Annotated in this window: 60 protein-coding genes (2 of these 60 only partly in view); 57 read left to right on the forward strand and 3 right to left on the reverse strand. The window is 60.7% G+C overall.

Annotated features, from left to right (window positions below; genetic code table 11):
• The 8 genes from dnaE to ispD all read left to right on the forward strand — a co-directional run.
• On the forward strand, nt 1-3,196 hold the 3' portion of the coding sequence (dnaE, locus tag PQT43_RS02315) for a DNA polymerase III subunit alpha (RefSeq protein WP_272753458.1). 326 nt of this gene lie to the left of the window's left edge; 3,196 of the gene's 3,522 nt are visible here — the last part of the coding sequence; its start codon lies beyond the left edge, outside the window; its stop codon occupies nt 3,194-3,196.
• Between the two features lie 139 nt (nt 3,197-3,335).
• Nucleotides 3,336-4,283: an acetyl-CoA carboxylase carboxyltransferase subunit alpha gene (locus tag PQT43_RS02320; protein ID WP_016964689.1), complete on the forward strand. Its 948-nt coding sequence runs from the start codon at nt 3,336-3,338 to the stop codon at nt 4,281-4,283.
• Between the two features lie 115 nt (nt 4,284-4,398).
• Nucleotides 4,399-5,715 (forward strand): tRNA lysidine(34) synthetase TilS, encoded by a 1,317-nt coding sequence (gene tilS, locus PQT43_RS02325; RefSeq protein ID WP_272753459.1) that lies wholly within the window; start codon nt 4,399-4,401, stop codon nt 5,713-5,715.
• A 274-nt stretch (nt 5,716-5,989) separates the two neighbouring features.
• Nucleotides 5,990-7,621, forward strand: coding sequence for a CTP synthase (locus PQT43_RS02330; protein ID WP_102878557.1), 1,632 nt, complete (start codon nt 5,990-5,992; stop codon nt 7,619-7,621).
• A gap of 5 nt (nt 7,622-7,626) precedes the next feature.
• Nucleotides 7,627-8,472, forward strand: a complete 846-nt coding sequence (gene kdsA, locus PQT43_RS02335) for a 3-deoxy-8-phosphooctulonate synthase (protein ID WP_011059542.1) — start codon at nt 7,627-7,629, stop codon at nt 8,470-8,472.
• A gap of 157 nt (nt 8,473-8,629) precedes the next feature.
• The gene (gene eno, locus PQT43_RS02340) at nt 8,630-9,919 is read left to right on the forward strand and encodes a phosphopyruvate hydratase (protein WP_102878558.1); all 1,290 of its coding nucleotides are present in this window, start codon (nt 8,630-8,632) and stop codon (nt 9,917-9,919) included.
• 173 nt (nt 9,920-10,092) lie between these two features.
• Complete coding sequence (gene ftsB / locus PQT43_RS02345) at nt 10,093-10,371, forward strand: cell division protein FtsB (RefSeq protein ID WP_102861382.1); 279 nt, start codon at nt 10,093-10,095, stop codon at nt 10,369-10,371.
• On the forward strand, nt 10,368-11,075 hold the full coding sequence (gene ispD / locus PQT43_RS02350; RefSeq protein WP_102861383.1) for a 2-C-methyl-D-erythritol 4-phosphate cytidylyltransferase: 708 nt from the start codon (nt 10,368-10,370) through the stop codon (nt 11,073-11,075). The genes ftsB and ispD overlap by 4 nt, the downstream gene beginning before the upstream one ends.
• 98 nt (nt 11,076-11,173) lie before the next feature.
• On the opposite strand, the gene PQT43_RS02355 is transcribed toward ispD, so the two are convergent.
• Complete coding sequence (locus tag PQT43_RS02355) at nt 11,174-12,073, reverse strand: LysR substrate-binding domain-containing protein (RefSeq protein ID WP_102878559.1); 900 nt, start codon at nt 12,071-12,073, stop codon at nt 11,174-11,176.
• 104 nt (nt 12,074-12,177) lie between these two features.
• Between PQT43_RS02355 and PQT43_RS02360 the strand changes: the two genes are divergently transcribed.
• The 8 genes from PQT43_RS02360 (at nt 12,178) to rpoS (ending at nt 19,405) form a co-directional block, all read left to right on the forward strand.
• Nucleotides 12,178-13,290 (forward strand): S-(hydroxymethyl)glutathione dehydrogenase/class III alcohol dehydrogenase, encoded by a 1,113-nt coding sequence (locus PQT43_RS02360; RefSeq protein ID WP_272753460.1) that lies wholly within the window; start codon nt 12,178-12,180, stop codon nt 13,288-13,290.
• An 87-nt stretch (nt 13,291-13,377) separates the two neighbouring features.
• A complete protein-coding gene (fghA, locus tag PQT43_RS02365; protein ID WP_123393584.1) occupies nt 13,378-14,223 on the forward strand; it encodes an S-formylglutathione hydrolase in 846 nt (281 codons plus the stop codon).
• A 52-nt stretch (nt 14,224-14,275) separates the two neighbouring features.
• Nucleotides 14,276-14,749 (forward strand): 2-C-methyl-D-erythritol 2,4-cyclodiphosphate synthase, encoded by a 474-nt coding sequence (gene ispF, locus PQT43_RS02370; RefSeq protein WP_102878561.1) that lies wholly within the window; start codon nt 14,276-14,278, stop codon nt 14,747-14,749.
• Nucleotides 14,746-15,804 carry a tRNA pseudouridine(13) synthase TruD gene (gene truD, locus PQT43_RS02375; protein ID WP_272753461.1) on the forward strand — a complete coding sequence of 353 codons (1,059 nt, stop codon included), beginning with the start codon at nt 14,746-14,748 and terminating at the stop codon, nt 15,802-15,804. The genes ispF and truD overlap by 4 nt, the downstream gene beginning before the upstream one ends.
• Entirely contained in the window at nt 15,792-16,541 is a 750-nt protein-coding gene (surE, locus tag PQT43_RS02380; protein ID WP_102861388.1) for a 5'/3'-nucleotidase SurE, read from the forward strand. Before truD ends, surE begins: the two co-directional genes overlap by 13 nt.
• A gap of 41 nt (nt 16,542-16,582) precedes the next feature.
• Nucleotides 16,583-17,218, forward strand: coding sequence for a protein-L-isoaspartate(D-aspartate) O-methyltransferase (locus PQT43_RS02385; protein ID WP_170001073.1), 636 nt, complete (start codon nt 16,583-16,585; stop codon nt 17,216-17,218).
• Between the two features lie 212 nt (nt 17,219-17,430).
• A complete protein-coding gene (locus tag PQT43_RS02390) occupies nt 17,431-18,291 on the forward strand; it encodes a peptidoglycan DD-metalloendopeptidase family protein (RefSeq protein ID WP_267269461.1) in 861 nt (286 codons plus the stop codon).
• A 106-nt stretch (nt 18,292-18,397) separates the two neighbouring features.
• The gene (rpoS, locus tag PQT43_RS02395) at nt 18,398-19,405 is read left to right on the forward strand and encodes an RNA polymerase sigma factor RpoS (RefSeq protein ID WP_102861391.1); all 1,008 of its coding nucleotides are present in this window, start codon (nt 18,398-18,400) and stop codon (nt 19,403-19,405) included.
• Between the two features lie 518 nt (nt 19,406-19,923).
• Here rpoS and fdxA read toward each other — a convergent pair.
• Entirely contained in the window at nt 19,924-20,247 is a 324-nt protein-coding gene (gene fdxA, locus PQT43_RS02400) for a ferredoxin FdxA (protein ID WP_102861392.1), read from the reverse strand.
• 142 nt (nt 20,248-20,389) lie between these two features.
• Nucleotides 20,390-22,969, reverse strand: coding sequence for a DNA mismatch repair protein MutS (gene mutS / locus PQT43_RS02405; RefSeq protein ID WP_272753462.1), 2,580 nt, complete (start codon nt 22,967-22,969; stop codon nt 20,390-20,392).
• A 186-nt stretch (nt 22,970-23,155) separates the two neighbouring features.
• On the opposite strand from mutS, the gene PQT43_RS02410 reads away from it, so the two are divergent.
• From PQT43_RS02410 to recA, 41 genes are all read left to right on the forward strand, one after another.
• The gene (locus PQT43_RS02410; protein WP_102861394.1) at nt 23,156-23,902 is read left to right on the forward strand and encodes a LexA family transcriptional regulator; all 747 of its coding nucleotides are present in this window, start codon (nt 23,156-23,158) and stop codon (nt 23,900-23,902) included.
• 520 nt (nt 23,903-24,422) lie between these two features.
• Nucleotides 24,423-24,773 carry a phage holin family protein gene (locus PQT43_RS02415; RefSeq protein ID WP_110596488.1) on the forward strand — a complete coding sequence of 117 codons (351 nt, stop codon included), beginning with the start codon at nt 24,423-24,425 and terminating at the stop codon, nt 24,771-24,773.
• 86 nt (nt 24,774-24,859) lie between these two features.
• The gene (locus PQT43_RS02420; protein ID WP_267269462.1) at nt 24,860-25,381 is read left to right on the forward strand and encodes a hypothetical protein; all 522 of its coding nucleotides are present in this window, start codon (nt 24,860-24,862) and stop codon (nt 25,379-25,381) included.
• Entirely contained in the window at nt 25,378-25,968 is a 591-nt protein-coding gene (locus PQT43_RS02425) for a phage baseplate assembly protein V (RefSeq protein ID WP_170001070.1), read from the forward strand. Before PQT43_RS02420 ends, PQT43_RS02425 begins: the two co-directional genes overlap by 4 nt.
• A gap of 103 nt (nt 25,969-26,071) precedes the next feature.
• The gene (locus PQT43_RS02430) at nt 26,072-26,275 is read left to right on the forward strand and encodes a hypothetical protein (protein ID WP_102861398.1); all 204 of its coding nucleotides are present in this window, start codon (nt 26,072-26,074) and stop codon (nt 26,273-26,275) included.
• 4 nt (nt 26,276-26,279) lie between these two features.
• On the forward strand, nt 26,280-26,606 hold the full coding sequence (locus tag PQT43_RS02435; RefSeq protein WP_102861399.1) for a GPW/gp25 family protein: 327 nt from the start codon (nt 26,280-26,282) through the stop codon (nt 26,604-26,606).
• A complete protein-coding gene (locus tag PQT43_RS02440) occupies nt 26,603-27,484 on the forward strand; it encodes a baseplate assembly protein (protein WP_102861400.1) in 882 nt (293 codons plus the stop codon). Before PQT43_RS02435 ends, PQT43_RS02440 begins: the two co-directional genes overlap by 4 nt.
• A 1-nt stretch (nt 27,485) precedes the next feature.
• Nucleotides 27,486-28,094, forward strand: a complete 609-nt coding sequence (locus tag PQT43_RS02445; protein WP_272753463.1) for a phage tail protein I — start codon at nt 27,486-27,488, stop codon at nt 28,092-28,094.
• On the forward strand, nt 28,091-29,326 hold the full coding sequence (locus PQT43_RS02450; RefSeq protein ID WP_272753464.1) for a phage tail protein: 1,236 nt from the start codon (nt 28,091-28,093) through the stop codon (nt 29,324-29,326). The genes PQT43_RS02445 and PQT43_RS02450 overlap by 4 nt, the downstream gene beginning before the upstream one ends.
• A complete protein-coding gene (locus PQT43_RS02455; protein WP_272753465.1) occupies nt 29,326-29,757 on the forward strand; it encodes a phage tail assembly chaperone in 432 nt (143 codons plus the stop codon). Before PQT43_RS02450 ends, PQT43_RS02455 begins: the two co-directional genes overlap by 1 nt.
• A gap of 101 nt (nt 29,758-29,858) precedes the next feature.
• Nucleotides 29,859-31,025 carry a phage tail sheath subtilisin-like domain-containing protein gene (locus PQT43_RS02460; RefSeq protein WP_102878571.1) on the forward strand — a complete coding sequence of 389 codons (1,167 nt, stop codon included), beginning with the start codon at nt 29,859-29,861 and terminating at the stop codon, nt 31,023-31,025.
• 12 nt (nt 31,026-31,037) lie between these two features.
• Entirely contained in the window at nt 31,038-31,547 is a 510-nt protein-coding gene (locus PQT43_RS02465) for a phage major tail tube protein (protein WP_016965333.1), read from the forward strand.
• A 12-nt stretch (nt 31,548-31,559) separates the two neighbouring features.
• Nucleotides 31,560-31,865 (forward strand): phage tail assembly protein, encoded by a 306-nt coding sequence (locus PQT43_RS02470; RefSeq protein ID WP_110596493.1) that lies wholly within the window; start codon nt 31,560-31,562, stop codon nt 31,863-31,865.
• A 141-nt stretch (nt 31,866-32,006) separates the two neighbouring features.
• A complete protein-coding gene (locus PQT43_RS02475; protein WP_272753466.1) occupies nt 32,007-34,562 on the forward strand; it encodes a phage tail tape measure protein in 2,556 nt (851 codons plus the stop codon).
• Between the two features lie 9 nt (nt 34,563-34,571).
• Nucleotides 34,572-35,417: a phage tail protein gene (locus PQT43_RS02480; protein ID WP_103741615.1), complete on the forward strand. Its 846-nt coding sequence runs from the start codon at nt 34,572-34,574 to the stop codon at nt 35,415-35,417.
• Complete coding sequence (locus PQT43_RS02485; protein ID WP_047302087.1) at nt 35,392-35,598, forward strand: tail protein X; 207 nt, start codon at nt 35,392-35,394, stop codon at nt 35,596-35,598. Before PQT43_RS02480 ends, PQT43_RS02485 begins: the two co-directional genes overlap by 26 nt.
• Before the next feature lie 61 nt (nt 35,599-35,659).
• On the forward strand, nt 35,660-36,703 hold the full coding sequence (locus tag PQT43_RS02490) for a phage late control D family protein (protein ID WP_272753467.1): 1,044 nt from the start codon (nt 35,660-35,662) through the stop codon (nt 36,701-36,703).
• A gap of 105 nt (nt 36,704-36,808) precedes the next feature.
• Nucleotides 36,809-37,960, forward strand: a complete 1,152-nt coding sequence (locus PQT43_RS02495; protein WP_272753468.1) for a glycosyl hydrolase family 18 protein — start codon at nt 36,809-36,811, stop codon at nt 37,958-37,960.
• 181 nt (nt 37,961-38,141) lie between these two features.
• The gene (locus tag PQT43_RS02500) at nt 38,142-38,642 is read left to right on the forward strand and encodes a fimbrial protein (RefSeq protein ID WP_267269472.1); all 501 of its coding nucleotides are present in this window, start codon (nt 38,142-38,144) and stop codon (nt 38,640-38,642) included.
• 197 nt (nt 38,643-38,839) lie between these two features.
• Nucleotides 38,840-39,424, forward strand: a complete 585-nt coding sequence (locus tag PQT43_RS02505) for a phage tail terminator protein (RefSeq protein ID WP_272753469.1) — start codon at nt 38,840-38,842, stop codon at nt 39,422-39,424.
• Nucleotides 39,421-39,603: a DUF2635 domain-containing protein gene (locus tag PQT43_RS02510; RefSeq protein WP_047302105.1), complete on the forward strand. Its 183-nt coding sequence runs from the start codon at nt 39,421-39,423 to the stop codon at nt 39,601-39,603. Before PQT43_RS02505 ends, PQT43_RS02510 begins: the two co-directional genes overlap by 4 nt.
• The gene (locus PQT43_RS02515) at nt 39,603-41,099 is read left to right on the forward strand and encodes a phage tail sheath subtilisin-like domain-containing protein (RefSeq protein ID WP_102878580.1); all 1,497 of its coding nucleotides are present in this window, start codon (nt 39,603-39,605) and stop codon (nt 41,097-41,099) included. Before PQT43_RS02510 ends, PQT43_RS02515 begins: the two co-directional genes overlap by 1 nt.
• A gap of 66 nt (nt 41,100-41,165) precedes the next feature.
• Complete coding sequence (locus tag PQT43_RS02520) at nt 41,166-41,513, forward strand: phage tail tube protein (protein ID WP_011059564.1); 348 nt, start codon at nt 41,166-41,168, stop codon at nt 41,511-41,513.
• Complete coding sequence (locus tag PQT43_RS02525; RefSeq protein ID WP_041116251.1) at nt 41,510-41,806, forward strand: phage tail assembly protein; 297 nt, start codon at nt 41,510-41,512, stop codon at nt 41,804-41,806. Before PQT43_RS02520 ends, PQT43_RS02525 begins: the two co-directional genes overlap by 4 nt.
• Nucleotides 41,807-41,936: 130 nt before the next feature.
• A complete protein-coding gene (locus PQT43_RS02530; RefSeq protein ID WP_272753470.1) occupies nt 41,937-43,658 on the forward strand; it encodes a phage tail protein in 1,722 nt (573 codons plus the stop codon).
• Nucleotides 43,648-44,892: a DNA circularization protein gene (locus PQT43_RS02535; protein ID WP_267269477.1), complete on the forward strand. Its 1,245-nt coding sequence runs from the start codon at nt 43,648-43,650 to the stop codon at nt 44,890-44,892. The genes PQT43_RS02530 and PQT43_RS02535 overlap by 11 nt, the downstream gene beginning before the upstream one ends.
• 3 nt (nt 44,893-44,895) lie before the next feature.
• Entirely contained in the window at nt 44,896-45,936 is a 1,041-nt protein-coding gene (locus PQT43_RS02540) for a phage baseplate assembly protein (protein WP_110652378.1), read from the forward strand.
• Nucleotides 45,937-46,044: 108 nt separating this feature from the next.
• Entirely contained in the window at nt 46,045-46,551 is a 507-nt protein-coding gene (locus tag PQT43_RS02545; RefSeq protein ID WP_253083825.1) for a phage baseplate assembly protein V, read from the forward strand.
• 2 nt (nt 46,552-46,553) lie between these two features.
• A complete protein-coding gene (locus PQT43_RS02550) occupies nt 46,554-46,952 on the forward strand; it encodes a phage GP46 family protein (RefSeq protein ID WP_102861417.1) in 399 nt (132 codons plus the stop codon).
• Nucleotides 46,942-47,982: a baseplate J/gp47 family protein gene (locus PQT43_RS02555; protein ID WP_102878585.1), complete on the forward strand. Its 1,041-nt coding sequence runs from the start codon at nt 46,942-46,944 to the stop codon at nt 47,980-47,982. Before PQT43_RS02550 ends, PQT43_RS02555 begins: the two co-directional genes overlap by 11 nt.
• Nucleotides 47,970-48,569 (forward strand): YmfQ family protein, encoded by a 600-nt coding sequence (locus tag PQT43_RS02560; protein ID WP_110596503.1) that lies wholly within the window; start codon nt 47,970-47,972, stop codon nt 48,567-48,569. Before PQT43_RS02555 ends, PQT43_RS02560 begins: the two co-directional genes overlap by 13 nt.
• Before the next feature lie 15 nt (nt 48,570-48,584).
• Nucleotides 48,585-50,399: a phage tail protein gene (locus PQT43_RS02565; protein WP_253083826.1), complete on the forward strand. Its 1,815-nt coding sequence runs from the start codon at nt 48,585-48,587 to the stop codon at nt 50,397-50,399.
• On the forward strand, nt 50,396-50,758 hold the full coding sequence (locus tag PQT43_RS02570; RefSeq protein ID WP_272753471.1) for a tail fiber assembly protein: 363 nt from the start codon (nt 50,396-50,398) through the stop codon (nt 50,756-50,758). Before PQT43_RS02565 ends, PQT43_RS02570 begins: the two co-directional genes overlap by 4 nt.
• A gap of 98 nt (nt 50,759-50,856) precedes the next feature.
• On the forward strand, nt 50,857-52,119 hold the full coding sequence (locus tag PQT43_RS31195; RefSeq protein WP_317246679.1) for a phage tail protein: 1,263 nt from the start codon (nt 50,857-50,859) through the stop codon (nt 52,117-52,119).
• Nucleotides 52,119-52,373 (forward strand): hypothetical protein, encoded by a 255-nt coding sequence (locus tag PQT43_RS02580; RefSeq protein WP_170001057.1) that lies wholly within the window; start codon nt 52,119-52,121, stop codon nt 52,371-52,373. Before PQT43_RS31195 ends, PQT43_RS02580 begins: the two co-directional genes overlap by 1 nt.
• 45 nt (nt 52,374-52,418) lie before the next feature.
• Entirely contained in the window at nt 52,419-52,982 is a 564-nt protein-coding gene (locus tag PQT43_RS02585) for a glycoside hydrolase family 19 protein (RefSeq protein WP_253083828.1), read from the forward strand.
• A 156-nt stretch (nt 52,983-53,138) separates the two neighbouring features.
• A complete protein-coding gene (locus tag PQT43_RS02590) occupies nt 53,139-53,645 on the forward strand; it encodes a hypothetical protein (protein WP_253083829.1) in 507 nt (168 codons plus the stop codon).
• 77 nt (nt 53,646-53,722) lie between these two features.
• Nucleotides 53,723-53,917 (forward strand): Com family DNA-binding transcriptional regulator, encoded by a 195-nt coding sequence (locus PQT43_RS02595; RefSeq protein WP_253083960.1) that lies wholly within the window; start codon nt 53,723-53,725, stop codon nt 53,915-53,917.
• A gap of 5 nt (nt 53,918-53,922) precedes the next feature.
• Nucleotides 53,923-54,255 carry a hypothetical protein gene (locus tag PQT43_RS02600; RefSeq protein ID WP_102861423.1) on the forward strand — a complete coding sequence of 111 codons (333 nt, stop codon included), beginning with the start codon at nt 53,923-53,925 and terminating at the stop codon, nt 54,253-54,255.
• A gap of 245 nt (nt 54,256-54,500) precedes the next feature.
• Nucleotides 54,501-55,001 (forward strand): CinA family protein, encoded by a 501-nt coding sequence (locus PQT43_RS02605; RefSeq protein ID WP_110594973.1) that lies wholly within the window; start codon nt 54,501-54,503, stop codon nt 54,999-55,001.
• Between the two features lie 83 nt (nt 55,002-55,084).
• Nucleotides 55,085-56,088, forward strand: the 5' portion of a protein-coding gene (gene recA, locus PQT43_RS02610) for a recombinase RecA (protein ID WP_011059579.1). 49 nt of this gene lie beyond the right edge of the window; the window shows 1,004 of its 1,053 coding nt (coding positions 1-1,004); its start codon is at nt 55,085-55,087; its stop codon lies off the right edge, out of view.

Here is a 56,088-nt window from a genome sequence, read left to right on the forward strand (position 1 = left end):
CAATGGCCAGATCATCATCGAGCGCGAGTGGGTGGCAGAGGCCGCAGAAGGCCTGATCATGCTCTCGGCGGCCAAGGAGGGCGAGATTGGCATGGCGCTGATCGCCGGTGACCTGGAGGTCGCCGAAACCCTGGCCCGGGAGTGGATGGCGGTGTTCCCGGACCGTTTCTACCTGGAAGTGCAGCGTACCAACCGACCCAATGATGAAGAGCAACTACACGCCGCCGTGGCCCTGGCTGACAAGATCGGTGCGCCGCTGGTGGCCACAAACGATGTGCGTTTCATCAAGCAGGAAGATTTCGAGGCTCATGAAACCCGGGTGTGCATCGGCGAAGGCCGGGCCCTGGACGATCCGCGCCGTTCGAAGAACTACAGCGATCAGCAGTACCTGAAAAGCGCCGAGGAAATGGCCGAGCTGTTCAGCGACTTGCCCGAGGCGCTGGAAAACACGGTCGAGATCGCCAAGCGCTGCAATATCGAAGTCAAGCTGGGCAAGCACTTCCTGCCCGACTACCCCATTCCTGATGGCATGACCATCGATGAATACTTCCGCAAGGTTTCCTTCGATGGCCTGGACGAGCGCCTCAGCGTGCTGCTGCCCAAGGACACCACCGAGGACTATGAAGCCAAGCGCCAGGTCTACGTCGACCGGCTGAATTTCGAGCTGGACATCATCATCCAGATGGGATTCCCCGGTTACTTCCTGATCGTTATGGACTTTATCCAGTGGGCCAAGAACAACGGCGTGCCGGTAGGTCCTGGCCGAGGGTCGGGTGCCGGCTCCCTGGTGGCCTACGTGCAGAAGATCACCGACCTCGACCCCTTGGAATACGACCTGCTGTTCGAACGTTTCCTTAACCCGGAACGGGTCTCCATGCCCGACTTCGACGTCGACTTCTGCATGGACGGTCGCGACCGGGTGATCGATTACGTGGCCGAGAAGTACGGCCGCAACGCGGTAAGCCAGATCATCACTTTTGGTTCCATGGCGGCCAAGGCGGTGGTGCGCGACGTTGCGCGGGTGCAAGGCAAGTCCTATGGCCTGGCCGACCGTCTGTCGAAGATGATCCCCTTCGAAGTCGGCATGACCCTGGAAAAAGCCTACGAGCAGGAAGAGATCCTGCGGGACTTCATCAAGGTCGATGAAGAGGCGGCGGAAATCTGGGAGATGGCGCGCAAGCTTGAAGGTGTGGTGCGTAACGTCGGTAAACACGCCGGTGGTGTGGTGATCGCGCCGACCAAGCTCACCGACTTCTCGCCGATCTACTGCGACGAAGAAGGCGGCGGCCTGGTGACCCAGTTCGACAAGGATGACGTCGAGGCTGCTGGCCTGGTGAAGTTCGACTTCCTCGGTCTGCGGACCCTGACCATTATCGATTGGGCGCTGAAAACCATTAACCGCGACCGTGCCAAGGTCGGCGAGGAACCGCTGGATATCGCCTTTATCCCGCTGGACGACAAGCCGACCTATAGCCTGTTGCAGAAAGCTGAAACCACTGCGGTATTCCAGCTTGAATCCCGGGGCATGAAGGAGCTGATCAAGAAGCTCAAGCCCGACTGCCTGGAAGACTTGATTGCACTGGTGGCCCTGTTCCGTCCGGGGCCGCTGCAATCGGGCATGGTGGATGACTTCATCAACCGTAAGCACGGTCGCGCCGAACTGGCCTATCCGCACCCCGACTATCAGTACGATGGCCTGCGCCCGGTTCTGGCGCCGACCTACGGCATCATCCTGTATCAGGAACAGGTGATGCAGATTGCCCAGGTCATGGCCGGTTACACCCTCGGTGGTGCAGACATGCTGCGTCGGGCCATGGGTAAGAAAAAGCCCGAGGAAATGGCCAAGCAGCGTGGCGGTTTCATTGAGGGTTGCGCCAGCAACAACATCGATGCGGACCTGGCGGGCAACATCTTCGACCTGGTGGAAAAATTCGCCGGTTACGGTTTCAACAAATCCCACTCCGCCGCCTACGGCCTGGTGTCGTACCAGACTGCCTGGCTCAAGGCTCACTACCCGGCGCCCTTCATGGCGGCGGTACTGTCCGCGGATATGCACAACACCGACAAGGTCGTGACCTTGATCGAGGAAGTGCGGACCATGAAACTGCGCCTCGATGCGCCAGACGTGAACACTTCCGAATTCAAGTTCACGGTGAACGATGAAGGTCGCATCGTTTATGGCCTTGGCGCGATCAAAGGGGTGGGCGAGGGACCGGTGGAAGCCATCACCGAAGCCCGTGCTGAGGGGCCGTTCAAGGACCTGTTCGATTTCTGTGCCCGGGTCGACCTCAAGCGCATTAACAAGCGGACCCTGGATGGTCTGATTCGCAGTGGTGCCCTGGACCGTCTCGGCCCGCACTTCTTCGACGAGCCCAAGGCCTACCAGGCCAACATCGACCAGAACCGCGCGGTACTGCTGGCCGCCATGGAAGAGGCGATCAAGGCGGCAGAGCAAACTGCCCGTACCCACGACAGCGGCCACGCCGACCTGTTTGGCGGGGTGTTCGTCGATGAGCACGCGGATGTCTACGCCAACCATCGCAAGGCCAAGGAGCTGACCCTCAAGGAGCGCCTTAAAGGCGAGAAAGATACCCTCGGCCTGTACCTGACCGGGCACCCGATTGATGAGTATGAAGGCGAGATCCGCCGCTTCGCCCGTCAGCGCATCATTGACCTGAAACCGGCCCGGGATACCCAGACGGTAGCGGGCATGATCATTGCCCTGCGGGTGATGAAGAACAAAAAGGGCGACAAGATGGGTTTCATCACCCTCGACGACCGTTCGGGGCGGATCGAGGCCTCGTTGTTTGCCGATGCCTTCCACTCGGCGCAGTCGCTGTTGCAGACCGACGCCATGGTGGTGGTGGAAGGCGAGGTGAGCAACGACGACTTCTCCGGCGGCCTGCGTTTGCGGGTCAAGCGGGTGATGAGCATGGAAGACGCGCGGACCAACCTGGCGGAAAGCCTGCGCCTGAAAGTCCATACCGATGCCCTCAAGGGCGATCAGCTACGCTGGCTGGGGGACTTGTTCAAGCGTCACCGCGGTGCGTGCCCGATTACCATGGAGTACACCCGTAACGACGCCAAGGCCTTGCTGCAGTTTGGCGAGAACTGGCGGATCGACCCGGCAGACAGCTTGATTCAAGCCCTGCGTGACCAGTTCGGGCGAGACAACGTCTTCCTCCAATACCGTTGACGGTGAGGTGCCATCATTGCGCCTCATCGCCACATGAATTTTTAATCTCGACCTCAACGCGTCCGTCCCTTAAGGTAGGGCGCGAATAGACAACCGGCCGGCCCAAGCCCCCTTGGACGTCGAGCCCAGACGGACGCCTATGAACCCGAATTTTCTTGATTTCGAACAGCCGATCGCCGACCTGCAAGCCAAGATCGAAGAGTTGCGCTTGGTCGGTAATGACAATTCGCTGAATATCGGCGATGAGATTTCCCGCCTGCAGGACAAGAGCAATACCCTGACCGAAGACATCTTCGGCAAGCTCACCAGCTGGCAGATCGCACGTCTGGCGCGGCACCCGCGTCGTCCGTACACCCTGGATTACATCCAGCACATCTTCACCGAGTTTGACGAGCTGCATGGCGATCGCCACTTCTCTGACGACGCCGCGATCGTCGGCGGCGTTGCTCGCCTGGACGAGCAGCCGGTGATGATCATCGGTCATCAGAAAGGCCGCGAAGTGCGCGAGAAGGTACGCCGCAACTTCGGCATGCCGCGTCCGGAAGGCTACCGCAAGGCCTGCCGCCTGATGGAAATGGCCGAACGCTTCAAGATGCCGATCCTGACCTTCATCGACACCCCGGGCGCCTACCCGGGCATCGACGCTGAAGAGCGCAACCAGAGCGAGGCCATTGCCTGGAACCTGCGGGTCATGGCACGCCTGAAGACCCCGATCATCGCCACCGTGATCGGTGAGGGTGGTTCCGGCGGCGCATTGGCCATCGGCGTCTGCGACCAGTTGAACATGCTGCAATATTCCACTTATGCGGTGATCTCGCCGGAAGGCTGCGCCTCGATCCTGTGGAAAACCTCGGAAAAGGCCGCCGATGCAGCCGAGGCCATGGGCATCACCGCCGAGCGTCTGAAAGGCCTGGGCATTGTCGACAAGGTCATCAGCGAGCCGCTGGGTGGCGCCCATCGTGATCCAGCCGCCGCGGCTGCCTCGATCCGTGCCGAACTCAGCTCGCAACTGGCAATGCTCAAGGAAATGGATAACGACACCCTGCTGGCCCGTCGTTATGACCGCCTGATGAGCTACGGTCTCTGATCGAGCGCTGTTCCCCCTTGTAGGGGTACGCTTGCTCGCGACCCAGGCGCCGCAATCGATCAGATTGCGGCGTCGTCCTTTCTCGAGCACATGCTCCTGCGGGGCTTGAAGCTTCATGAACTCTCTCTCCGCCAAACTCCTAAAAAGCCTGGCGCCCTGGCGTGAAGCCGCTCATTGGCGCATCGCTTTCTCCGGTGGACTTGATTCCACTGTCCTGCTGCATCTCCTTGTCGATCTGGCGCATCAACATGGCCTTCCACGGCTCACGGCTGTGCATGTTCATCACGGGCTGCAAGCGGCGGCGGATGCTTGGCCGGCCCACTGTCAGGCGATCTGTGCTGCCCTGGGTGCGCCGTTGCAGGTGATTCATGTCCAGGTGCGGGCCGGTTCCAGTCTCGAAGGGGCTGCCCGGGAGGCGCGTTATGGGGCATTTGAGCGCTTGACCGCTGCCAATGAGTTGCTGCTGACAGCGCAGCATCGTGATGATCAGGCCGAAACCCTGTTGTTTCGACTGTTGCGCGGTGCTGGCGTCAGGGGGTTATCGGCAATGCCGGAAAGCCGACCTTTGGGTGCAGGGCACCTGTTGCGGCCTTTGCTTGGCGTGTCCCGTGCCGAACTTGAACGTTACGCCGCCGAGCATTGCCTGAGCTGGGTCCAGGACCCTTCAAATGCCGATCATCAATATTCGCGCAATTATCTGCGGCATCAGGTGATGCCGTCGTTGATTGCTCGCTGGCCTCAGGCCGCGACCAGCATAAGTCGCAGCGCCGCCCACCTGAGAGAAGCACAGGGCCTGCTCGATGAGCTGGCGATGATGGATCTGGCGCCAGCCGAGGGGGAGAGCGACTTTCCCTGGCTGGACTTGCCGTCACTGACCCTTGCCCCTTTGCAGTCGTTATCCCCGGCTCGGCAGCGCAACGTCTTGAGTCACTGGCTGAGCAAGCGTGGCCGTTTGCCGGACACCGATCATTGGGCCGGCTGGGAGAGTCTGCGGGATGCCAGCGCGCAGGGGCATCCTCGATGGTGTCTGGCCGACGGCGAAGTGCATCGTGCGGGAGGGCGAATCTGGTGGCTGTCTGGTGCCTGGTTGCAGCAGGTGAAAAGCGGGATCGAATGGCAGGATCCGGGCAGTCCGTTGCAGTTGCCGAACAATGGCCAGGTGTTTTTCGTCGGCTCGGCGCCCCAGGGCCCGTTGCACATCCGTTATCGGCAGGGTGGGGAAGTCATGCAGGTGGCCGGACGTGGTCATCGTGACCTGAAGCGTCTGCTCAACGAGGCCGGACTACCGAGCTTCGTCCGTGGCAGATTGCCGCTGCTGTACCAGGATGAGCGGTTGCTGGCAGTGGCAAACCTGCCGGCGCTTGCGGCAAATCCCCAGGCAGGCTGGCAATTGTATTGGCGACCACTGACCAGCGATCAAGGTTTGAGCTGAAAGGGGCTTTCCGGTAGACTACGCTCCCTTCTTGATACAACTTCTGTGGATTCGCCTGAATTGCAGGAGTTGCCGATTACCAAGCAGTCTTTGCTGGGCGATTCCAAAAAATGTGTAGCGAGCAACCTACCGGTGTTTTTGCATCCGGTCTGTCACCACGCGGCGGTTTTTTTGAAAGGTGCACTGTGATTAATGCAGGTGATCGGGGGCTTCGGCCTTCCTTCGCTTTCCCCGGCGGCACTGACCGCTTTAACGCAGACTTCTAGGGTTTTTCATGACGCGCTACATATTCGTCACGGGCGGTGTTGTTTCTTCATTGGGGAAAGGCATTGCCTCGGCTTCATTGGCGGCCATCCTGGAGGCGCGGGGGCTTAAGGTCACCATGCTCAAGCTGGACCCGTACATCAACGTCGACCCGGGCACCATGAGCCCGTTCCAGCACGGTGAAGTGTTCGTCACCCACGACGGCGCCGAGACCGACCTGGACCTGGGCCACTACGAGCGGTTCATCCGCACGACCATGACCCAGAACAACAACTTCACCACTGGCCGTGTCTACGAGCACGTACTGCGCAAGGAGCGCCGTGGTGATTATCTGGGCGCCACTATCCAGGTGATTCCGCATATCACCGACGAGATCAAGCGTCGCATCATCAAGGGCGCCGGCGATGCCGACGTGGCCCTGGTGGAAATCGGCGGTACTGTGGGCGACATCGAGTCGCAACCGTTCCTCGAAGCCATCCGCCAACTGCGGGTCGAAGTCGGCTCCAAGCGCGCGATGCTGATGCACCTGACCCTGGTTCCGTACATCGCCACCGCTGGCGAGACCAAGACCAAGCCGACCCAACACTCGGTGAAGGAACTGCGCTCCATCGGTCTGCAGCCTGACGTGCTGATCTGCCGCTCCGACCATCCGGTGGATGTGTCCTCGCGTCGCAAGATCGCGCTGTTCACCAACGTTGAAGAGCGTGCGGTGATCTCCCTGGAAGACGTCGACACCATCTACAAGATCCCGGCCGTACTGCACGCCCAGGGTCTGGACGATTTCGTCGTCGAGCGTTTCGGCCTGCAATGCAACGGCGCCGATCTGTCCGAGTGGGAAAAGGTGGTAGACGCCAAGCTCAACCCTGAGCATGAAGTCACCATCGCCATGGTCGGCAAGTACATGGAACTGCTGGACGCCTACAAGTCGCTGATCGAAGCGATGAGTCACGCCGGCATCACCAACCGCACCAAGGTCAACCTGCGCTATATCGATTCCGAAGACATCGAGAACCAAGGCACCGCGCTGCTGGAAGGCGTTGATGCGATCCTGGTCCCGGGCGGTTTCGGCCTGCGTGGCGTGGAAGGCAAGATCACTGCAGTGCAATACGCCCGCGAGAACAAGGTGCCGTACCTGGGTATCTGCCTGGGCATGCAAGTGGCGGTCATCGAGTTCGCCCGTAACGTCATGGGCTGGAAAGATGCCAACTCCACCGAATTCGATCGCACCAGTGGTCACCCGGTCGTCGGTCTGATCACCGAGTGGGAAGACGCCACGGGCGCTGTCGAAGTGCGTAACGAAGCGTCCGATCTGGGCGGCACCATGCGTCTGGGCGCCCAGGAATGCTTGCTGGAAGCGGGCTCCAAGGTCCACGACTGCTACGCCAAGGACGTGATCATCGAGCGTCACCGTCACCGTTACGAAGTGAACAACAAGCTGCTGCCACAGCTGATCGAGGCTGGCCTGAAAATCTCTGGTCGCTCGGGCGACGGCGCGCTGGTTGAAGTGGTCGAAGCTGCGGATCATCCATGGTTCGTCGCTTGCCAGTTCCACCCTGAGTTCACCTCGACGCCACGTGACGGTCACCCACTGTTCAGCGGTTTCGTCAAAGCAGCATTGGCTCAACACCAGAAGAAGGCTTGAACCTGATGGCGCAGAAGATCATCCGCGTAGGCAACATCGAGATCGCCAACGACAAGCCGATGGTGCTGTTCGGCGGCATGAACGTGCTGGAAAGCCGCGACATGGCGATGCAGGTCTGTGAAGAGTACGTACGGGTTACCGAGAAGCTCGGTATTCCGTACGTGTTCAAGGCCAGCTTCGACAAGGCCAACCGTTCGTCGGTGACTTCTTATCGTGGTCCTGGCCTTGAAGAGGGCATGCGGATTTTCGAAGACGTGAAGCAGGCCTTCGGCGTGCCGATCATCACCGATGTCCATGAGCCGGCCCAGGCCGCCGTGGTCGCCGAAGTCTGCGACATCATCCAGTTGCCGGCGTTTCTCTCGCGGCAGACCGACCTGGTGGTGGCCATGGCCAAGACCGGCGCGGTGATCAACATCAAGAAGGCCCAGTTTCTCGCGCCTCAGGAAATGAAACACATCCTGAGCAAGTGCGAAGAGGCGGGTAATGATCAGTTGATCCTCTGCGAGCGCGGCTCCAGCTTCGGTTACAACAACCTGGTGGTGGACATGCTCGGCTTCGGCATCATGAAGCAGTTCGAGTACCCGGTGTTCTTTGACGTGACCCATGCCCTGCAGATGCCGGGCGGTCGTGCCGACTCTGCTGGCGGTCGCCGGGCTCAGGTCACCGATCTGGCCAAGGCCGGCATGAGCCAGTCCCTGGCCGGCCTGTTCCTGGAAGCCCACCCAGATCCGGACAACGCCAAGTGCGACGGCCCTTGCGCCCTGCGCCTGGACAAGCTCGAGCCGTTCCTGGCTCAGCTCAAGGCTCTGGACGAGCTGGTCAAGAGTTTCCCCACGGTAGAAACCGCGTAAAACCGGCGACTTCCTCTGTAGGAGCCGGCTGGCCGGCGAAGGTGTCCTCGCGGGCCCGTTCGCCAGCCAGCCGGCTCCTACAAGAATGCAATTTGACCCACAAGTTATAAATCGAGCGGTACTCAGCGTTTTCGTCAACTTTGGAGTGTTTACAACAATGGCAAAAATCGTCGACATCAAAGGTCGTGAAGTTCTCGACTCCCGTGGCAACCCCACTGTCGAAGCGGACGTGCTTCTCGACAACGGCATCATCGGCAGTGCTTGCGCGCCGTCCGGTGCCTCCACCGGCTCGCGCGAAGCGCTGGAGCTGCGTGATGGCGACAAGAGCCGTTACCTGGGCAAGGGCGTGCTCAAGGCGGTAGCCAACATCAACGGTCCGATCCGCGACCTGTTGCTGGGTAAAGACCCGATCGACCAGAAAGCGCTGGATCAGGCGATGATCAAGCTCGACGGTACCGAGAACAAGGCCACCCTGGGCGCCAACGCCATCCTCGCCGTGTCCCTGGCCGCGGCCAAGGCTGCCGCCCAGGACCAGGACCTGCCGCTGTACGCTCACATCGCCAACCTCAACGGCACCCCAGGCGTCTACTCGATGCCGGTACCGATGATGAACATCATCAACGGTGGCGAGCACGCCGATAACAACGTCGACATCCAGGAGTTCATGGTGCAGCCGGTTGGCGCCAAGTCCTTCTCGGAAGGTCTGCGCATGGGCACCGAGATTTTTCATCACCTCAAAGCCGTGCTGAAGGCCCGTGGCCTGAACACCGCTGTGGGCGATGAAGGTGGTTTTGCGCCCAACCTGGCTTCCAACGAAGATGCGCTGAAAGTCATCTCCGAGGCCGTGGCCAATGCCGGTTACACCCTGGGCACCGACGTGACCCTGGCTCTGGACTGCGCCGCCAGCGAGTTCTACGAAGACGGTAAGTACAACCTGTCCGGCGAAGGCCAGGTGTTCACCGCCGAAGGTTTTGCCGAGTACCTCAAAGGCCTGACTCAGCGCTACCCGATCATCTCCATCGAAGACGGCCTGGACGAGTCCGACTGGGCGGGCTGGAAGATCCTCACCGACAAGATCGGCGACAAGGTGCAACTGGTCGGTGACGACCTGTTCGTGACCAACACTAAGATCCTGAAAGAAGGCATCGACAAGAAGATCGCCAACTCGATCCTGATCAAGTTCAACCAGATCGGCACCCTGACCGAAACCCTGGAAGCCATTCAGATGGCCAAGGCTGCCGGTTACACCGCCGTGATTTCGCACCGTTCCGGCGAAACCGAAGACTCGACCATCGCCGACCTGGCTGTGGGCACCTCGGCTGGCCAGATCAAGACCGGCTCCCTGTGCCGTTCCGACCGCGTATCCAAGTACAACCAATTGCTGCGTATCGAAGAGCAATTGAACGGCAAGGCCAAGTACAACGGTCGCAGCGAGTTTCGCGGCTAAGCCGTAGATGGTAAAAAGACACCGGATTGTGTCGGGAAAATCGCTACAGCGAGTTTTTTGCCACTAATCTGATGCCTTAAGAGCACGAAGCCTGGTTCTTCCAGGCTTCGTGCTATCAGTAGGTCCGAAGTTGTTGGCATGGCTGTCTTTTTTCACTGGATACCCGATATTCGATGCGCAGTCCCAATTGGTTGTTCCTGGTCTTGCTCTTGCTGCTGGCTGGCTTGCAGTACCGCCTGTGGGTGGGGAGCGGCAGCTTGGCCCAGGTAGCTGACCTGACTCAGCAGATTGCCGACCAGCACGCTGAAAACGAGCGTTTGCTGGAGCGAAATCGCGTACTCGATGCGGAAGTCATGGAACTGAAGAAGGGCATGGAGACCGTTGAAGAACGGGCTCGCCACGAGTTGGGCATGGTCAAGGAGGGTGAAACCCTCTACCAGTTGGCCCAATGAGCGATAGATTGCCGGCCTTCTGGGCCGTGATTCCTGCCGCGGGCGTCGGTGCCCGCATGGCCGCGGATCGTCCCAAGCAGTACCTGCAACTGGGCGGACGCACAATTCTCGAACACAGCCTCGGCTGTTTCCTCGACCATCCTGGCCTCAAGGGGCTGGTGGTCAGCCTGGCGCTGGACGATCCTTACTGGCCAACCCTGGCCTGTGCCCATGACTCTCGGATTCAGCGGGTCGAAGGCGGCGCTGAGCGTTCCGGGTCGGTACTCAATGCCTTGCTTCATCTGCATGCTCAGGGCGCGGCCGATGAGGATTGGGTTCTGGTTCACGATGCCGCACGCCCCAATCTTTCCCGAGATGACCTGGACAAGCTGCTGAGTGAATTGGCGCATGACCCGGTGGGCGGGCTGCTGGCGGTGCCGGCTCGGGACACCCTGAAGCGGATCGACAAGCACGGAAGGGTTTTGGAAACCGTGGATCGCAGCCTGATCTGGCAAGCCTACACACCGCAGATGTTCCGTCTTGGCGCGCTGCACCGCGCCTTGGCCGACAGCCTGGTGGCCGATGTGGCGATCACCGATGAGGCTTCGGCAATGGAATGGGCCGGGCAGGCGCCACGCCTGATCGAAGGCCGTTCCGACAACCTCAAGGTCACTCGCCCCGAGGATCTTGAGTGGCTGCGCCAGCGTTGGTCCAATCGGCGCTGATCGCGGGCGGGCGCTGAACCTTGTAGCCGCTGCCGCAGGCTGCGAACGACTCCGAAGGAGGCGCCGCTCCTGAAACCCCGAAGGCCCTGCGGCAGCGGCTACACATCGCGGTATTCCGGGCGTTCGGCCAAGCCTTGCTTGAGATAATCCACCAGCTTGCGCACTTTCGGCGACAGATGCCGTTGCTGTGGATAGAGCGCCCAGACTGCGGTGTTGGGCGGCTGGTGAGCTTCCAGCAAGGAAACCAGCGTACCGTCCTGCAGGTGCTCCAGAACGTAGTAGTCCGGCAGTTGGCAGAGTCCGACGCCTTGTAACGCCGCGTCCAGCACTGCCTGTCCGCTGTTGCAGCGCCAGTTGCCCTGCACCCTTTGCGAAAATTCGCGCCCGTCGACCTCCAACTGCCAGATATCCGAGCTGCCGATCAGGCAGTTGTGCCGGCTCAATTCCGAAAGGCTGTGAGGGCGGCCATAGCGTTCCAGATAGGACGGCGATGCACATAGGTACATGCGGCGCGGTGCCAGGCGAGTGGCGACCAGGCGTGAGTCCTGCAGGCGTCCCAGGCGAATGGCCAGGTCGAGCCCCTCGTGCACCAGGTCCAGGGGACGGTTGCTCAATTCGATGTCCACCCGCAATTGCGGATAAAGGCTCATGAAACGCGTGACCAGCGGCACGATAAAACGCTCGCCGTAGGCCACTGCGCAAGTCATGCGCAGCATGCCCTTGGGCTCGCTGGTCAGGTCCCCCACGGCTCGCAACGCTTCCTCGCGCCCGTCCTGCAAGCGTTGGCAATGCTGGAGAAAGGTCTGCCCGGCCTCGGTCAGGGTGACGCGGCGGGTACTGCGATACAGCAGGCGGGTCTGCAAGCGCTCTTCCAGGCGCACCACCTGGCGGCTGATATGAGATGAGGACACCCCCAAGCGTTCCGCAGCGGCAGTGAACTGGCTGCATTCGGCGACTGCGACAAATTCGTCGATGCCTTCCCAACGGTTTTCGCTCATTGATTATCCCTGCATGGCAATAATGTTTTGCTTTTGCCTGGATTATTCATCGCCTTGCGCTGTTTTACACTCACAGCCTCGTTTTTATTCGCTGGAGAGTCAGGATGATCAAGTCACGTGCTGCCGTAGCCTTCGAGGCCAAGAAGCCCCTGGAAATCGTCGAAGTGGATGTTGCCATGCCCAAGGCCGGCGAAGTGCTGTTGCGGGTTGTCGCTTCCGGCGTCTGCCACACCGACGCCTACACCCTGTCCGGTGCTGACCCGGAAGGTATCTTTCCGGCGATCCTCGGCCATGAAGGTGGTGCAGTGGTGGAAGCGGTGGGCGAGGGCGTGACCTCGGTGGCCGTTGGCGATCATGTGATCCCGCTCTACACCCCGGAATGTGGCAAGTGCAAATTCTGTCTGTCGGGCAAGACCAACCTCTGTCAGGCCATTCGCGCTACCCAGGGCAAAGGCCTGATGCCTGATGGTACTACCCGTTTTTCCTACAGGGGCCAGCCCATTTTCCACTACATGGGTACCTCGACATTCTCCGAGTACACCGTTCTGCCGGAAATCTCCGTGGCCAAAATTCCCAAGGACGCGCCTCTGGAGAAGGTCTGCCTGCTGGGTTGCGGCGTGACCACAGGTATTGGCGCGGTGATCAACACCGCCAAGGTCAAGGCCGGTGACACCGTGGCCATCTTCGGCCTGGGCGGCATTGGTCTGTCGGCGGTAATCGGTGCGGTCAAGGCCAAGGCCGGGCGCATTATTGCTATCGATATCAATCCGGCCAAGTTCGAGATCGCCAAGCAATTGGGCGCCACCGACTGCGTCAACCCCAAGGATTTCGATCATCCGATCCAGGAGGTCATTGTCGACATGACCGACGGCGGCGTGGATTTCTCCTTCGAATGCATCGGCAACGTACAGTTGATGCGCGCAGCCCTGGAATGCTGCCACAAGGGCTGGGGCGAGTCGGTGATCATCGGTGTGGCCGGTGCCGGCCAGGAAATTTCGACCCGTCCCTTCCAACTGGTGACTGGCCGCGTTTGGCGCGGTTCGGCATTCGGTGGCGTGCGTGGTCGCAGTGAGCTGCCAAGCTACGTGGAAATGTCCCAGACCGGCGAAATCCCGCTGGATACCTTCATTACTCACACCATGGGCCTGGAAGATATCAACAAGGCTTTCGACCTGATGCACGAAGGCAAGAGCATTCGTTCGGTCATTCATTTCTAAGAGCAGCGGCAAGCGGCAAGCCACAAGCACCAAGAAGGGATTCCCACTTGCGGCTCGTAGCTTGCGGCTTGTGGCTGGAGGTCTGCCATGAGTCTGGAAAACCTTTCCTGCCAGAAGAGCTTCGGCGGCTGGCACAAACGCTATAAGCATCATTCCCAGGTGTTGGGCTGTGACATGGTGTTCGCCGTGTACTTGCCGCCCCAGGCGGAGCAGGGGGGCAAGCTGCCGGTGCTTTACTGGTTGTCCGGCCTGACCTGCACCGACGAGAACTTCATGCAAAAGGCCGGCGCCCAGCGCCTGGCGGCGGAACTGGGCCTGATCATCGTCGCTCCGGACACCAGCCCTCGCGGCGCAGGCGTGCCCGGTGACCCGGAGGGCGCTTGGGACTTTGGCCTGGGCGCGGGGTTCTATCTGAACGCGACACAGGAGCCCTGGGCCCAGCATTATCGGATGCATGACTATGTGGTGAACGAACTGCCGGAGTTGGTGGAGGCGCACTTTCCCGCGTCGCAGAAACGTGGGATCAGCGGCCACTCCATGGGCGGTCACGGGGCGTTGGTCTGTGCGTTGCGTAATCCCGGTCGCTATCAGTCGGTTTCGGCGTTCGCTCCTATCAGTAATCCCATGGATTGTCCTTGGGGGCAGAAAGCGTTTTCCCGGTATCTGGGGGAAGAGCGCTCACGCTGGCGCGAGTGGGATGCCAGCGTGTTGATCGCCGAGGCCACGGAGAAGCTGCCGTTGCTAGTGGATCAGGGGGATCGCGACGATTTCCTCGCCGGCCAGCTCAAGCCTGAAGTTCTGCAGCAAGCGGCCAAGAATGCCGGGCATGAGCTGACGCTGCGCATGCAGCCCGGTTATGACCACAGCTACTTCTTTATCGCCAGCTTTATAGACGATCACTTGCAGCACCATGCACGTGCTCTTAACGCCTAATACCCGCCAAAGCAGGTAGAATCACGCCCTGACTTTTTCGGGGCGTTTTTTTATGCGTATTGGCCACGGCTACGATGTGCACCGTTTCGCTGAGGGCGACTTCATTACTTTGGGCGGTGTGCGTATCGCCCATCATTCTGGGTTGCTCGCCCACTCCGACGGTGATGTGTTGTTGCACGCGCTCAGTGATGCCCTGCTGGGCGCCGCGGCGCTGGGGGATATCGGCAAGCATTTTCCGGACACCGATCCGCAGTTCAAAGGTGCCGACAGCCGCGTCCTGCTGCGTCATGTTGTCGCGCTGATCCATGCCAAAGGCTGGAAGGTCGGCAACGTCGACAACACCATCGTCGCCCAGGCCCCAAAAATGGCGCCTCATATTGAAACCATGCGGGCCTTGATTGCCGAGGACCTGCAAGTCGAACTGGATCAAGTGAACGTGAAGGCCACCACTACCGAAAAACTCGGTTTCGTCGGTCGCGAGGAAGGTATCGCGGTGCACTCCGTGGCCTTGTTGCTGCGCCCATGAATGAACTGCAACTGTTGGGCCCGCGGGCCTATGGCGATGCCCTGGGCAGCGCGGTGCTCAAGGCCACTGCCGAAGATTTCCAAGTCGATGAAGTGCTCGATATCCCGCTGAGCGGTGAAGGCGAGCATCTGTGGCTGTGGGTGGAAAAGCGTGGCTTGAATACCGAAGAGGCCGCGCGGCGGATTGCCAAGGCCGCCGGAGTGTCGTTGCGCACCGTGAGCTACGCCGGGCTCAAGGATCGCCAGGCGCTGACTCGCCAATGGTTCAGTGTGCAACTGCCGGGCAAGGCTGATCCGGATCTTGGCGCGGCGGAAAATCACACCCTGAAAATTCTCAAGGCCACCCGCCACAAGCGCAAGCTACAGCGTGGAGCCCATGCGGCCAACGGTTTTACCCTGCGTCTGACAGAGCTTACGGCGGACCATTCGGCCATTGATGAGCGTTTGCGGCAGATCGCCCAGTTTGGGATTCCTAACTATTTCGGCGCCCAGCGTTTTGGCCACGACGGCGGCAATCTAGTGGATGCCCGCGGCTGGGCTGCGCGCCAGGCACTGCCAGAGCAGCGCAATGTGCGTTCGCGGTTGTTGTCTACGGCCCGCAGCTATTTGTTCAACCAGGTGCTGGCAGCACGGGTGGCGAACGGCAGTTGGCAGCAGGCGCAGATAGGTGACCTGCTGGCGTTTACCGACAGTCGCAGCTTTTTCATGGCCGGGCCTGATGAATGCTCGGACCCACGCCTGGCGATTCTCGACCTGCACCCCACCGGTCCGCTGTGGGGGGAGGGTGCTTCTCCGGCGGGCGGTGTATCCCATGAGCTTGAGCAACAGATTGCCGGTCGTGAGGCGGCACTCTGTGATTGGCTGATTAAAGCCGGCATGAGCCACGAACGACGCATCCTGCGGCTGCCCATTGGCGGTTTGACGTGGCATTATCCCGAGCCTGACATTCTGCAACTGGAATTCGTCCTGCCGGCCGGGTGTTTCGCCACCGCATTGGTGCGTGAACTCGTCGATCTGGTGCCGGTGGGGCAGACGGACAGCTCATGCGTATTCTGATTTCTAACGATGATGGGGTAACTGCACCCGGTATCGCCGCGCTGCATGCTGCGTTGGCGGATTACGCCGAGTGTGTGGTTATCGCACCGGATCAAGACAAAAGCGGCGCCAGCAGTTCGCTGACGCTCGACCGTCCGTTGCATCCGCATACCCTCGGCAATGGTTTCATCAGTATCAATGGCACACCGACCGACTGCGTTCACCTGGGGCTTAACGGCCTGTTGGAGCATGAGCCGGACATGGTGGTGTCGGGAATCAACCTGGGGGCCAACCTCGGTGATGACGTGCTGTATTCCGGAACCGTCGCTGCTGCGCTTGAAGGACGTTTCCTGCAGCGCCCGGCGATTGCCTTTTCGCTGGTGTCGAGGCAGGTAGAAAACCTCGCCACTGCTGCCCATTTCGCGCGCAAGCTGGTACAGGCTCAGGGCTTGCTGGATTTGCCACCACGGACGGTGTTGAACGTGAATATTCCCAACCTCCCGCTTGATCATATCCGTGGCATACAGCTGACCCGGTTGGGCCATCGCGCGCGCGCAGCGGCGCCCATGAAGGTCGTCGATCCCCGTGGCAAGTCGGGTTACTGGATTGCCGCCGCAGGGGACGCCGAAGATGGCGGTCCGGGTACTGACTTCCATGCTGTCATGCAAGGTTATGTGTCGATCACGCCGTTACAGCTCGATCGCACCTTCAATGAGGCGTTCAGGAGTCTGGATGGTTGGTTGGAGGGGCTGCGCTGATGGCTCGTGAGCAGGACGATTTGCTACGACGGGGAATAGGCATGACTTCCCAGCGAACCCGCGAGCGCCTGATCCAACGGCTTTACGATGAGGGCCTGTCCAATCCCCAGGTATTGGAAGTCATTCGTCGTACACCACGGCATCTGTTCGTTGATGAAGCTCTGGCGCACCGTGCCTATGAAGACACAGCGCTGCCCATCGGCCATAACCAGACGATCTCCCAGCCTTATATGGTGGCTCGCATGAGCGAGTTGCTGTTGGCGGCAGGCCCGCTGGACAAAGTGCTGGAGATCGGTACCGGCTCCGGCTACCAGACGGCAGTACTGTCGCAGTTGGTTGAGCGGGTGTTTTCGGTGGAGCGGATCAAGGTCCTGCAGGATCGGGCCAAGGAGCGTCTGCAGGAATTGAACCTGCGTAATGTGGTGTTCCGCTGGGGCGATGGTTGGGAGGGCTGGCCAGCGTTGGCGCCTTACAACGGCATCATCGTCACCGCCGTGGCTACCGATATTCCTCAGGCACTGCTTGATCAACTGGCGCCTGGTGGGCGCCTGGTCATTCCAGTGGGAGCCGGAGAAGTACAGCAGTTGATGCTGATCATTCGTGAAGAACATGGCTTTGCCCGACATGTCCTGGGGGCGGTGCGGTTTGTGCCGTTGCTCAATGGACCACTGGCCTGAGCATTTATCGCCGCCTGGGTGAATTCTGTTTGCCGGGTTGTGTCTTAGTGCCGTATTGATCGGCAATGAGTGGGACGGCGATCAATGGCAACCTCTTGTGACTGTGTGTTGCGCTTTGCCAGCCGTAAAGCGCCTGCCTCCAGTTATACTTGCGTCATTTCATGCCTGAGCCAGGCAATTAATATCGTCAACCACCATAGAGGGAGCGGCGGGTGAGTCTCACAGTCATTGCGCAGCGTATGGGTATAACAAGCTTTCAGCGACTGATGATTGGCCTTGTCTTGAGTTCCTTGTTGGTCGGTTGCTCCAGCACCAAGTCCAGCAGTGTGGGTGTGGTTGAACGCAGTAATAATGCGGCGCCTCAGCGTCCAACTGTGACCACGGGACAATATGTAGTACGTCGCGGGGATACGCTGTTCTCCATCGCGTTTCGCTACGGCTGGGATTACAAGGCGTTGGCTGCTCGTAACAATATTGCCGAGCCCTATACCATCCATCCGGGGCAAACCATTCGTTTTGATGGTCGCATGGGTGTTGCGCCGACAACTGTGGTTACCAGCACCCAGTCTGGTGCATCGTCCTCCAGCAAGACCACGGTTATTCGTCGTCCGGCGGGGGCAACCACAGCCACCGCAACGGGCACTTCTACAGCTACTGCAAGCAAGCCGGCGCCCGCTCCGGTTACGCCTGCAGGCCCCGCTCCGACGGGCTGGGGCTGGCCTTCCAACGGTGTTCTAATTGGAAAATTCTCTTCAAACGGTAGTTTGAATAAAGGCATTGATATCGCCGGGGATTTGGGACAGCCTGTTTTAGCTGCGTCTGATGGGACGGTGGTTTACGCCGGGAGTGGCTTAAGGGGCTACGGCGAATTAGTCATCATCAAACACAACGAAACCTACGTCAGTGCTTACGGCCACAACCGCAAGCTATTGGTTCGGGAGGGACAGCAGGTCAAAGTCGGACAGACAATTGCCGAGATGGGATCAACTGGTACAGACCGGGTGAAACTGCACTTTGAGATTCGCCGACAAGGTAAACCTGTAGATCCGCTGCAATTCCTGCCACGTCGTTGATCCGTTACCAGCCTGTTCCGCTCACGTAGAGGGAACAGGCTCCAGCGTTGCCAAGGATTAAGGCGCCGCTTGAGCCTGAGGTCGAACTCACCAAAGGACTATAACAATGGCTCTCAGTAAAGAAGTGCCGGAGTTTGACATCGACGATGAAGTTCTCCTTATGGAGAGCAGCATCGATATGGATTCGATGTCGAATAATGAGGGGGCAACTCCACCTTCCGTTCGCGCCAAATCCAAAAGCTCCGCTTCAGTTAAGCAACACAAGTACATTGATTACACGCGTGCCCTCGATGCAACGCAGTTGTACCTCAATGAAATCGGCTTTTCTCCATTGCTCTCTCCCGAAGAGGAAGTGCACTTTGCGCGTTTGTCGCAGAGTGGCGATCCCGCCGGGCGCAAGCGCATGATTGAAAGTAACTTGCGACTGGTGGTGAAAATTGCCCGGCGCTACGTCAATCGTGGATTGTCGCTGCTGGACCTGATCGAAGAGGGCAACCTCGGCCTGATCCGGGCAGTGGAGAAGTTCGACCCGGAACGCGGCTTCCGCTTTTCGACCTACGCCACCTGGTGGATTCGCCAGACCATCGAACGGGCGATCATGAATCAAACCCGGACCATCCGGTTGCCGATTCATGTGGTCAAAGAGCTTAACGTCTACTTGCGCGCCGCCCGTGAGTTGACGCAAAAACTCGATCATGAACCCTCTCCCGAAGAAATCGCCAACCTGCTTGAGAAGCCGGTGGCTGAAGTCAAACGCATGCTCGGTCTGAATGAGCGGGTTTCTTCGGTTGATGTCTCGCTGGGACCGGATTCGGATAAAACCCTGCTGGACACTTTGACTGACGATCGTCCAACGGATCCTTGTGAACTGTTGCAGGACGATGATCTGTCGCAAAGCATCGATCAATGGCTGTCCGAATTGACTGAAAAGCAGCGTGAAGTGGTGGTCCGCCGCTTTGGCCTGCGAGGTCATGAGAGCAGCACTCTTGAAGATGTTGGCCTGGAGATTGGCCTGACCCGTGAGCGGGTTCGACAAATCCAGGTTGAAGGCCTCAAGCGCCTGCGAGAGATCCTTGAGAAGAATGGGTTGTCCAGTGAGTCTCTATTTCAGTAGCTTCTGGAACTGACTCGCAAGAGCCCCGATCTATTCGGGGCTTTTTATTGCGTGATTATTTTGACTCTGAGTTCTGGGATTCTGGTCAGGGTTGGGATTACTCTTCACTGGCGTGTAAGCAATAGATTACGTTTCCGTAAGTGTTCGGTTCTCGATTGCTTCAGACTTGCCTGAAATGCTTTAAGTGATTTTTTATATTGTTGATTTATAAGTATTTTTTAAGTCTTTCTGTTTGTGTTCGACAAGTTTTCCGGGGAATAGTGCGATTGCTCTTACCAGGGAATTCTCTAATATCAGCCCTGTGTCGACGGATAGACACAGCCATCAAGGACGATGGTCAGGACATCGCAGGAAGCGATTCATCAGGACGATGAAAAGGAACACAGGGACTAGGGAAAAATGTGGGCGGGTCATACCGCCCCTTTTTTTTGCCTGTCGAAAAAGTCCCGAGGACAAGAGCCCTATTCCCAGAAATGCAAAAAGGCCCGCAAGGGGCCTTTTCAGGAACGCGGGGGCAATCAGCGTTCGAGGTCTTTGATCTTGCCTTTGACGCCATCCCACTCTGCGGCATCCGGCAACGATTCTTTCTTTTCAGTGATATTCGGCCAGATCTCTGCCAGCTCGACGTTCAGCTGAATGAACTCCTGCATCTCCTCCGGGACTTCATCCTCGGAGAAAATGGCTACAGCCGGGCATTCAGGCTCGCACAGCGCGCAGTCAATGCACTCATCCGGGTGAATCACCAGGAAGTTCGGCCCTTCGTAAAAGCAGTCCACCGGACAGACTTCTACGCAGTCGGTGTACTTGCACTTGATGCAGTTGTCGGTGACGACGAAGGTCATTTCTAATTCTCTCCTCAGGCGGCGGCAGCGGAGCCCCTACATGACGGGGTCGCCAGGTTTGGGAGCGATAGTCTGCGAACCAGGCTAATAGTCCGCAGCATCCCAAACCGCGCGAGATTCTAACAGCTTGAAGGCGTTCGCGTTAGATGCGTGTCTTCAATGTATAGAGCATTTCCAGTGCCCGGCGTGGTGTCAGGTCATCCAGATCCAGTTTGGCCAGTTCCTCGAGGACTGGGTGCGGCAGGCTGGCAAACAGGTCGCTTTGCTGCGGAACCGAGGCTTTGCCTGGCGCGGGGCGTGGTGTTTCATGGGGCAGGCTGGTGGTCTCCAGGCGGCTCAAATGTTCACGGGCTCGCCCGATGACAGCGCTGGGAACCCCCGCCAGCTGGGCTACCGCCAGGCCATAGCTCTGGCTGGCAGGGCCGGGCAATACATGGTGCAGGAAGACGATGCGCTCGTTGTGCTCAGTGGCATTGAGGTGCACGTTGGCCACCAGCGGCTCGCTTTCCGGCAGTACGGTCAGTTCAAAATAGTGGGTGGCGAACAGGGTGTAGGCCCGCAGATGGGCGAGACGTTCTGCCGCAGCCCAGGCCAGGGAAAGTCCGTCGAAAGTACTGGTGCCGCGGCCCACTTCGTCCATCAGCACCAGGCTGCGTTCAGTGGCGTTGTGCAGGATGTTCGCGGTTTCACTCATTTCTACCATGAAGGTCGAGCGACCGCCGGCCAGGTCGTCGCTAGAGCCGATCCGAGTAAAGATCCGATCCACCAGGGACAGCTCGCAGCTCGCCGCCGGGACAAAACTGCCGATATGGGCCAGCAGTACGATCAGCGCAGTCTGGCGCATGTAGGTGGATTTACCGCCCATGTTAGGACCGGTGATCACCAGCATCCGGGTGTTGTCGTCCAGATTCAGGTCGTTGGCCACAAAAGGTGTGGTCAATACTTGCTCCACCACCGGGTGACGGCCCTGGGTGATGCGCATGCAAGGCTCGCTGACAAAACGCGGGCAATTGAGGTCCAGGTTCAGCGCGCGTTCGGCCAGATTGCTCAGCACGTCCAGTTCCGCCAGGGCACCGGCGGTATCCTGCAGCGGCGGCAGATGGCTGATCAGGGTTTCCAGCAGCGCATCGTAGAGCATCTTTTCCCGGGCCAGGGCGCGGCTCTTGGCCGACAGCGCCTTGTCTTCAAACTCCTTGAGTTCCGGAGTGATGAAGCGCTCGGCGCCCTTCAGGGTCTGGCGACGAATGTAATCCGCCGGTGCCTGCTCGGCCTGTTTGCTCGGCAGCTCGATGAAGTAGCCATGAATGCGGTTATAGCCGACTTTGAGGTTGGCCAGACCGGTACGGGCTTTTTCCCGGGCTTCCAGATCGATCAGGAATTGCCCGGCGTTCTCGCTCAACGATTGCAGTTCGTCGAGCTCGGCGTCGTAGCCGGTCTTGAGCACGCCGCCGTCGCGGATCACCGCCGGCGGGTTGTCGATGATCGCTTTGGCCAGCAGCGCGGCCAGTTCCGGGTAGGTGCTGGTGGTGACTGCCAGTTGCTTGAGGTGCTCTGCCTCCAGTTCGGTCATCGCCTCTTGCAGCTCTGGCAAGGCTGCCAGGGCATCACGCAGGCGAGCCAGGTCCCGCGGACGGGCATTGCGCAAGCCGATTCGCGCGAGAATCCGCTCGATATCGCCGATTTCCTTCAACTGCGGCTGCAGCCGTTCGAAACGGTAGCCGTCCAGCAGGCAGGTGATCGAGGACTGACGCGCTTGCAAGACCTTGAGATCCCGCAGCGGGCGGTTCAGCCAGCGGGTCAGCAGGCGGCTGCCCATGGCGGTCTGGCAGCGATCGACTACCGATTGCAGGGTGTTGTTGCGTCCACCGGCCAGGTTGGTGTCCAGCTCCAGGTTGCGGCGACTGGCACCGTCCAGCACCACCGTGTCGTCCAGGCGTTCGTGCCGCAGGCTGCGCAAGTGGGGCAGGGCGGTGCGCTGGGTTTCCTTGGCGTAGCTCAACAGGCATCCGGCGGCGCCGATGGCCAGGGTCAGGGTCTCGCAACCAAAGCCCTTGAGGTCTTGGGTGGAGAATTGCTGGCAGAGGCTCTTGTGGGCCGAGTCGCGCTCGAAGTCCCAGGGGGCGCGACGTCGAACACCCCGGCGCTTTTCCGCCGGCAGGCCTTGTGGCCAGTCATCAGGGATCAGCAGCTCCACTGGATTGATGCGTTCCAGCTCCGCCAGCAAGTTCTCCCAACCCTTGATTTCCAGGACGCTGAAATTGCCGCTGGTGATGTCCAGCACCGCCAGGCCGAACAAGCGCTCATCGCCCAGCACGGCCGCGATCAGGTTGTCGCGGCGCTCGTCCAGCAGGGCTTCGTCGCTGACGGTGCCCGGGGTAATGATGCGCACCACCTGACGTTCCACGGGGCCTTTGCTGGTGGCCGGATCACCCACTTGCTCGCAGATGACCACCGACTCGCCGAGCTTCACCAGCTTGGCCAGGTAACCTTCGGCGGCGTGGTAGGGAATGCCACACATGGGAATCGCCTGTCCCGCCGACTGTCCGCGTGCCGTCAGGGTGATGTCCAGCAGCTTGGCGGCCTTCTTCGCGTCTTCATAGAAGATCTCGTAGAAGTCGCCCATGCGGTAGAACATCAACTGATCAGGGTGCTGGTTCTTGAGGCGCCAGTACTGCTGCATCATCGGCGTGTGGGAGGACAGATCGGAGGTATTTTTACTCATTGGTATTTAGGCGGATTCGTTGAATGGGTGAAGCAAAGGAGCGCTGGGCCCGGCTTTTTGCAGATGGCGGCAAGGTTACCATGGGCGCCCTGGCCTCGCAGACACCAAGGCACTACTGCGTTTGTCCGGTAAATGCAGCACAAATATGCAAAACAGCATTTGTCATGGGCTAAAAGTTCGAGCACTATGCGTTCTATGCAAATACGCAATGTTTCTACCGTCTTAAGAGAGCTGCTGGATCGTGATGGAATCTCCCCCACGGAGCTTCACCGTCGGACTGGTGTGCCTCAATCCACCCTCTCGCGGATTCTCAGCGGGAAGATCGTCGATCCTTCGGATAAACACATCTCGCGGATCGCTGAATACTTCCAGGTGAGCACCGACCAATTGCGCGGGCGCGTGGATATCGCGCCTGCCCGGGTTGCTGCGCCCCGCGACGAGATTCATTCGGAACTCAAGGACATAAGCCTGTGGGACGACGATACCCCTGTCGATGACGACGAGGTGTCGGTTCCTTTTCTGCGTGAGGTTGAATTGGCTGCTGGATCAGGAAGATTCGTCATCGAGGAGAGCGAGCGCGCCAGCCTGCGCTTCGGCAAGCGCAGCCTGCGGCACAACGGCGTGCAGTTCGACCAGGCAAAGTGCGTCACGGTGCGGGGCAACAGTATGTTGCCGGTGCTGCGCGATGGCGCCACGGTCGGGGTCAATGCTGGCAAGTGCGCCATCGGCGATATCGTCGATGGCGACCTGTATGCGATCAACCACAATGGCCAACTGCGAGTGAAGCAGCTGTATCGCTTGCCTACCGGGATTCGCCTGCGCAGCTTCAACCGCGATGAGCATCCGGATGAGGACTACAGCTTCCAGGAAATCCAGGAGGAGCAGATCAGCATCCTCGGTCACGTCTTCTGGTGGGGCATGTACGCCCGCTAAGCCATCACTGTCAGACAAAGCCCGCCACTGAGCGGGCTTTTTTTCGCCCTCGAAAAATCCCCCCCCGCCCTGCATCTATGCGGCTCTCATGCATTTGCGCAATTCTCATGCATAAATAAATGCATTTACGCATTGACTGCATATGCACGAATGCATATTATCCGTCTCAAGCCGTTCAACAACGGCTGCAACGACGCTCTTTAGTGGCAAAGCAAAGGCAGCGATGAACCGGCCTCGACGGTTCAGAGGGTTGGCAACTGACCCGGGTGTGCAGCGTAAAGCACCAGAAGCAGTTATCCGGCGGACAGGGTCGCGGTCGGAGGAACAATTTGAATGGGTCCGTACCGCACCAGTCGTGCCGAAAGACCAAGGTTTGCATTACTGAAAAGCCCGGGCGACCGGGCTTTTTGGAATGCCTGCCTAACGTGGGCCACCAACAGACAGGGACCCCTTGAAACATCGTTATCAGCCTTCTATCAACTGGCCATCTCGCTGGCCTCAATCCGCACGGGAGACGTGAATGACAAACGAGCAACAAGCGTTGCTGGACATGCCGATCTGGCTGGTCATCGTCCTGGCGCTGGTCGGTGGCGTTTCCGGCGAAATGTGGCGCGCCGACAAGGAGGGCGCTCGTGGCTGGTCGCTGCTGCGGCGCCTGGCGCTGCGCTCCGGAGCCTGCGTGGTCTGCGGGGTCTCGGCGATCATGCTGCTGTATGCCGCCGGCGTCTCGATCTGGACCGCCTGCGCCTTCGGCTGCCTGACCGCCATGGCCGGCGCCGACGTCGCCATCGGCCTTTATGAGCGCTGGGCGGCCAAGCGCATCGGGGTTTGCGAACCGCCTTCACGGGATTCGAACTCGGATCGGCCTTGAGCCCCGATCGGCTTCGGCCCTCAACAAGGTCCACCGGCCCAGGCCCCTGTGACTAGGCTGCCTCGCTCTTATTCTGGAATTAGACAATGAACGAACTGACCCAGCTAAAAGACGCCATTACGTCCACGATCAAGCTGGCGATGCCCCATCTGCAGACGGTTGAGGCATTCCCCAAGGCGTTTGAAGGCGCCACTGAGCCGGCGCTCTACTTTGCCGTCACCGGCCTGGACCAGGCAGCCGACCCGGGTGACGGTCGCTGCTGCATGCGGGCCACTTTGGAGGCCCGGGTACGGGTTGACCCCGAGCTTGCACAGGCCCCTTTGCAGGCGGCCATTCTGGCGGCTCAGTTAATCGAGCTGCTGCGTTGTCAGCAGTGGGATCTGGACTTTGTCGAAGGCGCGACGGCCGTGTGGGCCAAGCCTGTTGGTACGGCTGCAGAGTCGGTTTACCGGGCCGAGTGGATCGTGCAGTGGCAGCAGCTTATCTACCTGGGTCAGGAGCAATGGCCCTGGCCGAATCAACCACCGGGCACGCTGGTGTTGGGTTTCAGTCCCGACACTGGCCCAGGTCATGAGGGCGGCTACCAGTCGCCGGAGCACATGGCGTGAGTTACGTGTCTGCAACCCACGACCGCATGATTGCCGGCCTGATCCTGCCTTGCAGCGTGGTCGGCGTGGATCTGGCTGCCGGCCTGGTGCGGGTATCCGATGGCGCCGGCTGGACCAGCGCCTGGGTGCGCTGGCACAGCCAGGCCGCCGGCAAGGCCCGGCACTGGCGGGCGCCGAGCCTGGGGGAGCAGGGCGTGCTGATCAGCCCCAGCGGCGAGCCGGCCCAGGGCACCTTTGTTCCCGGCCTGTATGGCAACGCCGGTCCCCAGCCGGACAACCGTGACCACGTCGAGGTCTGGCGTTTCGAGGATGGCGGCTCGCTGGTCTATGACTGGCAGGCCAAGAGTTACAGCATCAGCCTGCCCAGCGGCACGGTGACCATTCAGGTCGGCGGCAGCTCGGCGGTGGTGACCGACAGCGCTCTGACCGGCAAGGCCGACAGTATCACCCTGACCGGAGCGATCACCTTGAATGGCGATGTGCACATCAACGGCGGGAGCTTGAAGCACAACGGGGTCAACGTCGGTTCGACCCATACCCATCTGGGTGTGATGCCGGGGCCCGGTTCAACTGCAACGCCGCAGTGACCCATGCGGGTCGTGGCCCTCACGACTCAGCGCTCACGTCTCACCCATCACCGAACACCCCATCAACCCGCCCCGAGCGTTTTTTTTGTACCCGGAGATACCTATGGCCACCCCTAAGAAAACTCCCGGTCGCCCTGTGGGCGCCGGCACTGTGGTGTTTCGCGACACCCTTTACACCTCGCGCAATTTGATCCTGCCGGATGGCCGCCAGTTACGGGTTGCCCAGGGACAGGTGTCGGTAAAGGCCGGCGACCTTGTCGCCCTGGACTACCTGAACGCCCACCCGGATCTGCAAGCGCAGGAGTGACACGATGATCGGAATGGATCGCCGTACCGGCCTGTCGCTGTCCGGCATCGAGCATGTGCGGCAGTCCATCGAGGACATCCTGACCACGCCGCTGGGCAGTCGGCGGATGCGCCCGGAGTACGGCAGCAACCTGCGCCGCTACGTCGACTTGCCAGTAACTGGTGGCTGGAAAAGTGCGGTGCAGGCCGAAGTGGCCCGAGCGCTGTTGCGCTGGGAGCCCCGGCTGAAGCTGGAACGGGTAAGAGTGGTTGCGGTGGTGGGTGGTCAGATCAGTTTTCAACTGACCGGCCAGTACCTGGGTGATAGCGCGGTTTTGGAGGTGACGGCATGAGTACGTTGGACTTGTCGGCGCTGCCGGCGCCGCAGGTGCTTGAGGCCCTGGATTTTGAGGCCTTGTACCAAGGCAAGCTGGCCACCTTTCGCCGGCATATGGGCGATAACTGGACGGCCAACCTGGAAAGCGACCCGGTGAGCAAACTGCTGGAGCTATCGGCCTACGGCGATATGCAATTGCGGGCCCGGGTCAACGATGCCGCCAAGGCGCTGCTGCTGGCCCATGCCAAGGGTACGGACCTGGATCACCTGGCGGCCAACGTCAAACTGCAGCGCCTGGTGATCCTGCAGGGTGACCCGCAGGCGGTGCCGCCGGTGGAGGAGGTCAAGGAAGCCGACGACGCTCTGCGCGAGCGCGTGCAATTGGCCTATGAAGGACTGACCACGGCCGGCCCGCGCAACAGCTACATCCTGCATGCTCGTAACGCTTCTGCGCTGGTAGCAGACGCCGAGGCCGAAAGCCCGGCACCGGCCCGGGTGACGGTCACGGTGCTGAGCCTGGAGGGAAATGGCGCGGCCAGTCCTGACTTGCTGGCGACCGTTGCCGCAGCCCTCAATGATGAAGACGTGCGACCGCTCGGCGACCGGGTCACGGTCCAGAGTGCCCAAGTCTTGCCGTATCGCATCGACGCGGTGCTGCACATGAAGGGCTCCGGCCCGGAAGGTGACGCTGCCCTGGCAGAAGCCGAGCGCAAGCTGGCTGCCTGGGTCAACCCACGCCGGCGCCTGGGCATCGAGGTGGCCCGTTCGGCCATTGATGCGCAGTTGCATGTGGCCGGCGTGGCTCGGGTCGATCTGGCGGGTTGGCAAGACATCACCCCGACCAAGGCTCAAGCGGCGTATTGCACCGGTTACAGCGTCACGCTGGGGAGCTGAGATGACCAGCCTATTGCCGATCAATAGCACGCCGCTGGAGCGCGCCCTCGAGGCGGCCAGCGCGGGCGATACCGCCATCATGCTGCGCACCCTGTACAACCCGTCCACCTGCCCGGTGCATCTGCTACCGCAGTTGGCCTGGGCCTGGTCGGTGGATCGCTGGGACCCGCGCTGGTCCGAGACGGTCAAGCGCAACGCCATTCGTGCCTCGTACTTCATCCACGCTCGCAAAGGCACCATCGGTGCACTGCGCCGGGTGGTGGAACCGCTGGGCTACCTGATCGAAGTGGTCGAATGGTGGCAGACGGTCCCTGAAGGCGAACCGGCCACCTTTGCCCTGAAAGTCGGCGTTCTGGACACCGGTATCACTGAGGAAATGTACCAGGAGCTGACCCGGCTGATCGACGACGCCAGGCCCGTCAGCCGGCACCTAACCGGACTGCTCATCAGCTTAGAAACACGTGGCACAGCCTGGGTTGGAGCCGGCGCAACCGATGGCGAAATCCTGACTGTTTACCCTTACTCGCCCGGTCCCATTGAGGTCAGCAACCCAGCGTTGCTGTTCTCCGGTATTGAGCATTCAACTGACACACTGAGCGTCTATCCATGAGCCAGACCTACTTCGCAATTTTGACCGCCGTGGGCGAGGCCAAGCTGGCCAATGCCGCTGCCCTCGACACAAAACTACAAATCAGCAAGATGGCAGTGGGTGATGGCAATGGAACCTTGCCAACCCCCACCCGAACCCAAACCATCCTTGCAAACGAACGCTACCGCGCCAGTCTCAATACGTTGAGCGTAGATCCAACGAACACCAGCCAAGTGATGGCCGAGATGGTCATTCCCGAAACAGAGGGCGGGTGGTGGATTCGCGAGATGGGGCTTTACGATGCTGCAGGCGACTTGATAGCGGTCAGCAATTGTCCGCCAAGCTACAAGCCGCAGATGGCGGAGGGCTCTGGCCGGACTCAAGTGCTGCGAATGGTCCTGATCGTAAGCAGTACGACCTCGGTACAACTGAAGATCGATCCGTCCATAGTGCTCGCCACCCGCGAGTACGTTGATCTCGCCTTCGACAGTAGACTGGCTGCGGACAAGGTTGCTGGTACCTACACCCAGGTCAGCGTCAGCAAGCGTGGCATTGTCGTTGCTGGTGCAAATCCAACCACCTTAGCGGGCTATGGGATTACCGACGCCTATAACCGAGTCGATGTGGCCTATCTGATCAATCAGGCGGTGAAAGACCTGGCCACGAAAGCGACCACACTGGCGGGCTATGGCATTACCGATACCTACAAACGTGGCGATGTGGACTATCTGATCAACCAAGCGGTGAAAGACCTAGCCACGAAAGCGACCACCCTGGCGGGTTACGGCATCACCGATGCCTACAAGCGTGGTGACGTGGACTCCCTGATCAATCAGGCACTAATAGGCCTGGCGAAGTCTGCCACAACCCTGGCCGGATACGGTATTACCGATGCTTACAAAAAAGTTGACACTGAGTATCTGATCAATCAGGCGGTAACTGCGCTGCTGCCAAAGCGAAACTATACATACAACGACTCAATCCGAATTCCTGACGTACCGGGAGGCCTGATAATTCAGATGGGGTCAGTGGTGGTTTCGCCTGAGTCGAGCCTTAATGTGAGCTTGCCGGTTTCCTTCAACACAATTTGCGGGGTAATCGCAGGCATGGGTGTCTCTGGTTGGAACACTACAGGCAACTACAGCGCCTACGCGGTTCCGATTTCAAATGGGGTTATCAGATTGACGCAAGATGTCTCGACATCTAGTGGTGCTGGCAATCAAACGATTTATTACTTTGCGTGGGGTAACTGATGGGATTCCTCTACAGCTTTGAAACGGCGTCTTGGTATCACCCTGATTACAACTCAGAGATTCCAGCGGATGCGGTCGAAGTGGAGCAGCGCTTGCGAGATGAACTGCTTGCAGGTGTGGGCATAAACACGGTGATCGTGAAGGGGAAAGACGGAACACCAGAGCTTGGCCCGCGCCCACCCGTGTCCCCTGCTCAGTTCATGGCTAAGGAACGCAGATGGCGTGATGCTGAGTTGACGTCCGTCATGTGGCTGCGCGAGCGGCATCGAGATCAGCTGGAAATTGAAGCTCCCACGACGCTGACAGGTGAGCAATTCAAGGAGCTACTGGTGTACATGCAATCCCTACGCGACTGGCCCCAATCCCCGGACTTTCCACAAGCCGAGCATCGTCCAGTAGCCCCATCCTGGATCGCCGAACAAACCCCATAAACGCCCCGCACCGCCGGGGCGTTTTCTTTCCCGCTTCCCACTAATCAATCATCCCTACGAGCCCCCTTCACCCGGGGCTTTTTCATGTCTGGAGTTTATCCATGAGTGGTTTTTTCCACGGCGTTACCGTTACTAACGTCGACACCGGCACGCGCACTATTTCGCTGCCGTCGTCTTCGATCATCGGCCTGGTGGACACCTTCACCGAAGGCCCGACCGCCGCTGCCAAAGTCAATGACCTGCTGCTGATCACCAACGAGCGTGAGGCCATTGCGGCCTGGGGCCCGGATGCGGCCATCACCAAGGCCTGTCAGGCCATCTATCAGCGGGCCAAGGCGGTGATCGTCGCTTGTGGCGTGGCCAAGATGACTGATGCGGCCGAGCAGACTTCGGCGATCATCGGCGGGGTGCTGGCCGACGGTAAGCGTACCGGTCTGCAGGCGCTGCTGGACGGCAAGAGCCGTTTCAACGCCCAGCCACGTCTGCTGGTCACCCCCAAGCACAGTTCGACCCTGGCCATCGGCACCGCCCTGGTGGCCCTGGCGGACAAGCTGCGTGGCCTGGCCATTCTCGATGGTCCCAATACCACCGACGAAGCGGCCATGGCCTACGCCAAGAATTTCGGCGCCAAGCGCGCCTATATGGTCGATCCGGGTGTTCAGCACTGGGACAACGGTGCCAATGCCACCGTCGATGCGCCGGCCTCGGCCTGGGTTGCCGGTCTGTTTGCCTGGACCGACAACGAGTACGGCTTCTGGGCCTCGCCGTCGAACAAGGAGTTCGTCGGCATCACCGGCACCAAGCGGCCGATCGAGTTCCTCGACGGCGATGAAACCTGCCGCGCCAACCTGCTGAACAACGCCAACATCACCACCATCATTCGGGATGCGGGCTTCCGCCTGTGGGGCAACCGCACGCTGTCCAGCGATCCGAAATGGGCCTTCGTCACCCGGGTGCGGACCATGGACATCGTCATGGACGCCATCCTCTTCGGCCACAAATGGGCCGTGGACCGCTCGATCACCGCGACCTACGTCAAGGACGTCACCGAAGGCCTGCAGGCGTTCATGCGTGATCTGAAGAACCAGGGCGCGATCATCAATTTCGAGGTCTACGCCGACACCGAGCTCAACACCGCCAGCCAGCTGGAGCAGGGCAAGGTGTACTGGAACATCCGCTTCACCGACGTACCGCCCGCCGAAAACCCCAACTTCCGGGTCGAGGTCACCAACCAGTGGTTGACCGAAGTCCTTGACCAAGCCGCTTAAGGAGCCGCAGTAATGGCAATGATTCCCGAAACCCTGGCGAACATGAACCTGTTCGTCGATGGCATCAGCTTTCAAGGCGACGTGCCGAGCCTGACCCTGCCCAAGTTGACCCTCAAGACCGAGGAACACCGCGTCGGTGGCATGGATGTGCCGGTGGAACTGGATATGGGCATGGAGAAACAAGAGGCCGGCTTCACCACCACCGGCGTGCGCCGCGAGTCGCTGAAGATGTTCGGCCTGGCCGATGGCAGCGGCTTCAACGGTGTGTTCCGTGGCGCCTTCAAGGGCCTCAAGGGCAAGGTCACCCCGGTGATCGTGACCCTGCGCGGCCTGCTCAAGGAGGTCGACATGGGCGACTGGAAGTCCGGCGACAAGGCCGAGATCAAGCACAACGTGGCCCTGACCTACTACAAGCTGGAAGTCGACGGTCGCCTGATCTACGAGATTGATGCCCTGGGCATGAAGCGTGTGATCAACGGCGTCGACCAGCTCGCCGCTCAACGTTCGGCCCTGGGCCTGTAAGGAAGACACCTCATGTCTCAAGCAATCGACAAGACCCCGGCCTGGATGACCCTGAGCAGCGACAGCGTGGTGGTGGCGCTGAGCAAGCCGGTAGAGATGAACGGTGTGGTCTGCGACCGGCTCACCCTGCGAGCGCCGACGGTGCGTGATGTGCGCGCCGCCAGTGCCGCCGGCGTTGGTGACGATGAACAGCGCGAGCTGATGCTGTTTGCCAGCCTCGCGCAAATCAGTACCAAGGACCTGGAGAGCATGGCACTCAAGGACTATCAACGCCTGCAGGCCGGCTATTTTCGCCTGGTGCAAGACGACGAGCTTTGATCCTGCGGTGATGAAAGTGGCGGCGAAACGGCTCGCTCGCGAGCTGCATTTCGCCGCTGAGGAAATCATGACCATGAGGTTTTCCGACATGGTCTGGTGGCTCACGGATTGAGCCCGTCACCCAAGGATCAGGAGAAGCACATGGCGAACAAACTGGTATCGGGGCTGGTGGTAGTGGGTACTGCCCTCAGTTCGACCTGGGACGCCGCCTTCAAGACGGTGGAAGGCCGGATCAAGCAGCTGGAACAGCAGGGCAGCAAGGCCAGGGTGCTGGAAAAAACCATTGGCCAGACCCTGCGCCTGCAGGATGAATGGAAAAAGGCCCATGACACCGGCGCCGCTTCCGCGGCCGGGCTGTTGCGCCGCTTGGAAGAGAGCCGCAACGGACTGCGCCAGCAGGGTATTGAGGTGCACAAGCTGCGCCAGGAATATCAAGCGCTGGGCAAGGTGGCCCGGGGCTCTGAGCTTCAGGCTCGTGGGCTGCAGCAGGTAGCCCAGGGCAAGGCCGACTTCAAGGCGGCTTATGACTGGGCAAAGTTTGGCGTCGATAAGCTCCGCGCCCCGGTCAAGATCAGTGCTGATTATCAAGCGCTGATCCGCGACATGGCGATCAAGGCCAATGTGGTCAACCAGCCTCAGGAAGCGCAGCTGAGCCGCACGGTGATTCAGACCTCCCGTGACACGGGCATGGCCCGTAACGACGTGGCGGCTCTGGTGAGCCAGATGATGGCCAGCGGCATGTCGCTGGACAAGGCGCAAGGCTACACAGGGCTGGCCGCCAAGTTTGCAGTGGGGCAGGGCGCGAGTGTCGACGACACCGCGAAGCTGATGCGGGCCCTGGAGCTGAAGGCTGGGATCAGCGATCCCAAGGTTATGGAGCAGGCTCTCGAGGCCATCGCCTTGCAGGGGCAGGCCGGCAATTTCGAGGCGGCCGACATGGCGCGCTTGCTCCCGGCGCTGCTCAAGAGCGCGAGCGCGGAAGGACTCACCGGCATGGAGGCGGTGAGTCAGTTGGGGTCCATGCTGCAAGTGCAGATGAACACTGCGGGCAGTGCAGATCAGGCCGCTGGCCAATTGCAGAACTGGATCGAGAAAATCGGCTCCAGTGAGGCGGTCAAGGCTTATGAAGACGCCGGCATTGATTATCAGGCTTCGCTGAATACCGGTATCCAGAAGGGCATGTCGAGCCTGGAGGCGAGCTTTGCCCTGGCCATGCGTTACGTCAGGGCCATCGACCCGGCCAAGGCGGCGAAGATGGCCGAGGCCCAGGCGAAGATCAGCCAGGAAACAGACCCGGCCAAGGCCAAGGCCATGCTTGAGGCTTTGGAAGAGTCCCTGCGTACCGGTGACCTGTTTACCGATATGCAGATCAAGGCGGCCTTGCTGGCCCAGACCCAGGGCCGGCAGCAGTATGAGCAAGTGAAGAAGGACTCGTTGAGCGCCTCTGGCGTTCTCGCCAGGAACCTCGCGGAGCGTCGAGAAGCCTCCAAGCAGTTGTGGGCTGAAGCAGGTCAAGCCATCGATGAAGGCCAGCGGGTCGTGGGGCAGGCCCTGCAACCGGTGACGGATCTGGTGGCCAAAAGCATCACCGTGCTGGTCGGCAAGCTGAGCGAATTGGCAGAGCACAACCCATCGTTGGTGCAGGGTGTGGTCGCTTTGGGCGCCGCGTATGTCGCGGTGCAAAAGCTCATGGCGGTCTACACCATGAGCAAGGGCCTGATCAATGTCTTGCGGGGTGGGTTGAAGGTTGATCCCAAGGCGGTAAAGCGAGCGCCTGGCCGCAGTGCGGGAGGCATTGACTGTTGCGAGCCCATGATCGACTGCGGCTTGGACAAGCAACGCCGTCGGGGCCGTGGTGGGCGTAAGGCTGACAGGCGCAAGCCACCTGCGAGGGTGGCGGGCATTCAAGGTGGCAAGAGCCCGATGACGCCCAGTGGTCTGGAAAAAATGCCCAGAGGGGCGGTCAGGTCTGGCGTGGCCGGTGCCGCACTGAAAGGCGCTGGCTCTGTGGCCAAAGGGTTCGCACCTTTGCTCAAGGGCGGCGCGATCCTATCGGTGCTCGGTGCCGGTTTTCAGGTTGCGGACACCTATCTGAATGCCAAGACCCAGGATGAAAAAGCCGAAGGCTATGGCGAGGCAGCAGGCAATCTTGCTGGCGCCGCTGCCGGAGCAGCAGCAGGGGCCGCCATTGGTTCCGTGGTGCCGGTCATCGGTACTGTTATTGGTGGGCTGGTGGGCGGTGCACTGGGCGCCTGGGGCGGTTCTGCCGCCGGTGGGGCCTTGGGCAAAAAACTGTTCGGCTCCGACGACTCGCTCAAGCAAATGCCCGCAGCCGGTCCGCTGATGATGCGCAACGCCGGGCAGAACATCCCGCCGGTGATGGGCGATATCGCCAAGTCCTTCCAGCCGGGCCAGACGCCTCCGCTGATGGGGCAGGCCGCGCGTTCGCTGGCCAGCCCGGCACCGTCGGCGTCGAGCCTTTCGCTGAGTAATCCTCCGGAGCCGTTCAAATCGGCGGCGCCCCCGGCGATCGAACAGCAGTTCAGCTTTGCGCCTTATCTGTCGATTTCGGTGCAGGGCGATGTCAGAGATCCGGCGCAATTGGCCCGGGAGCTGGAACCCTATCTGCGCTTTCAGTTCGACGAATACAGCCGTCAGGCGGCAGGTCGTCAGTTGTTCGACGCGGCACACGTTTAAGGAGGCGGCATGGCCTATATGGAACAGCTGCAATCGGGGCTCACGTCCCTGGTGGCGGCAGCGGAGGCGGGGCGGCGCAGCGCCGATGAAATGCTGGGGCCCATGAACGGCGCCATCAGCGACATCACTGGCGCCGCCTCGGAGCTGGAAAATCTGCCCTGGGTCGGCCCGGTGCTGGGCGCCAAGCTGCAACGCACGATGCGCAGCATCGGCGCGGCGCAGTCGGCGGTGGGTGAAGTCGCGGCCAAGTACAGCCAGGCCGTGACCGTGGCGGGGCAGATGCAGCAGCGTCTTGGCGCCTTGCAGGAGCAGGTGGCCAAGGCCGGCGCGGCGATCAACCGCATCGGCGGGCAGATCAGCCCGGCCCTGGGCAATATCTTTCCTTCCGGTGCGCTGGCGCCTCAGGACACCCCGGCGGCGGAGGCGGTGAAACCCTTCCCGCACCTGCTGATTCTGCAGCCCCTTGGGGCCGCGGCCGAGCCGTTCTACTTCAACCTCGATACCGCGGCCTTCGATGAGTTGCGCCGGCAAACCGGCTTTCGCTGGGCGGCCCAGGAGCGCCTGAGCCGCAGCATCGCGCAGCAGGCGGTGGGGCAGGGCGACGACAAGATCTCCCTCAAGGGCGCGATCTTTCCCGGGTTCAAGGGTGGGTTGGGGCAGTTGCAGGCGTTGCGCAGCATTGGCCGGCGCTTGCAGCCCCTGAGCCTGACCACGGGCTACGGTGAAGTGCTGGGCACCTGGTGCCTCACCAGCATCGACGAGGAACAGAGCCACCTGCTGGCGGGCGGCATTCCCCGCAAACAAGGGTTTTCACTGGAGTTTGTGAGCTATGGCAACGACCTGCAGAACCTCTGACGGTGATCTGCTCGACACCCTGTGTCATCGCTACTACGGGCACCTCAATGGCAGCGTCGAGGCGGTGCTGGACGCCAACCAGGGCCTGGCCGATGAGCCACAACCCTTTCGGGCCGGGGTACTGATCCTGCTACCGGAGCTGCCGATTCGCACAGAGGCGATGGTTCAGCTATGGGACTGACCTTGCCTCCACTCAACAGACCCCGCTGCGTGCGGGGTCTTCATTTTCTGGAGCACAGGCCATGACCCCGGTCTTTCGTATCCTCGCCGATGGCCGCGACATCACCGCGCAGATCAATGACCGGCTGCTGACCCTGCGCACCCTGGACAAACCGGGAATGGAAGCGGATGAGTTCGAACTGCGCATCGATGACCGTGACGGTGCGGTCGCCTTGCCCAGTCGTGGCGCCGCCATCGAAGTGTTCCTCGGCTATGCCGGGCAGGCATTGACCAGCCTGGGGCGCTACACGGTGGATGAAGTGGTGGTCAACGGACCGCCGGATTCCATCGAGATCCGCGGCAAGGCCAGCGACATGCGCGGCAGTGGCAAGACCACCCGCAGCGGCAGCTGGGAGAACGTGGCGCTGGCGCAGATAGTCCGCGATCTGGCGGCTCGCAACGGCTGGCAGCCGGTCTGTCCGGTGGCGACCAAGGTGCCGCGGATCGACCAGCTCAACGAGTCCGACTTCAACTTCATCACCCGCCTGGCCCGGCAGTACGACTGTACCGCCAAGGTGGCCGAAGGCAGGTTGCTGGTGCTGCCCCGTCAGTCCGGATTGAGTGCCAGCGGCAAGGCCCTGGGCGTTGTCAGCCTCAGCCACCGCGACGTCAGCCGCTATCAGTTCCGCCTCAGTGACAGCAGCACCCACAAGGCGGTGCAGACCAAGCATCAGGACCCGAAGAGCGGCACGCTCAAGGTCATCGACCTGGGCAACAGCGACTCACCGGCCAGCGTGCCGGCGGTGCACACCGATCGGCACCTGTACCCCAACAAGTCCGCCGCCGAGCAAGCGGCCAAGGCCCGCTTGGCAGCCTTCAACCGCAGCAGCGCCAGCCTGCGCCTGGAAATGCCCGGGCGCACCGATCTGTTTCCTGAGCGCCTGATCAATGCCCAAGGCTTCAAGGCCGGCCTGGACGGCGAGTATCTGGTGGACTCGGTGGAGCAGCTGTTCAACCCGTCGGGGTGGAGCACCACGGTCGAATGCAACGGCGGCAAACAAGGCAAGGCCAAAGCCAAGGCCAAGAAAACCCCCGCCAAAAAACCACTCAGGGTGGTGCAGCTTTAACCCTTCAATGGCGCCGCGAGCATCCTCGCGAGCGGCTCATTCGGATCGCCCTCGATCCAGCATTCACTTCCTTTCAATCCACGCGGAAAGTCCGCAGGAGCATTCATGAATCCAGGCTTCAGCAGCCCGGCCTCGAAGCGAGGCATCCGGCGTTTTTTTCAGGCATTGATCGCTGGCTGCACTCTGTTGCTGGCGACCGCAGCCCATGCCGGGCCCTTTGTTCTGGCCTACACCGATGGCCAGGTCGAAGCGTCCTACAGCAACCTGCAAGCGTTCCACCGCCACCTTTCTGCTGTCGGTCTGGGCAGCACCTACGGGCTGACCGTCACCGGTCAGTTGCACCAGGACGGGATGAACCCAACCAGCGAAAACATCATTCGCTTCGCCCAGTCCAAATCGCTGCCGCTGTACCCCACCGTCTCCGACTACAACGAAGGCATTGCTGATTTCGACCCGGCCATTTCCCACTCCATCGTCAACGACAAGAGCTTGAGTGCCGGCAGCATCAAGCAACTGGTGAGGCTGGCCAAGGAGGGCGGTTTTGCCGGCATCAACCTGGACTTCGAACAGGTCGAGCCAAGGAACGCCAAGGCTTTTTCCGCCTATGTCAAAGCCCTGGGCAACGCCCTGCATGCCAGCGGCAAGAAACTGATCATCAGCGTCCCGCCCAAGTCCAGCGACCGCGAGCCCGAGTACCTGCAAGGCTACGACTACAAGGCCCTGGGCGCGGCGGTGGATTACTTCCAGGTCATGACCTACGACCAGGTCGGCCCCGGCTGGAGCAGCGGCGGTTTCCACGACGAAGCCTGGCCCGGCCCCGGGTCCGGCGCCGACTGGCAGCAGGTGCTGCTCAGCTACGCCGTGTCGCAAGTTGCGCCGAGCAAGGTCCTGGCCGGGCTGCCGGCCTACGGTCAGGACTACAGCATTGGCAATCGAGTGCACTGGTCGGCCTATCAGGAAGTGATTGCCGAGCACCGCGCCGTCGCCCGCCGAGACGCCGCTTCCGCAACGCCTTACGCCACCTGGGGGCCGGTCAAGAGCTTCGCCGATGGCGTGGAGTGGACCCCGGAGCGCGCGCAGCCGGTGCTCTGGTACGACGATGCCACGAGCATCAAGACCAAGACCGCACTGGTGACCAAGCTGGGCCTGGGTGGTACCAGTGTCTGGGCCATGGGCTATGAAAATGCCGAGTTCTGGACGGCGCTGCAGGCGGGGCTCAATGAAGGTCGAGCACTGCTGCCTGTCGGGCAGGAGTGAGAGGCCGATTAGCGAGAAAACAGCGGCCGAAGAACCGCGTTTCCTGCGGCATCGCAGTCCTTGCCGGCGGGAGTTTATGCGTTGCGCGTAATGTCCTGGGAGTTGCCGGGAGCCTGCGCTTTAACCATACAGGTGCCAGATCAATGTCTATCGGCTCCTGTCGACTTGAAGGAATAGATCAATGACTTCGCAAAAAAATCTTCAGTTCATGAACTTCCTGGCAACGGTTGTCGCGCCTACCTGCAGCATCGACGACGACCTGTGTACCGATGTCGAGCTTCTGCCATTGCGTGCTCGCGCCGTGGAGTGGGAGCGGTTTGTCGATCTGGGAGCGACATCGGCCTCGCAGATTGACCAGGGTGGCGTCCCGGCGGTCATGTTCGAGGTCTTGCTTGACCCGCAAAAGTGCCACGGCGCGAAGACGGTTCAGGTCTATTTCGATGGTATTACCCATGACGGCGTGACACTGGAGAACGAGCGCAGCGGAGCGAGCGCGGCGCGAAATGTCGGTGTGCAGATCCTGGACGCGTTCGGCAATGTCATGACCCTGGGGCAAGCCGCTGCGCACTACCCCGCGGATACCGACAGGTTGCAGTTCATGGCTCGACTGGTCGGAACTCAAGGGTCGGTCACGGCCGGACTCTACGCCGCGCTGTCCGAGTGCGTGATCGTTTATGCCTGAACCTGCGGTCCTGCGGGCATTCGCAGGACCCTGTCATCGGCCTGGGGTGGATGCTTCAGGCTACTTCTCTCCCACCCGCTGCGGCGGGTTTTTTGTGCCTTGGAGAAACCTATGGCAACTGCTTCCCGAGAGGCCCTGATGCTCGATCGTGGCAGCCCGCAACGGACCTGGGTCAGCCCCGGTCCCGGAGCCACTCGATGAAACTCAGTGCTGTTATCAACCAACTGCAAAGCCAGTGTCCCCGTCTCAGCGGGCGCATTCTGGCGGGCATCAACCTCGATACTCTGGGCGGTAACACCAGCCAACCCCTACCGGCTGCCTACTGGGCTCCGATCAACGACTTGGCTTCCGGCAACACTGCCCAGAACGTCCACCGCCAGACCATCCGCGACCGCTTCGAAGTCGCCTTGCTCCTCGACGCCAGCAACCCACAACAAGCCCTGGACCAACTCCACGACCTGCGCGCCGAAGTCTGGCGCGCCCTGGTCGGTTTCAAGCCCGGCGCCGAGTACAACCCGATCCAATACGACGGTGGCGAGCTGGTGTCGCTCAACGCCACCCGACTGCTCTACCGCCTGCGCTTCTTCGCCGAGTTCCAGCTGGGGCGCAATCTGCCCGGGCAGCCGGCGGAAACCTGGCATGAGCGTGAACTCGACGGCTTGCCGTCCTTTACCGGGGTCACGGTGCGGGTCGATGCCATCGATCCGGCGGACCCCAATTTGAAGAAACCGGGCCCCGATGGGCGCCTGGAGCTGACTTTTTCAGGAGAGCTGAAGCAATGAGCAAACGCATCACCGTGCTGCCGGTCGCTGGCCGCGCCGTACCGGACCCGGAAGCAGGCGATCTGCTGCCCGCCTCCGGCCGTGAAGTGCCGGACAACGCCTGGTGGCGCCGGCGTCTGGCCGATGGCGATATCACTAGCAAAGCCGTGAAAGCGGCGAAATCTCAAGGAGCCAAATAATGGCGATCGGTTTCAGCAATATCCCGGCGGACATCCGTGTTCCGCTGTTCTACGCCGAGATGGACAACTCGGCGGCCAATAGCGCGTCTTCGGCCATGCGCCGTCTGATCGTCGCCCAAGTCAATGACAACCAGACCGGCGATGACCTCGGCAAGCTGGTGCTGGTGTCCAGCGTGGCCCTGGCCAAGAGCATCGGCGGGCAAGGTTCGATGCTCGCCTCGATGTATGAAACCTGGCGCAAGACCGACCCGGTGGGCGAGATCTGGTGCCTGCCGCTGCACAGCACCGAAGGCAGCGTGGCCAAGGCCGAGCTGAAGCTCACCGGTAGCGCCAGCGCCGCCGGCCTGCTCAATCTGTACGTCGGCGGTGTGCGGGTGCAGGCCTCGATCGTCAGCGGCGCCACTGCCGCTCAGGCGGCCAGCGCCCTGGCGCTGAAGGTCAATGCGGCAGTGGATCTGCCGGTGACCGCAGCAGCGGTCGACGGCACGGTGACCCTGAGTGCCAAGTGGACCGGCGACAGCGGCAATGACATCAGCCTGCAACTCAATCGCCTGGGCAAGAGCAATGGTGAAGAAACCCCGGCGGGCCTGACCCTGGTGCTGGGCAAGATGGCTGGCGGCACCGGCGTGCCGGATCAGGTCGCGGCCCTGGCGGCCCTGGGCGATGAGCCGTTCGAGTTCATCTGCATGCCCTGGACCGACACCGCCAGCCTCAATGCGTGGCAAGCGGTGATGGACGACAACACCGGCCGCTGGTCCTGGGCCAAGCAGCTGTTCGGCCATGTCTATAGCGCCAAGCGCGGCACCGTCGGCACCCTGGTGGCGGCCGGTCAGGCGCGCAACGACCAGCACATCACCATCCAGGCCCTGGAAACCGGCGTGCCACAACCCGTGTGGGTTCAGGCCGCAGCCCTGGCGGCGCGGACCTCGGTGTTCATCTCCGCTGACGCCAGCCGTCCGACTCAGAGCGGTAGCCTGCCGGGGATCGATCCGGCGCCGGCCAGCGAACGCTTTACCCTGACCGAGCGCCAATCGCTGCTCAGCTACGGCATTGCTACTGCCTACTATGAAGGCGGCTACATGCGCATTCAGCGGGCGATCACCACCTACCAGAAGAACGCCTACGGCCAGGCTGACAACTCCTACCTGGACAGCGAAACCATGCACCAGTCGGCGTTCATCGTGCGCCGGCTGCAAAGCGTGATCACCAGCAAGTACGGGCGCCACAAGCTGGCCGCCGACGGCACCCGCTTCGGCGCCGGCCAGCCGATCGTGACCCCGAGCACCATTCGCGGTGAGCTGATCGCCCAGTACGCCAAGCTGGAGCTGGAAGGCCATGTGGAGAACGCCGAGCTGTTCGCCGAGCACCTGATCGTCGAGCGCGACGTGCAGGACCCGAGCCGGGTCAACGTGCTGTTCCCGCCGGACTACATCAACGGCCTGCGGGTGTTCGCGCTGCTCAACCAATTCCGTCTGCAGTACGACGCCGCGGCCTGAGCCGGACCTGCATCACTGCGCTTTTTCAGCCCGCCTTGAGCGGGCTTATTTTTTGGGAGAAACATCATGGGTCAACTGATTGCGGGCACCTGCTACGTCAAAGTGGACGGCGCTCAACTGACCATCAGCGGCGGCTGCGAAGCACCGCTGATGGCCGTCAAGCGGGAAACCGTGGTTCCGGGTTTCTACAAGGAAACCGACCTCACCCCGTCGTTCAAAGTCACCGCGCTGCACACCCCGGACTTTCCGCTCAAGCAGCTGATCGAAGGTGTCGACATGACCGTCACCTGCGAGTTCGCCAACGGCAAGGTCTACGTGCTGGCTGGCGCCTACCTGGTGGACGAGCCTATTGCCAAGGGCGACGACGCCAGCATCGAACTGAACTTCGAAGGGCAGAAGGGGACCTGGCAATGAGCAATGCCGTGAAGCTGCAAGTGCCGATCGAGGCCCACGGCGAGCCCCTGGCCGAACTCACCCTGCGCCGCCCGACGGTTCAGGAAGTGCGGGCGATCAAGGCGCTGCCGTACAAGATCGACAAGAGCGAAGAAGTCAGCCTCGACATGGACGTCGCGGCCAAATACATCGCGGTCTGCGCCGGCATTCCACCGTCCTCGGTGAACCAGCTGGACCTGGTGGACCTCAACGCCCTGAGCTGGGCGGTGGCGAGTTTTTTCATGAGTGCGGCATCGCAGCCATCGCCGACCTGATCGCTGTCGCCTATGACCTGGCCTGGTTCTGGAAGGTCGACCCCGAACAGATGATGGCCAGGCCACTGGATGTGCTCCGGGAATCCCTGGAGCACGCGCAACGGATCAATGCGATGCAGCAGGTGCAGTGATGGCAGACACACAAACCGTAGAGAAGAAGTCGGTGCTGTTGACCGGCATCGACGAACTGTCACCCAAACTCGTCGCCCTTCAAGGCAAGGTCGACTCTTTCAAGAAAAACCTTGAGCAGACCGGGCTGGGCAAGCTGGACATCAGTGGTCTGTTCAAGGGCGGCAGCTTGATCACCCCGTTTCTCGACGGGATCAAGGCCTGCGACGCGTTCAAGGGCAAACTGGCCGAGGTTGGCGATTCCAGCGCGTCGACTGATGCAGCCCAAGGCATGAATGTATTCAGTCAGTCCATGGCCAAGGTGTCCTCGGCCATTGATGCTGCGCTGGCGCCGGCGGTGGGGGCACTGGTGGTCGGTCTGGAGCCCATGCTCAACAGCCTGGGGACGCTGCTCGACGACAACCCCAAGCTGGTTGAGGGGCTGGCGATGGGTGCCATCGCCTTTTCGGCGATGCAAACCGCCGTGACCGGTGCGACCCAGGTGCTCGACCTGATGGGCACCGTGGCCAAGGCCAACCCGGTGATGCTGATTGCTATGGGCATTGCCCTGGCGGCCGGTGTGATCATTGCAAACTGGGGGCCGATCTCGGCCTTTTTTGTCAGTCTCTGGGAGGGCGTAAAGACTCTTGCGGCGCAGGCGTTGGAAGGGCTGAAGACCCTGTTCAGCTGGACGCCCTTGGGCATGCTGATCGGCAACTGGGGGACCATCACGGCGTTCTTTGCCGGGCTCTGGGACAGTATCAAGGCGATGACGGCTTCGGTCGTCGGCTTCCTCAAAGAGGTGTTTTCCTGGTCACCTCTGGGACTGATCATCGATAACTGGGCTGGGTTGACGGGCCTGTTCGCATCCATCTGGGAGTCGCTCAAGGCCTTGACGGTACCGGCGATGGCCTTTCTAAAAGGCCTGTTCGACTGGGTGCCGATGGACATGATCACCAAGAGCTGGGGTGCGGTCACCGGCTTCTTCGCGTCGCTCTGGGGAGCGTTGCAAACGGGCATCCAGGCGATCAAAACGGTGTTCCAGACGCTGTTCGACTTTTCTCCGTCCGTGTTGCTTTACAACAACTGGGGGGCTGTCAGCAGCTTCTTCAGCTCGATCTGGGCGGCGCTGCAACCGGGTATCGATGCGATCAAGAAGGTCCTGCAAACGCTATTCGACTTCTCTCCGCTGGTGATTCTTTACAACAACTGGGGCGCGGTCACGGGCTTTTTCAGTTCGATCTGGGCCGAGTTGCAACCGGGTATCGACTCGATCAGGAAGGCTATTGAAGCCCTGTTCGACTGGTCGCCGATGGAGCTGATCATGACCAATTGGGCCCCCATCGCCGATTGGTTTTCCGGGCTGTGGAGCAAGCTTCAAGAGTTGATGGTGCCGATCAAGGAGCTGTTCGAGGGCGGTTTCGGAGGGCTGATTGCCACGGTCACCGGCAAGGTCGAAGGCTTTACCGAGGCGCAAAGGCAAATCAACGCCGAGGGTAAAGGCGGGCTGGCATCACCCTTTGCCGCAACCCAGGGCAGCTCGCTGACCCAGAACTCCAGTGCCCTGATCCAACAGAACGCTGCCAACAACCGCACGCAACTCGAAGGCGGGTTGACCGTGCGTTTCGAAAACGCCCCGGCAGGCCTGCGTGCGGAACAGGCCAAGACCAATCAACCAGGCCTGAACGTGGCTTCGACCCTGGGCTATCGCTCACTTTCCCTAGGAGGTTCCAATGGCGGATAACTGGCGTGATCGTTTGTTGCCCGCATCCTTTCGCGGCGTGCCGTTCTGGGTCGATCAGGCGAAAACCCCGGTGGGCCAGAAAGGCCAGTTGCACGAGTACCCGCAGCGTGACCAGCCCTTCTTCGAGGGCCTTGGCCAGCAGGCGAAAATCCACGATCTGACGGCCTTTATCGTCGGTGCCGATTGCCTGGAGCAGCGCGACAAGCTGCTCAAGGCCCTGGAGGAGGGCAGCGGCGAGCTGGTGCACCCCTGGCTTGGGCGGATGCAGGTCAAGGTGGGCGAATGCGAGATGACCCAGAGCCGCCAGGAGGGCGGCCTGGTGACCTTCAGCCTGAAGTTCTACCCGGACCAGCCGCTGCGCTTTCCTTCGGCGGTGGTCAATACCCAGCAGCAGGTGCTGGTGGCCAGCGATACCTTGCTGGGGGCGGCGGTGCTGCGGTTCGAATTTGCCACCAACCTGATCAAGCAGGCACGGATCGGCGTGGCGTCTTTGCGTCAGGGGCTGGCGGACGTGTATCAGGTCATCGAGCACGAGTTCAAGCCGTTGATCGAGTTCTATGGCGATCTCAACACCCTGGTCAAAGCGGTCAAGGAAATACCCAAGGAGCTGAGCACGGAGTTCAAGGGGTTGCTGGACGATGTACGCGGGCTCAAGGACTTTGCCCGTACCGGCTATCGGCAGATGCTCGCCGATATTTCCCAGCAGGTGGAGGCGGCCCGGCGCATCGATGCGCCGAAGCTGACCACCGGCAAGGACACCACGGCGGCGGCCGAGGCGGTGGCCAACCTGGTGCAGGATGCGCTGCTGGTGCAGATCGCCCGGCTGGTGTCGGCGTTACCGGTGGCCACGCCCGTGGTGAAGCTCAAGAACACGCCGCCCCTGGCGCAGCAGGCCAGCCGGCCGGTGCAGCGCCTTGAAGTGCCGGTGGCTGACGATGTGCTGGCGCTGCGCGATCAGTTCAATGAGCTGATCTGGCAAGCCGCGCTCAAGGCCGACGCGGTGCATTACCAGGCGCTCAACACCCTGCGTCAGCAGGTGCAGGGGCACCTCAATGCGGTGGCGTCCTCGGGGGTGCGGCTGGTCAGCCTCAGCCCCAAAAGCAGCGTGCCGGCGCTGGTACTGGCCTATCAGCGGTTTGCCGATGCGACGCGGGTCGGCGAAGTGGTGCAGCGCAACCGGGTGGCTCATCCGGGCTTCCTGCCGCCGGCTGATCTGCAAATCGCTCGGGAGTGACTCATGGACGAATTGGCAAATATCGTCACCCTGACGGTGGACGGACTGGATTACAGCGGCTGGAAAAGCGTCGAGATCAGTGCGGACCTGGAGCGTCAGTTCCGTACCTTCAGCCTCAACATCACCTGGCAATGGCCGGGGCAGGATGCGCAGGTACGCATCCGCCCGGGCGCTCGCTGCCAGGTGCGCATCGGTTGCGATCTGGTGCTCACCGGGCATGTCTACAAGGCGCCGATCAGTTATGACGGCCAGCAGATCAGCCTGAGCGTCCAGGGCAGTTCCTTGACCCAGGATCTGGTGGATTGCGCGGCCATCAACCGGCCGAGTCAGTGGCGTCAGCAGGACGTGCTGAGCATCGTCCGCGCCCTGGCCGGCTCCTATGGGGTCGGGGTGCGCAGCGAGATCGCTCCAACCAGCAAGCTGCACACCCACAGCATCGTGCCGGGGGAGACGGTGTTCGCCTCCATCGACCGTTTGCTGACCCTGTACCGAGTATTTTCCACCGACGACGCTGACGGTTACCTGCTGCTGGCGGCGCCGGGCAGTGGTGGGCGCGCCAGCGATGCCCTGGAGCTGGGCAAGAACATTCTCTCGGCCAACGCCGCCATGGATTTTTCCGCGGTGTTTTCCGAGTACCGGGTGATCGGCCAGCACAAGGGTAGCGACCAGAGCAGTGGGGCTGCAGTCAGCGAAGTATCCGGCCAGTCCAGCGATGCCAGTGCTTCACGCAAACGGGTGACGGTGATCAGCGAGGCGGCGCAACTGAGCGCGGAACTGGCTCAGCAGCGCGCTGACTGGGAGCGCGGCACCCGCACCGGCAAGGCCCTGACCACCACCTATCAGGTGCAGGGCTGGCGCCAGAGCAATGGCGACTTGTGGAGGCACAACACCCTGGTGCGAGTGATCGATCCGGTGCTGGGGTTTGATCAGGACATGCTGATCTCCAAGGTCACCTGGTCGCTGTCCGAGCAGGGCTCGATCACCACCCTGCAGGTGGCCCCGCCTCACACCTTCGACGCCAACCCGACACCCGGCAAAACCTGAAACCCGCGCCCATCCGTAGGAGCCGGCTTGCCGGCGAAGGCATCCGGCACGAAACCGCGCAACCCCTGTTCGCCGGCAAGCCGGCTCCTACCCTCCAAGGAACTCAGCATGAGCCTACTGACACGCCTGTTGGCGCGGGGCACCGTGGTGCTCGCCAACTCGGCCAACAAACTGCAATCGCTGCAAATGCGCCTCACCGCCGGCGAGGTCAACGACGACATGGAGCATTTCGAGCCTTACGGGTTCACCAGCAATCCCCTGGCCGGCGCCGAGGGCATTGCCACCTTCCTCGGTGGCGACCGTTCCCACGCGGTGGTGCTGGTGGTGGCGGACCGACGCTACCGCTTACAGGCCCTGGCTGCCGGCGAAGTGGCGATCTACACCGACGAGGGCGACAAGATCCACTTCAAGCGCGGGCGGGTCATCGACATCGACACCGCGACCCTGAATATCCGCGCCAGCAGCGGCGTCAACATCGATACACCGACCCTGACCCAGAGCGGCAAGATCGTCTCCCAAGGGGATCAGATTGCCGCCGGCATCAGCCAGATCAACCACGTCCACAGCGGCGTGCAACCCGGCCCGGGGCAGACCGGCGCGCCGGTGGGAGGTTAAGCATGTTTGCCACCTATGACCTGAAGAACGCCCTGACCCGGGCCGTGGAAATCAGCCTGTTCACCTGGCGCCGTGCTGCTGATGACGACGCCCTGGACGATGACCAGCGCTACGGCTGGTGGGGCGACAGCTTTCCCACGGTGGCCGACGACCGCATCGGCTCGCGGCTGTGGCTGCTGCGCCGGGTCAAGCTCAGCCGGCAGACCCAGCTCGACGCCGAGTTCTATGCCCGCGAGGCCTTGCAGTGGCTGATCGACGATGGCCACTGCAACGCCGTGGAGATCATGACCGAGCGCCTCGACGCCCAGCGTCTGAACCTGCGCACGGTGCTGATCCTGGCCGACGGCGAACGCCTGGACCTCAACCCCACTCACAGTTGGCAGGTGACCTATGCCGTTTGAAACCCCTTCGCTGCCGGTGCTGATTCAGCGCACCCAAAGCGACCTGGCCAGCGACTCGCTGCGCCAGTCCGATGCCCAAGTGCTGGCCCGCACCCTGAGCGGTGCCGCCTTTGGCCTGTATGGCTACCTGGATTGGATCGCCGAACAGATCCTCCCGGACAAGGCCGATGAGTCGACCCTGGAACGCATCGCCGCGCTGCGTCTGAACCAGCCGCGCAAGGCGGCTCAGGCGGCCCGTGGCAGCGTCAGCTTCAACGCCGCGGCCGGTGCCGTGCTGGATGTCGACACCCTGCTGCAGAGCAGCGACGGCCGCAGCTACAAGGTGACGGCCGCCCGCACCACCATTGCGGGGCTCAACAGCACCACGATCCAGGCGGTCGATGGCGGGACCCTGGGCAATGCCGATGCGGGCCTGGAATTGACCGCGGTGCAGCCGGTGCAAGGCATCGGCAACGCGTTCACCGTCCTGGCCCCGGGGCTGACCGGTGGCGTAGCCCGGGAAAGCCTCGAATCCTTGCGCTCCCGGGTGATTCGCTCCTATCGGATCATTCCCCACGGCGGCTCGGCGGACGACTACGAAACCTGGGCCCTGGAATGCCCGGGGATCACCCGCGCCTGGTCCCGGCGCAATTACCTGGGGCCGGGCACTGTGGGCCTGTTCGTCATGCGTGACGATGACCCGCAGCCGATTCCCAACGCTGAGCAACTGGCGCAGGTTCAGGCGTATATCGAGCCGCTGCGCCCGGTCACGGCCGAGGTGCATGTGCTGGCCCCGGTGATGCTGCCGGTGACCTACAGACTGCGCCTGACTCCCGACACCAGCGCGGTGCGCGCCGCCGTCGAGGACCAGTTGCGCGATCTGCACAGCCGCGAGGCGGGCCTGGGCCAGACCCTGTTGCTCAGCCATATCCGCGAAGCCATCAGCAGCGCCACCGGCGAGCAGGATCACCAACTGCTGGCGCCCTTGGCCGATGTTCCGGCGGCGAATAATCAGTTGCTGGTATTCGGAGGTTGCCAATGGCAGCAATAAGAAGCGCCACCCAGTACCAGGATCAGTTGCGCAGCCTGCTGCCCAGCGGCCCGGCCTGGGACCCGGAGCGGGTACCGGAGCTTGAGCGAGTGTTGCAGGGTATCTCCCAGGAGCTGGCGCGCATCGACGCCCGGGCCGTGGACCTGCAAAACGAAATGGACCCGGCCAGCGTCAGCGAACTGGTGACCGATTGGGAAAAGGTCATGAACCTGCCCGATCCCTGCCTGGGCCTGACCCCGCTGTTCGAAGACCGGCGCCTGGCCGTACGCCGCCGCCTGTTGGCGGTGGGCAGCCAGCGCGCCGCCTACTTCGTCGAAATCGCCCGCAGCCAGGGCTACCCCAATGCCAGCGTCACCGAACTGAGCACTCCGCGCATGGGCCGCTCACGTTTTGGTCACGCGCATTTCGGCACCTGGCGGGCGAATTTCATGTGGACCCTCAATACCGGCGGCCGCTTGCAACTGGGCCGGCGCTTCGGCGCGAGCTATTGGGGCGAACGTTTTGGCATGAACCCGGGCAGCGCCCTGGAGTGCCTGATCCATCGCAGTGCACCGGCGCATACCCAGGTGTACATCAACTATGACTAGAGAAGACAAGAACAAGTGGATTATCCGAAAAGTGTTCCCAGCGTAGGGCTGGTGAACGGCAAGTTTGTCGACGAGAACCCGGTCACGGGGCAAGTCGGCTCACTGATTTCCTCGCAATGGGGAAACGCGGTTACCGACGAATTGCTCAACGTGATTCGTGCGGGTGGCAAGGTGCCGGCCGAGGCCGAGCATGACCAGTTGCTGGCGGCGATCAAGGCGATCGTCCGTGATTCGATACCGCCAGAGAAGATTCGCACCACCTTGGCCGAGTACGGCATCACCGACGCCTACACCAAGTCGGTGACCTACACCAAGGCGGAGATCGAGGCACTGTTGAAGAACATGTCGGCCCTGCCGGTGGGGGCCATGGTGCCGTTTCCCAAAGGCACGGTGCCGGCGGGGTTCCTGGAGGTGGATGGCAGTGTGCAGAGCGCTGCGACTTATCCGGATCTGGCGGCTTATTTGGGGACTACGTTCAACACCGGGGGTGAGGGCGCGGGGAACTTCCGTTTGCCTGAGTCGCGGGGGGAGTTTCTGCGGGGTTGGGATCATGGGCGGGGGGTGGATGCGGGGCGAACGCTAGGCAGTCTTCAAAAAGGATCGGTGGCGGTATATGACGCTGACAATAATGGACTGAGCGCAGTCATGGGGATTGGCGCTGCGAGTGGTAACGATGGTGCCTTCTTTGGCATGGATGTTATTTCGAAGTCCGGTTACTCATATGCTGTTCCACTGGCTTACTCTGCGATCCAGTCGGGTGCTGGTCAGGTTGCCTCCAACGATGCGTATGCAGGCGTGACCCGTCCTCGCAACCTGGCAGTCATGTGGTGCATCAAAGCCTGGAACGCACCGAGCAATCAGGGAAACATCGATGTCGCTGCTCTAGCTGCCGAAGTTCAGAAGCTCAAAGCTCTATCGGGTAGCAGCTATCAGGGACTCTACGTTTCTGCTTCGGGAACCAATGCACTGATCTCGGTGAAGGCTCGCAGCCTGATTGTCGGTAAAGGTAGTGCGGCACAGGCATTGAATGCCGTGGACCTGAGTATCAACCTGCAAACCATAGGTCTGAACGGTCTCGATAGCGGTGTGCTTGCGGCTTCCAGTTGGTACAGCGCCTGGGTTGTATCCAATGGCACTCAAGTCGCCGGTATTGCTGCCTTGATGCCGGCAGTCCAGTGTTCGACCATCGTCGGTTCGGCAGTCGTAACCGGCATTGCCAGCACTTCTTCAATGCGTGTTGGAATGCCGTTCGGTGGAGCAAGCTTTCCGCCAGGAACTTTCATCAAGTCTGTTGACTCGTCGAGTCAGATCACGGCGAGCGTGCCTGCGCTCATCACCGCCGTAGATACAACGCTGAGGTTTGTGTTTGAACCGATTATTCCAGCAGGTTTCATTGCAACACGCGTGAGCGCATTTTTCACAGACACTACGGCAAACCGATACCCACTGTCATATGTGCAGGCCGGTCGGAGCAGTCGTTACAAAGTTGCGTCAGGTTCGAACCTGGCATCACTTCCAATGATGGCGTCGGGGGCCATGGGGACCGCCACAGCTCTTGTTGCTGTCAGCATTTTCCAGTTTGTTCCGCCGACGGCCACAGGTATCTGCCTTCAACTACTTGGGGCAACCAACAGCAACTCTTCAGCTGCGCCAAACGCAAGTTACATCGGTGGTTACATTGGGCCCAATAGTCCACCGCTCAATAGCACCGGCTCTACTAATACGCAGCACAATACCCAGGGGCGGTTTGTGCTGGAGGAGCCAAGAGTTTACTACTGGGGAGCAGGCGCCGCAGGGCTGATGTGTTATGGCTGGGAGGACGATGTATGAGTTGGGCTGTACGAAATGATGGTGTTCAGGGGTGGCGTGCGATAGAGGGTGCTGATGAGCTTTTTCCGAATGAAGTTTATTCAGAATTTGAGCCCGTGCAGGTGATGCCTTCCCCACGCAGTATTGAAGATCTTTCTGCTCTAGCGAAGGTGCGGCGAAGTGAATTGCTGACGTTTGCAGCACACAGAATGGGCCCGTTACAGGATGCAATGGATATCGGTTGCATTACAGACGTAGAAGCAAAGCAACTTTTATTGTGGAAAAACTATCGAATCAGTCTTAACAGAATTGAGGAGCAGGATTTCTTTTCGAGTGATTTTCAGTGGCCTCTATCTCCAGATGAAATTTTGACTCAATAAACGCCCCGCACCGCCGGGGCGTTTTCTTTTCCAGTTTTCTAACTATGTCCACGCCGAGCTGTGTCGGTGTGGATGAATGACAACGAGAGGACAGACGAGTGGATTATCCAAAGAGTGTGCCAAGTGTTGGGTTGGTTAATGGGAAGTTTGTCGACGAGAACCCGGTCACGGGGCAAGTCGGCTCACTGATTTCTTCCGACTGGGGAAATGCGGTGACCGATGAATTGCTCAACGTGATTCGTGCGGGTGGGAAGGAGCCGGCCGAGGCCGAGCATGACCAGTTGTTGGCGGCGATCAAGGCGATCGTGCGCGATTCGATTCCGCCGGAAAAGATACGCACGACCTTGGCCGAGTATGGGATCACTGATGCGTACACCAAGTCGGTGACCTACACCAAGGCCGAGATCGAAGCGTTGCTGAAGAACATGTCGGCCTTGCCGGTGGGGGCCATGGTGCCGTTTCCCAAGGGTACGGTGCCACCGGGATTCCTGGAGGTGGATGGTAGTGTGCAGAGTGCTGCGACCTATCCTGATCTGGCGGCTTATCTGGGGACTACGTTCAACACCGGGGGCGAGGGCGCGGGTAACTTCCGTTTGCCGGAGTCGCGGGGAGAGTTCCTGCGGGGTTGGGATCATGGTCGGGGGGTGGATGCGGGAAGGGGACTTGGCAGTTGGCAAGCTGATGAGTTCAAGAGTCATACACACTCAGTAAAGGACTCTTCATACGCTGGAAATGTATTTGACTCCTGGGTCTATGGCGATACAGGGAATGGAGTCACTGAGGATGAAAACTTAAGGACAAATTCATCGGGTGGCATTGAAACCCGTCCACGCAACCTGGCTGTCATGTGGTGTATCAAAGCTTGGAATGCTCCGATTAATCAGGGAAATATAGACATTGCGGCACTTGCATCCCAAGCGGCCCAGGCAACCGAAAACAAGCAGGGAACTGCGAGGTTGAGTACTCAGGCTCAAGTCGATTCCGGCATTGACGACTCACTGATAGTAACCCCCAGGAAGTACCGCACTGCTAAGGGAACATGCTCAGCCTGGGTAAGTTGGAATGGGACCGGAGCGGTCACTATTCGAGATAGTTACAACGTATCGAGCATCACAGATAATGGTGTCGGCGACTTCACTGTCAACATTATCCCTGGTGTACTGACGAATGCTGGATTTAGTTATTGCTATACGGTTGGAGGAAGTAACAACTCGTTGAATCTCGCCTCAGGAGCCACAACTACTCCCACTTCTACCTCTTTGCGTGTTGTCAGTATTAGCGCTTCTGGTATGGGAACAGGCGCAAACTTTCAGCCGACAGACTTTCCTTACAATAGCGTGCAGATTTTCGGAGGTAAGTAATGGCTATGCGTATTGTTTATCAGTTGCCTGGTGAGCCAGTTGCATCTTTGACACCCTGCAATTGCGGATTGACGATCGATGAAATTGCTCGTCAGGACGTTCCCGGTGGCGTGTCTTTTTGGTTTGTCGAGGAGTCGGTTATTCCGCTTGACCCGATCGAGCGTATGCGCTGGATGTTGGCAGATGAACTAGGGCCGCCAGCAGGGGTAGGAGAGCGTCCTATGTGCACATCTCATTCTGAGACGACTCTGTAAAATGTCACGGTGCTCCAAGGACGCTTTTTCGATTGAAGGTTGTATATGTCTATAACCGAACAACAACTGCAACAAATCATGCCTAACGCCCGCCGCCAAGCGGGCGTTTTTGTTTCTCCACTCAACACCGCCATGGCTCATCGGCAGATCGATACGCCGAAGCGCCAGGCGGCCTTTCTCGCCCAGATCGGTCACGAATCCGGGCAGTTGCAGTACGTGCGCGAGCTGGGCAGTGATCAATACCTGAGCAAGTACGACACCGGCACGCTCGCCGCACGCCTGGGCAACACCCCCGAGGCCGATGGCGACGGCCAGCGGTATCGCGGGCGTGGGCTGATCCAGATCACCGGGCGCAGCAACTATCGCCAGTGCAGCCTCGGGCTGTTTGGCGATGAGCGCCTGCTGGAGTTGCCGCAGTTGCTGGAGCAGCCGCAATGGGCCGCCGAGTCGGCGGCTTGGTTCTGGCAGCGCGGCGGGCTCAATGCCCTGGCTGATCGCGATGAGTTCAACAGCATTACCCGTCGTATCAATGGCGGTTTGAACGGCTTGCAGGATCGCCTGCAACTCTGGGCCAGGGCGCGGGCGGTGCTGTGCCTGCCCGTGGTCTGAGTTCATGGGGAGGCGGGCACCTTCTGTAGCCGCTGCCGTAGGCTGCGATTGGACCTGGAGGGAAGGTCCTGCGGACCTTTTCGTATCCTGCGGCAGCGGCTACAGGGATTTTTGCAGGCCACTTGAGGCATTTCACATCGGTCAAGGGAGGGCGTGATGAATATCCGCAGTTGGCTGGCTCTCGCCGTCGTAGCTGGGCTGCTCTATGCCCTTGGCTTCGTCAGCGGTGCCGGCAGCGAACGCAGTAAGCAGCAGCGCCTGGACGAGGCACGACTGCAGCAATCCTTCGAACAAGGCCAGGCCCTGGGCACGGTCAAGGAGAAGGTGGTGGTCGAGTACGTCGATCGCGTCGTCAAGGTCTATCAGGCGGGCGCCACTATCACCAAGGAGGTTCCTATCTATGTTTCGAAAGCGGCTGATAACGCCTGCGTTGTACCTGCTGGTTTTGTCCGGGTGCACGACGCCGGCGCCGCCAACCTGCCCATGGCCGCAGGCCCCGGCGTCGCTGATGACGCCGCCTCGGGCCTTGCACTCTCTACCGTCGCCGTCAGCGTCGTCGACAACTACAGCCAATGCCACGCAAACGCCGAGCAACTGAAAGCGTTGCAGCAGTGGGTGCGTGAGTCTCAGGCGTTGCTGCAAGGTGCCCCGGCGATGCGCTGAGGGCCTTGAGGCGCGTATGAAAATGGATCGCTGCCGCGGTTTGTGTAGGCGCGTGGAGTGACTGAAATCAAATGGACTTGCAGATGTTAAAAGAATGCAGATGCGGCAATTGCAAACGACTGCTCGCCCGTGTGGGCGAGTTTACCGAGCTCCAGATCAAATGTTCCCGCTGTGGAACCTTGAACCATGTGAAGGCCTCGAGCCCTGGGCAATCGCCTTTGAGCGACATGAAAACGGCACTCTCAGTGACCGACCATTCCATTCAAAGGTGAAAAATATGAACGCAGTAACCATGGGCAAGCACTTCATTACCGTATTCCCAAAAGGGATTGTGGAGATCGTTTCGGCAGCTCAAAACACCGGTGGCCTGATCATCCAGACGGGGTTGATCAAGACCTCGACCGGTGTTGTCGACCTGTATGTGGGACCGACCGGCTCTTCCATCTCCAATTCGGCCGTCATCTTCTCTGGCAACGGCTCTAGCATTTCCGGCAGCGACTCCGAGATTGTCATGCCGTACCCGATCCGTATTCCCGCAGGCCAGGCATTGTGGGCATACGCATCCACTCCGGGTGGCGCGATAGCTTTGACTTGGGACTTGCTGGCCTGACCTGTCTGCGCAGAGAAGGTGGATCAACAGGCGCCGGTGCTTTTGCTCATTTCGGCAGGCTTTGATCACTGGACTGGCCGTGTCAGCTTGGTGGCTGGTGCTGTTCCTGGCGCAATGATGGACTGTTCGCGCCAGATCCTCTGAAGCCTTGTTCCAGAGCCGTTGGTTTTCCTGACAGCTTGTCACTTGCAAGCCTTCTTTCCTGGTGTACGGTAAGCACACGCCAGCCCCATCAGGAGAGAACTGTGAAAGAAATTACCCAGCTTGCCGCTGAACTCGGCCGGCGTCTGCAGGTTCTGAATGCCCACGTCACCACGGCGGAATCCTGCACTGGCGGCGGGATTGCCGAGGCGATCACGCGGATCCCGGGCAGTTCGGCCTGGTTTGAGGCCGGTTATGTCACCTATTCCAACCGCCAGAAGACCCTTCAATTGAATGTGCCGGCCGATTTGTTCAATTCGGTTGGTGCGGTCAGTCGTGAAGTGGTAGAGGCCATGGTCCGTGGGTCACAGGCCAAGAGTCATGCGCATTTTGCGGTGGCGGTCAGTGGCATCGCTGGGCCGGATGGCGGTTCTGCGCAGAAGCCGGTGGGTACGGTTTGGCTAGCCTGGGGCGCGGGAGAGACGTTGACCTCCGAGTGCCGACACTTCCCCGGGAATCGCGATGAGGTTCGCCGACAAACGGTGAAGGCCGCGCTAGAGGGGTTGCTGCAACACGCTGCAGCAGAAATCGCAAATCAGGGGTAGGCGATCCTCGAGCGCTGTGGAATAATACTGGCTACTTATACAGGTGTTGGCCGTCAGGCCTTATTGATTACGTGAGGACTTTAATGGACGACAACAAGAAGAAAGCCTTGGCTGCGGCCCTGGGTCAGATCGAACGTCAATTCGGCAAGGGTGCCGTAATGCGTATGGGCGATCACGACCGTCAGGCGATCCCGGCCATTTCCACTGGCTCTCTGGGTCTGGACATTGCTCTGGGCATTGGCGGTCTGCCAAAAGGCCGTATCGTTGAAATCTACGGCCCTGAGTCGTCCGGTAAGACCACTCTGACCCTGTCGGTCATTGCCCAGGCGCAGAAAGCCGGTGCCACTTGTGCCTTCGTCGACGCCGAGCACGCGCTGGATCCGGAATACGCCGGCAAGCTGGGAGTCAACGTCGACGACCTGCTGGTTTCTCAGCCGGATACCGGCGAGCAGGCCCTGGAAATCACCGACATGCTGGTGCGCTCCAACGCGGTTGACGTGATCATCGTCGACTCCGTGGCGGCCCTGGTGCCCAAGGCTGAAATCGAAGGCGAGATGGGTGACATGCACGTGGGCCTGCAAGCCCGCCTGATGTCCCAGGCGCTGCGTAAAATCACCGGTAACATCAAGAATGCCAACTGCCTGGTGATCTTCATCAACCAGATCCGTATGAAGATCGGCGTGATGTTCGGCAGCCCGGAAACCACCACCGGTGGTAACGCGCTGAAGTTCTACGCTTCGGTTCGTCTGGATATCCGTCGTACCGGTGCGGTGAAGGAAGGCGACGAGGTGGTCGGTAGCGAAACCCGAGTCAAGATCGTCAAGAACAAGGTGGCTCCGCCGTTCCGTCAGGCCGAGTTCCAGATTCTTTACGGCAAGGGTATCTACCTCAACGGCGAAATCATCGATCTGGGCGTGCTGCATGGTTTCCTGGAGAAATCCGGTGCCTGGTACAGCTACCAGGGCAACAAGATCGGTCAGGGCAAGGCCAACTCGGCCAAGTTCCTGCAGGACAATCCGGAAATCGGCAACGCGCTGGAGAAGCAGATCCGCGAGAAGCTGCTGACCGCTTCGCCAGACGTCAAAGC

Source organism: Pseudomonas sp. BLCC-B112, assembly GCF_028550695.1.
Lineage (GTDB): Bacteria > Pseudomonadota > Gammaproteobacteria > Pseudomonadales > Pseudomonadaceae > Aquipseudomonas > Aquipseudomonas danubii.

Bases quoted from the DNA above. Each gene is read 5' to 3' on its own strand.
- PQT43_RS02320 (WP_016964689.1), top strand. From the start codon at position 3,336: ATGAACCCGAATTTTCTTGATTTCGAACAGCCGATCGCCGACCTGCAA.
- tilS (WP_272753459.1), top strand. From the start codon at position 4,399: ATGAACTCTCTCTCCGCCAAACTCCTAAAAAGCCTGGCGCCCTGGCGT.
- PQT43_RS02330 (WP_102878557.1), top strand. From the start codon at position 5,990: ATGACGCGCTACATATTCGTCACGGGCGGTGTTGTTTCTTCATTGGGG.
- kdsA (WP_011059542.1), top strand. From the start codon at position 7,627: ATGGCGCAGAAGATCATCCGCGTAGGCAACATCGAGATCGCCAACGAC.
- eno (WP_102878558.1), top strand. From the start codon at position 8,630: ATGGCAAAAATCGTCGACATCAAAGGTCGTGAAGTTCTCGACTCCCGT.
- ftsB (WP_102861382.1), top strand. From the start codon at position 10,093: ATGCGCAGTCCCAATTGGTTGTTCCTGGTCTTGCTCTTGCTGCTGGCT.
- ispD (WP_102861383.1), top strand. From the start codon at position 10,368: ATGAGCGATAGATTGCCGGCCTTCTGGGCCGTGATTCCTGCCGCGGGC.
- PQT43_RS02355 (WP_102878559.1), bottom strand. From the start codon at position 12,073: ATGAGCGAAAACCGTTGGGAAGGCATCGACGAATTTGTCGCAGTCGCC.
- PQT43_RS02360 (WP_272753460.1), top strand. From the start codon at position 12,178: ATGATCAAGTCACGTGCTGCCGTAGCCTTCGAGGCCAAGAAGCCCCTG.
- fghA (WP_123393584.1), top strand. From the start codon at position 13,378: ATGAGTCTGGAAAACCTTTCCTGCCAGAAGAGCTTCGGCGGCTGGCAC.
- ispF (WP_102878561.1), top strand. From the start codon at position 14,276: ATGCGTATTGGCCACGGCTACGATGTGCACCGTTTCGCTGAGGGCGAC.
- truD (WP_272753461.1), top strand. From the start codon at position 14,746: ATGAATGAACTGCAACTGTTGGGCCCGCGGGCCTATGGCGATGCCCTG.
- surE (WP_102861388.1), top strand. From the start codon at position 15,792: ATGCGTATTCTGATTTCTAACGATGATGGGGTAACTGCACCCGGTATC.
- PQT43_RS02385 (WP_170001073.1), top strand. From the start codon at position 16,583: ATGACTTCCCAGCGAACCCGCGAGCGCCTGATCCAACGGCTTTACGAT.
- rpoS (WP_102861391.1), top strand. From the start codon at position 18,398: ATGGCTCTCAGTAAAGAAGTGCCGGAGTTTGACATCGACGATGAAGTT.
- fdxA (WP_102861392.1), bottom strand. From the start codon at position 20,247: ATGACCTTCGTCGTCACCGACAACTGCATCAAGTGCAAGTACACCGAC.
- mutS (WP_272753462.1), bottom strand. From the start codon at position 22,969: ATGAGTAAAAATACCTCCGATCTGTCCTCCCACACGCCGATGATGCAG.
- PQT43_RS02410 (WP_102861394.1), top strand. From the start codon at position 23,156: ATGCGTTCTATGCAAATACGCAATGTTTCTACCGTCTTAAGAGAGCTG.
- PQT43_RS02415 (WP_110596488.1), top strand. From the start codon at position 24,423: ATGACAAACGAGCAACAAGCGTTGCTGGACATGCCGATCTGGCTGGTC.
- PQT43_RS02420 (WP_267269462.1), top strand. From the start codon at position 24,860: ATGAACGAACTGACCCAGCTAAAAGACGCCATTACGTCCACGATCAAG.
- PQT43_RS02430 (WP_102861398.1), top strand. From the start codon at position 26,072: ATGGCCACCCCTAAGAAAACTCCCGGTCGCCCTGTGGGCGCCGGCACT.
- PQT43_RS02435 (WP_102861399.1), top strand. From the start codon at position 26,280: ATGATCGGAATGGATCGCCGTACCGGCCTGTCGCTGTCCGGCATCGAG.
- PQT43_RS02440 (WP_102861400.1), top strand. From the start codon at position 26,603: ATGAGTACGTTGGACTTGTCGGCGCTGCCGGCGCCGCAGGTGCTTGAG.
- PQT43_RS02445 (WP_272753463.1), top strand. From the start codon at position 27,486: ATGACCAGCCTATTGCCGATCAATAGCACGCCGCTGGAGCGCGCCCTC.
- PQT43_RS02450 (WP_272753464.1), top strand. From the start codon at position 28,091: ATGAGCCAGACCTACTTCGCAATTTTGACCGCCGTGGGCGAGGCCAAG.
- PQT43_RS02455 (WP_272753465.1), top strand. From the start codon at position 29,326: ATGGGATTCCTCTACAGCTTTGAAACGGCGTCTTGGTATCACCCTGAT.
- PQT43_RS02460 (WP_102878571.1), top strand. From the start codon at position 29,859: ATGAGTGGTTTTTTCCACGGCGTTACCGTTACTAACGTCGACACCGGC.
- PQT43_RS02465 (WP_016965333.1), top strand. From the start codon at position 31,038: ATGGCAATGATTCCCGAAACCCTGGCGAACATGAACCTGTTCGTCGAT.
- PQT43_RS02470 (WP_110596493.1), top strand. From the start codon at position 31,560: ATGTCTCAAGCAATCGACAAGACCCCGGCCTGGATGACCCTGAGCAGC.
- PQT43_RS02475 (WP_272753466.1), top strand. From the start codon at position 32,007: ATGGCGAACAAACTGGTATCGGGGCTGGTGGTAGTGGGTACTGCCCTC.
- PQT43_RS02480 (WP_103741615.1), top strand. From the start codon at position 34,572: ATGGCCTATATGGAACAGCTGCAATCGGGGCTCACGTCCCTGGTGGCG.
- PQT43_RS02485 (WP_047302087.1), top strand. From the start codon at position 35,392: ATGGCAACGACCTGCAGAACCTCTGACGGTGATCTGCTCGACACCCTG.
- PQT43_RS02490 (WP_272753467.1), top strand. From the start codon at position 35,660: ATGACCCCGGTCTTTCGTATCCTCGCCGATGGCCGCGACATCACCGCG.
- PQT43_RS02495 (WP_272753468.1), top strand. From the start codon at position 36,809: ATGAATCCAGGCTTCAGCAGCCCGGCCTCGAAGCGAGGCATCCGGCGT.
- PQT43_RS02500 (WP_267269472.1), top strand. From the start codon at position 38,142: ATGACTTCGCAAAAAAATCTTCAGTTCATGAACTTCCTGGCAACGGTT.
- PQT43_RS02505 (WP_272753469.1), top strand. From the start codon at position 38,840: ATGAAACTCAGTGCTGTTATCAACCAACTGCAAAGCCAGTGTCCCCGT.
- PQT43_RS02510 (WP_047302105.1), top strand. From the start codon at position 39,421: ATGAGCAAACGCATCACCGTGCTGCCGGTCGCTGGCCGCGCCGTACCG.
- PQT43_RS02515 (WP_102878580.1), top strand. From the start codon at position 39,603: ATGGCGATCGGTTTCAGCAATATCCCGGCGGACATCCGTGTTCCGCTG.
- PQT43_RS02520 (WP_011059564.1), top strand. From the start codon at position 41,166: ATGGGTCAACTGATTGCGGGCACCTGCTACGTCAAAGTGGACGGCGCT.
- PQT43_RS02525 (WP_041116251.1), top strand. From the start codon at position 41,510: ATGAGCAATGCCGTGAAGCTGCAAGTGCCGATCGAGGCCCACGGCGAG.
- PQT43_RS02530 (WP_272753470.1), top strand. From the start codon at position 41,937: ATGGCAGACACACAAACCGTAGAGAAGAAGTCGGTGCTGTTGACCGGC.
- PQT43_RS02535 (WP_267269477.1), top strand. From the start codon at position 43,648: ATGGCGGATAACTGGCGTGATCGTTTGTTGCCCGCATCCTTTCGCGGC.
- PQT43_RS02540 (WP_110652378.1), top strand. From the start codon at position 44,896: ATGGACGAATTGGCAAATATCGTCACCCTGACGGTGGACGGACTGGAT.
- PQT43_RS02545 (WP_253083825.1), top strand. From the start codon at position 46,045: ATGAGCCTACTGACACGCCTGTTGGCGCGGGGCACCGTGGTGCTCGCC.
- PQT43_RS02550 (WP_102861417.1), top strand. From the start codon at position 46,554: ATGTTTGCCACCTATGACCTGAAGAACGCCCTGACCCGGGCCGTGGAA.
- PQT43_RS02555 (WP_102878585.1), top strand. From the start codon at position 46,942: ATGCCGTTTGAAACCCCTTCGCTGCCGGTGCTGATTCAGCGCACCCAA.
- PQT43_RS02560 (WP_110596503.1), top strand. From the start codon at position 47,970: ATGGCAGCAATAAGAAGCGCCACCCAGTACCAGGATCAGTTGCGCAGC.
- PQT43_RS02570 (WP_272753471.1), top strand. From the start codon at position 50,396: ATGAGTTGGGCTGTACGAAATGATGGTGTTCAGGGGTGGCGTGCGATA.
- PQT43_RS02580 (WP_170001057.1), top strand. From the start codon at position 52,119: ATGGCTATGCGTATTGTTTATCAGTTGCCTGGTGAGCCAGTTGCATCT.
- PQT43_RS02585 (WP_253083828.1), top strand. From the start codon at position 52,419: ATGTCTATAACCGAACAACAACTGCAACAAATCATGCCTAACGCCCGC.
- PQT43_RS02590 (WP_253083829.1), top strand. From the start codon at position 53,139: ATGAATATCCGCAGTTGGCTGGCTCTCGCCGTCGTAGCTGGGCTGCTC.
- PQT43_RS02600 (WP_102861423.1), top strand. From the start codon at position 53,923: ATGAACGCAGTAACCATGGGCAAGCACTTCATTACCGTATTCCCAAAA.